The following is a 52,549-nucleotide window of genomic DNA, read 5'->3' as shown; positions in this document are numbered from 1 at the left end:
ACGATGGCTCACCAGCGTCTACGACACCGCGAGCCCTGCCGGAAACCCCACCACTCCAGGGGACGCCACCGGACTTCACCCGGGCGAGGTAGTAGGTCTTGCCCGCCTTGGTGGTGCGTGGCTCGATCACTCGACCACCCCCGCCAGGCGCTCCACGTCGATGCGCCGGTAGACGCGCTTGTGCTGGGTGAGCCGAATCGGCTCCACCGGGGCGCGGCCGTCCAGGGCGAGAGCGCGCAGGGTCGTGCGGTGGATGCCGAGCAGCGCCGCCGTCTCCTCTTCGGAGTAGAACAGCGGAGCCGGCCCGGTCTGCACGACGCCCTCAGCGCCCTCGCTCATCCCGGCCTCCTTCCACGTCCCTAAGACAGTTGCGGATATTTGAGACTAAGCCACCACGCAGATAACCGCAACTATCTGAGATAACTCACAGACTCGCTACACTCGGGATATGCCCGCATCCCCGCGACGCCCCGGCGATCAGTCCTACGACGGCCTGATCGTCTCGGCCGATCTGCCCGACGGGTGGCACCTCGCGTCCCGGTTTCCCGGCGAGCGGGACGACGACGCGAGCGAGCAGATCGACGCGATCCTCGGCTACAACGACCAGGCGACCACCGACGCCGACCGGCAGGCGCAGCTCGACTCCGAGGCGAACGAGACGATCGACGGCCGCTGGCGGTACATCGAGCACACCGCCACAGCGACCCGCGTGCTCATCCGACTCCAGCGGCAGACCTTCGCCGTCCCCGAGGAAGTGCGGATCACCGGCGTCATCTACCTGCCGTGGCGACCGGGCGACCCGATCACCAGCCAACTCCTGCGGGAGCTGCCGACCGCCCGCATCGAGGCGGCGATCAACAAGCGGCTGTTCGCTATGACGCGCACCGAGACGATCACCGGCGGCAAGATCGTCCTGCCCTCCGGCCGCAAGGTGTCCGAGCGCGACCTGCTCAAGCCCCTCGGCGACCCGAAGCGAACCCCGGACTTCTACGAGCTGGTCGCCCTCCAGCACGGCCGACTCGCCGGGCGGGGCGACCCGAACCCCTCAGCCACGATGGCCGACATCAGCGGCGTCGCGCTCTCCACCGCGCAGGGCTGGGTCACCCGCGCCCGCGCCCGCGGACTGCTCCCACCCGGACGCCAGGGCCGAGCCGGGTAGGCGCGGAGGCGTTGATCGCCCGACTCACTCCCGGGAGTCTGGATGAATCTCGCTCCATTCGTCCTCAGTGGTTGCGCTCAGGGCCTCTAAGAACCTGATGACGATCTCTCGCTCCGCCGGTGTGAGCATCGCGGCGACCCGAAACCGGCGCGCGTGCTCTCGTCCGATGGTGAGCTCGGCGGCCTTGCGAGTCTCCGGGGTGATGACGACGGCGATCGCCCGCCGGTCTGTGGGGTGCCGGGTCCGATGGACATGCCCGCCCGCCTCCAGCCGGTCGAGGAGCTTCGTCGTCGCCGCGCTCGAGATGCCGAGGTGCTCCGAGATGTCGCGCGCCGTGACGTGCTCGCCTTGGTCGCCCTTGACGATCATGAGCCGCAGGGCCTTCATATCGGTCTCGCCGAGCCGCATGTAGCGATGCGAGGCCTCGGTTACCCGGCGTTCGGCCTCGCGCCAGCGGAACATTGCGTCCATGACTCGGACCATCTGCCCGAGGTTCGTCTCGTCGATCCCGTCGAGGGCGTCGAGCACGCCGAGCCTACGACGGGCGTCCATCACCCGTGGATCGTGGAGGCCCATCGCGACCTCGGGCGGCTCCGCCGACATAGCACCAGGGTAGTCGTTCGCGAACTACTTGATATAAGTTGGATGCAAGCCAAGTTAGTAAGCTACTAAGGGAGGAATATGGATAACGTCGTGCTCCTCTCGATCGACGGCGAGGAGATCGGCACCGCCACGAAGGCCTCCGTGCACGGGGCAGACACGCCCCTACACCTCGCGTTCTCGTGCTACCTGCACGACGACGACGGACGGATCCTGATGACCCGGCGTTCCCTCGCTAAGCGAACCTGGCCTGGAGTTTGGACAAACTCCTTCTGCGGTCACCCGCGTCCCGGTGAAGCCGTGGTCGACGCCGTGCGCCGGCACGCACACCTCGAACTCGGCGCCGAGCTCGAGGAGCTCGACCTCGAGCTGCCGCTCTTCCGCTATCGCGCGGTCGACCCGTCCGGCGTCGTCGAGCATGAGGTCTGCCCCGTCTACACGGCCAGGCTCGCCTCCGAGATCCAGCCGGCGCCGAGCGAGGTCATGGATCACGCCTGGGTCGAGCCGGCGACGCTCGCGCAGTCCGTGCGGAGTGTTCCCTGGGCGTTCAGCCCCTGGCTCGTGCTCCAGGTCGAACTCCTCGAACGATTCCGTACGGCGGCGCAGATATGACGAGCCTGGCCGAGTCCGGCGTCGCGCTTGACCAGGTCGAGCTCCGACTCCGAGCCTACTTCGATCGTTCGAGCGAACGGGCCGCCCGGCACTCGCCTCAGTATCGGGAGCTCTGGCGGGAGCTGCGGGGCGCCGCGTCCGGCGGCAAGCGCCTGCGCCCGCGCCTCCTCCTGACCAGCTATCTCCACCTCGAGGGCGGGCCGTTGGAACCCGCGATTCAGATGGCCACGGCGATCGAGCTACTGCATACCGCCCTGCTGCTCCACGACGACGTGATCGACGGGGACCTCGAACGCCGCGGCGCACCCAATCTCGTGGGGGCGTTCGCCGCAGCCACCGCCCAGACGGGTCTCCCGCAGTCGCAGTCGCGGCGCTGGGGTGAGAGCGCGGCCATCCTCGGCGGAGATCTGCTGCTGGCCTCGGCGGTGCGGCTGACGGCGGGCCTGGACCTTGAGCGCGACCGACGCGAGCGGATCATGGAGCTGCTAGACGAGAGCATCTTCCGGGCCGCTGCGGGCGAGCTCGCCGATGTCGCATACGCCTCCGGGATCGGGACGCCGACCGCTGCCGACATCCGCGACATGATGGCCGACAAGACGGCGCACTACTCCCTCGAGCTGCCGCTGCGCGCGGGCGCGATACTCGCGGGCGCCTCGGGGGATCCCGAGGAGCGCCTCGGCGCCATCGGCAGCTCCCTCGGCATCGTCTTCCAGATGCGCGACGACCTGCTCGGCGTCTTCGGCGATCCCGTCGAGACGGGCAAGAGCACTTGGAACGACCTGCGCGAGGGAAAGCAGACCATGCTCATCGCTTATGCCCGCAGTTCGTCGACGTGGGCGAGCACGGCGGAGCTCTTCGGCAGCCCATCGCTCGCGGAAGCCGAAGCCCAGCGGCTCCGCGGGGCGCTCGAGGACTCAGGAGCGCGGGCCCGCCTGGAGGAGGAGATCCGGCGCGAGCGCGACACCACCATCGGCCTCATCCGCGAGGCGGGCCTTCCCGTTGCCCTCACGGACCTGCTCGTCCGGGAGGCGAACGAGGCGGCGGAGCGCCTCGGATGACCCGGCTCGGCGGGCTCTCCCTCTACGACGGCACGGCGACCGTCGTCTCGGCCCCGGTCATACGGCGCTACTCGAACTCGTTCCGGCTCGCGACCTCGCTCTTCCCCAGCCGCTGCCGTGCGGCGGTCGGCTCGATCTACGCGCTCGTGCGCATCGCCGACGAGATCGTCGACGGGACGGCGGCCGAGGCCGGACTCGACCTGCCTGCGCAGGCGGAGCGCCTCGACGAGCTCGAAGCTGAGACGGCCCGAGCCATCGCCACCGGCTTCAGCGCGAATCTCGTGGTGCACGCCTTCGCGAACGTCGCGCGCACCACGGGCATCCCGCCCGAGCCGATCGCCGCCTTCTTCGCCTCCATGCGCAGGGACCTCGACGATGTCGACTTCGACGACGTCGAATACCGGACATACATCCACGGCTCGGCCGAGGCCGTCGGGCTCATGTGCCTGCGGGTGTTCGTCCACGGGTCCGACGTTCCCGCCGAGCACCTCGGCCTGCTCGAGCCTGGCGCCGCACGCCTCGGCGCCGCGTTCCAAAAGGTCAACTTCCTGCGCGACCTCGGAGACGACGCCAGACGCCTCGACCGCGCCTACCTGCCCGGTGTCGATCAGGGCGGCCTGACGGAGACGGCGAAGACGGCGATCGTCGCGGATATCCGCACGGATCTCGACGCGGCACGCACCGCCATCCACGCTCTTCCGCGCGACTGCCGTCGCGCCGTCCGGGTCGCGACGGAGATCTTCGACGAGCTGCTGCGTCGCATCGAGCGCCTCCCCGCCGACCGGCTCGCCGAGGTGCGGGTCTCGGTCCCGGCGACGAGGAAGCTCGCGATCGCGCTTCGCTGCACACTCATGCCGGGGCGCGCATGATCGGCCGCGAGGTCGTCGTGATCGGCGGCGGCATAGCGGGGATCGCGACGGCGGCGCTGCTGGCCACCGATGGGCACCGGGTCGTCCTGCTGGAGGCTGGCGAGGAGCTCGGTGGGCGCGCCGGGTCCTGGAGCTCCGAGGGATTCCGCTTCGACACGGGCCCGTCCTGGTACCTCATGCCGGAGGTCTTCGACCACTTCTACCGGATGCTCGGCACCTCGACCGAGGCGCAGTTCGCCCTGGAGCGGCTCGATCCCGGGTACCGCGCCTATTTCGAGGGCGTCGCGCGGCCCTTCGACCTCCCGGCCGGCCGCGAGGCCGCGCGCGCCGCGATGACGGCCCTGGACCCCGGTGCCGCCGGCCGGCTCGAGCGCTACTTCAACTCCGCGACGTCGACCTACGATCTCGCGCTGCGCCGCTTCCTCTACACCTCCTTCGACAGCGTGCGCCCGTTCCTCGACGCCGAGGTGCTGCGGGGGCTGCCGCGCCTCGCCCGCCTTCTCGGCCGCTCGCTCGACGCCGAGATCCGCTCCCGGACGAGGGATTCGCGGCTGCGTCGACTGCTCGGCTATCCCGCCGTCTTCCTCGGCGGCTCGCCGCTGCAGGTGCCGAGCATGTACCACCTGATGAGCCACCTCGACGTGGACGACGGCGTCCTCTACCCGCAGGGCGGGTTCGCCCGGATCGTCGAGAGCATCGCCTCCCTCGCCGAGTCGGCCGGAGCGCGACTGATCACCCGGGCGCGCGTCGTGCGGATCGTCGTCGAGGACGGCCGTGCCAAGGGCGTGGTCGTGGCTCGCGAGGACGGGATCGAAGAACGCGTCGACGCCGACGTCGTGGTGGCGACCGCCGATCGCCACCACGTCGAGATGCAGCTGCTGGACCCGGAGCATCGCGAGCATGGCCCATCCTGGTGGGCGCGACGACAGGCCGGGCCCGGCGCGGTGCTCGCGATGCTCGGGATCCGGGGGCCGGTCCCCGAGCTGGCGCACCACACCCTCCTCTTCGCCGACGACTGGGACGGCGGCTTCGAGGCGATCGCGCAACCGGGCGGCGGACTGCCGGCGCGTCCCTCGCTCTACATTGGGAAGCCGAGCGCGACCGACCCCGACGTCGCGCCCCCGGGCGACGAGAGCCTCTTCGTGCTCGTCCCCGTCGCCGCCGATCCGAGTCTCGGGCGCGGCGGCATCGCCGGCGCGGGGGATCCGGCGATCGAGGCCTTCGCCGATGGGGTGATCGCGCAGATCGCCGATTGGACCGGGGCCGGGGATCTCGCTGCGCGGGTCGTCGTGCGCCGCACGGTCGCGCCCGGAGACTTCGCGGGCGACCTCAACGCCTGGTCAGGCAGCGCCCTCGGCCTGGCACACACCCTCCGGCAGAGTGCCCTCCTGCGCGAGCGGAACGCGTCCAAGCGGGTCAGCGGGCTGCTCTATGCGGGCTCGACGACGATCCCCGGGATCGGCGTCCCGATGTGCCTGATCAGCGCCGAGCTGGTGCTCAAGCGGCTGCGAGGCGATCGCTCGGCATCCCCACTGCCGGAGCCGAGCCCGCCAGAGCAGGTGCCGGCATGAGCCCCCTCTATCTCGCGATCCTCCTCCTCCTGCTCGGCTGCATGGTCCTCGTCGACCGGCGCTGGCGGCTCGCGTTCTGGCGCGACTCCCGGCGCGCCACGGTCGTCCTCATCGTGGGCGTCGCCCTCCTACTGGTCGCCGATGTCGTCGGGATCGCGCTCGGCGTGTTCCACCTGTCGACGACCTGGGTGATGACGGGCGTGGTCCTCGGACCGGAGATGCCCATCGAGGAACCGGTGTTCCTCGTCTTCCTCGTCTACCTCACGATCAATCTCCTCGGCCTTTTCGGCCCCATCCAGAGACGGCCCCCCCGATGACCTACCTCCTGCTCGTCGGCGCTCTGCTCGTCATCGCGCTGGTCATCCGCGTCGTCGGCGAGGTCGTCGTGCGGCGTCGCGGCGAGCGGATCCCCCTCATGCCGACGCTGCTGGCCTCGGCGGCGCTGGTGGTCCTCACGATCGTGTTCGACAACGCGATGATCGCTGCGGGCCTCTTCGCCTACTCCGACGCGCACATCTCCGGAATCCGGATCGGTCTCGCCCCCCTGGAGGACCTTGCCTACCCGCTCGCGGTCGCGATCATGGCCCCCGCGGTGTGGGAGCTCGCCCGCGGGAGGCGACGCGATGTCGCGGCCTAGCCCGCTCGCGCTCCGGCTGCTCGTCGCATCCCGGCCGCTCAGCTGGGTCAACACGGCCTACCCGTTCGCAGCGGCGTACCTGCTCGCGGGCGGCGGCGTCGATGCGGCCGTCATCGTGGGGAGCGTGTTTTTCCTGATCCCCTACAACCTTGCGATGTACGGGATCAACGACGTTTTCGACTACGCCTCCGACGCGGTCAACCCGAGGAAGGGCGGCGCGGAGGGGGCGCTGCTCGAGCCCTCTCGGCATCGGGCGGTCCTCGTCTGGGCGGTCGTGCTGTGCGTGCCGTTCGTCGCGATCCTCGTCGCGATGGGCTCCCCGGGCTCCTGGGCGGTGCTCGCCGTCTCCCTGTTCGCCGTCGCCGCCTACTCCGTGCCGGGCCTGCGGTTCAAGGAAGTGCCGGTCCTGGACTCGATCACCTCGAGCACGCACTTCACCAGCCCGGCGGTCTACGGATTCGTCCTCGCCGGCGGCGCCTGGGGATGGCAGCCGGTCCTCGTCTTCGCCTCCTTCTTCCTCTGGGGCGCGGCGGCGCATGCGTTCGGCGCGGTCCAGGACGTCGTCCCCGATCGCGACGGCGGCATCCGCTCGATCGCCACCGCCCTGGGAGCGGCCCCCACCGTGCGACTCGCGATCGCGCTCTGGCTCGTGGCGGGCGTGCTACTCCTGCCGCTCGGCCTCCCCACAGCCTTTGCCGCGCTCCTCGCGCTGCCGTACGTGTTCCTGGCCTGGCCCTATCGCTCGGTGTCCGACGCCGACTCGGGAACGGCGAATCGCGCCTGGCGGCGGTTCCTCGTCGTCAACTATCTCGTCGGCTTCGTGGTCACCCTCATCCTCATCGTCGTCGCCACCGGCGCGTGGCAATGAAAGGGATCATGTGCACCACGACCACGCCTCGTCCCCGGGGCAGGAACCCGCTTCGCGTCATCGTCCCGGCGCTGCTCGTGCTCGTCTGGTTCGTCGTCGCGGCAATCGCCGGCCCCTACTTCGGTCGGATCGACGAGGTCTCCTCCAACGACCCGACCGCCTACCTTCCGAGCACGGCGGACGCCACCGAGGTCCAGAACCGCCTCCCCGACTTCCTCGGCGGGGATGTGATCCCGGCGATCGTGCTCATCGTCGCCGACGAGACGCTGACCCCGGTCCAGCTCGCCGAGCTCGACGCCCTCCCCGACGAACTGGCCACCATCGATGCCGTCGTCGGGGATCCGAGCCCGCCGATCCTCGCTGCGGATGGCCGGGCCGCGCAGTTCATCGTCCCGTTCGACGCCGATGCGGGGGTCGCCGATGCGGTCGCCGAGCTCCGCGCGGAGCTGTCCACGCTCGCCCCAGGGGGGACCTCGGCCTATGTCACCGGACCGGCCGGCTTCACCGGCGACCTCGTGACGGCGTTCGCCGGCATCGACGGCATCCTGCTGCTCGTGGCCGTGGCCGCCGTGCTGCTCATCCTCGTCATCGTCTACCGCTCGCCCCTGCTGCCGCTCGTCGTCCTCCTGACCAGCATCTTCGCGCTGTGCGCCGCCCTGCTCACGGTGTGGTTGATCGCGATGGCCGGCATCTTACCGCTCAGCGGGCAGACGCAGGGCATCCTCTTCATCCTCGTCATCGGTGCCACGACCGACTACTCACTGCTCTACGTGGCGCGATACCGAGAGGCGCTTCGAGCGAACGAGGGCCGGTGGGAGTCGACGAAGGCCGCCGTCAAGGGCTCCGTGGAGCCGATCCTCGCGTCCGGCGGCACCGTCATCGCCGGACTGCTCATGCTGCTCGTCAGCGAGCTCGGCTCCAACCGAGCGCTCGGGCCGATCGCTGCCATCGGGATCGTGTTCGCCCTGCTCGCCGCGTTCACCCTGCTTCCCGCCCTCCTCATGCTCTTCGGCCGAGCGGCGTTCTGGCCCAGGCGCCCGACCTTCGAGCCGACGCAGGCCGGCGCCGATCCGGTGCCGACCGAAGGCCTCTGGTCACGGGTGCCGCGCTTCGTTGCCCGGCGCGCTCGGCCGATCTGGATCATCTCGGTCGGCGCCCTCCTCGCCGCCATCGTCGGCGTCCTCCAGCTCGACGCCGACGGGGTGCCGGCGAGCGACCTGGTGCTGGGCAGCTCCGAGGCGAGGGACGGCCAGGTCCTGCTCGGCGAGCACTTCCCAGGCGGCTCGGGCAGCCCCGTCTTCGTAGTCGTCGGCGAGGATGACATGCATGACGCGGCCGATGTGCTGCTCGCCTCGCCCGATGTCGAGACCGTCTCTATCGTCGCCGACTCGCCGATCGGCAGCGCCCCGGTCGTCTCGGACGGCATCCAGTCCTCCATCCCCGGGGTACCGCCCCCCGCCCCCGTCGTCTCGGACGGCGCCGTGCTCCTCCAGGCGACCCTGATCCACGCTGCGGACTCGTCCGCCGCCGAGGGCGCCGTCGTCGAGCTGCGCGCGGGCCTCGGCGAGACGGCGCTCGTCGGCGGCGTCACGGCGACCGCGATCGACTCGGACGCCGCCTCGATCCGGGACCGGACGCTCATCATCCCTCTCGTGCTCACGGTGATCCTCCTCGTGCTGATCGTGCTGCTGCGCGCGCTCGTCGCGCCACTCCTGCTCATCGGCACGGTCGTGCTCTCCTTCGGGGCGGCGATGGGCGTCGCCGCGCTCGTCTTCAACCACGTGCTCAGGCTCCCGGGCGCCGACCCGGCGGTGCCGCTCTTCGGGTTCGTGTTCCTCGTCGCGCTCGGCATCGACTACAACATCTTCTTGATGACCCGCGTGCGGGAGGAGGCGCTTCGCCACGGAGCACGCGCGGGCATGTCCCGAGGCCTCGCGATCACCGGCTCCGTCATCACCTCAGCCGGCGTCGTCCTCGCGGCGACCTTCGCCGCGCTCGCCGTCATCCCCATCCTGTTCCTCCTGCAACTGGCCTTCATCGTCGCGTTCGGCGTGCTCCTGGACACGATCCTCGTGCGCTCGCTGCTCGTGCCAGCGCTCGGACAGGAGCTCGGACGCGCGATGTGGTGGCCGTCGAGGAGGATCGGGGTATGAGGATCTGGTCACTGCACCCCCGGCAGCTCGACCGGCAGGCGCTCATCGCCTGCTGGCGGGAGACGCTGCTCGCGCAGGCCGTGCTCGCCGGGCGCACGAAGGGCTACATGCACCACCCGCAGCTGACCCGGTTCCGGGAGCGCTCCGACGGGCTCGACCTCGTCGGCGCCTACCTGTCGGCCCTCGCGGACGAGGCCTACGCCCGTGGCTACCGCTTCGATCTCTCCCTGATCGACCGACCGGTCGGGATCGGCGAGCGCCTGCCGCTGACCGACGGCCAGCTCGCGCACGAATGGGCCCACCTGCGAGCCAAGCTCGAGACCCGCAGCCCCGAGACGGCTGCACGGTGGCGTGACGCGGCGCCAGAGCCGCACCCGCTGTTCGTGGTCGTGGCAGGCCCCGTCGCGGAATGGGAGCGGGTCGCGGCAGCGCCCGGATTGGGAAGGGGGTGATCTTGTGCGGGTCGTGATCGGCGGGGCGTCCGGGCTGATCGGCTCGGCGCTAACCGAGCGCCTGCGGGCGCGAGGGGATCAGGTGATCCGGCTGGTGCGGCGCCGCGCCCAGGCGGCCGACGAGACGAGCTGGTCCCCGGCCGAGGGTCAGATCGACGCAGGGGCGCTGCTCGGCGCCGACGCGGTCGTCAACCTCTCGGGTGCGTCGATCGCGCGGCTGCCCTGGACTCGCGCCTACCGACGGGAGATCCTCCACTCCCGGGTGGCCGCGACGAGGACGATCGTCGGCGCTCTGAACGCGCTCCACGATGCCGGCGAGCCGATCCCTGCGCTCGTCAGCGGCTCCGCGAGTGGCTTCTACGGCGATCGACCGGGCGAGACGCTCGACGAGTCCTCGCCGCGGGGCTCCGGTTTCCTCGCCGATGTCGTCTCGGCGTGGGAGTCCGAGGCGCTCGCGGCGCCTGAGGGCGCCCGCGTGGCGCTCGCGAGGACCGGGCTCGTGCTCGCCCGGGGCGACGGAGCGCTGGAGCCGCTGCGGTTGCTCGCTCGGCTGGGACTCTCCGGCCCGATCAGCGGCGGCCGTCAGCACTGGGCCTGGATCGCACTGGAGGACGAGGTCGCGGGACTGCTCCACCTCATCGACTCCGACGTCGCCGGGCCGGTCAACCTGGTCGGCCCGAACCCGGCCACCGCCGGGGACGTCGTCCGGAGGATGGCTGAGCTGCTGCACCGGCCGTATTGGCTTCCGCTGCCGCTCGCTGCACTGATGGGTGCGCCCGGACGGGAGCTGCTCGGAGCCGACCAGCAGTTGCGGCCCGTCGCCCTCACGTCGAGCGGGTTCACCTTCACCCACGCCACCGTGGACAAGGCCCTAGCCGCCGCGCTCAGGCCTGTCTGATCTGAACACCGGGAAGCCTCGGGGGACTGCTGCACGAGTAGGTGACATCTGAGCTGGCTTGCCCGGGAGGGCGGCCTGGAAGGATGTTGCTGTGCCCAAGCCTTACCCGAGCGAGTTCCGTGACGACGTGGTGCGCGTCGCTCAGAACCGCGAGCCTGGAACCGCACCGCGTGGCGGATCGCCTCAGCGAACGGCTGGTTCAGCGCGTTCGGGAAGCCCAAGCGCGGCAAGCACCGGAAGCCGGGGCCTCCCGTGCACGACGACCTCTGCGCCGTCGTAGACGAGCACGGCCGGACCCGACACGTGTTCACCGCCGACGCGCCGAACGAACTGTGGCTGACGGACATCACTGAGCACAAGACCGCCGAGGGCAAGCTCTACCTCTGCGCGATCAAGGACGTGTTCTCCGGTCGGATCGTCGGGTACTCGATCGACTCGCGGATGAAGTCGCGACTGGCCGTTCAGGCGCTCGAGAACGCCGTCGCGATGCGCGGCGACGTCGCCGGCTGCGTGGTTCACTCAGACCGGGGATCTCAGGGCGAATTCAACTGGTCGTCGCAACACCTCGATCAGGAGGTGTTCGATGGTTCGTCGTCAGCAGGCCGCGGACAGGGCGGTTCGTCCGAAGCTCCGCTCGCCGGGGCATCCGAAGTTCCAGAAGCGCGTCGAGGCGGCGTTCTGGGGCGAGATCGCGAAAGGGCTGCTCGCGGAGGAAGCCGCGGGGGTTGTCGGCGTGGCGCCCGCGGTCGGCGCGAGATGGTTCCGACACGCTGGCGGCATGGCGCCATTCGACATCGCCCAGCAGCCATCGGGCCGCTACCTCTCGTTCGCTGAGCGCGAGGAGATCGCGATTCTCAAGGAGAAGGGCAAGGGCGTTCGCGAGATCGCTCGCACCATCGGCCGTGATGCCGGGACGATCTCTCGTGAGCTGCGGCGCAACGCGGCGACGCGGGGCGGGAAGCTGGAGTATCGGGCCTCGGTCGCGCAGTGGAAGGCGGACATGGCCGCGAAGCGACCCAAGGTTGCGAAGCTCGTCGCGAACCCGCGGCTGCGCGCGTATGTCGAGGATCGCCTGTCGGGGAAGATCACCCGCCCCGATGGCACGGTCGTCACCGGTCCCGAGCCGCCGCGGTTCACCGGGAGAGGCAAGCCGCACCGGAAGGACAGGGCCTGGTCCTGGGCTTGGAGTCCGGAGCAGATCTCGCACCGGTTGAAGATCGACTTCCCGGATGATGAGTCCATGCGCATCAGCCCAGAGGCGATCTACCAGTCGCTCTACATCGAGGGCCGCGGCGCGCTGAAGCGCGAACTCGTCTGGAGCCTTCGTACGGGCAGGGCGCTGCGCGTCCCGAGGGAGCGGTCGCGGCGCAAGACCTGGGCGCACGTCACGCCGGAGACGCTCATCAGCGAACGGCCAGCAGAAGCCGAGGATCGCGCTGTTCCGGGCCATTGGGAGGGCGATCTGCTGATCGGGTTGGAGCGCTCCGCAGTCGGCACGGTTGTCGAGCGCAAGACCCGTTACACGTTGCTCGTCCATCTCCCGCGGGAAGAGGGCTATCGGCACAAGGAAACGCCGAAGAACGGGCCGGCGTTGGCGGGCTACGGCGCGATCACGATGAAGAACGCTCTTGCGAACACGATGTCGACGCTGCCGGCGCAGCTGGCGCGCTCGTTGACCTGGGACCGCGGCAAGGAGATGTCTGCTCACGCGCAGTTCCGCGTTGAAACCGGCATCCCGGTGTTCTTCGCCGATCCGCAGTCACCCTGGCAGCGCGGCACGAACGAGAACACGAACGGGCTGCTGCGTCAGTACTTCCCGAAGGGCACAGACCTGTCCCGATGGAGCGCCGAAGAAATCGAAGCCGTCGCATTCGCGCTGAACACGCGCCCTCGCAAGTCGCTCGGATGGATGACTCCCGCGGAGGCCTTCAACGAGCAGCTACTGTTGCTCCAACAGGCCGGTGTTGCATCGACTGGTTGAGCCCTACCAGTTCCGCAGCCGGAAGATGCTCCGCGCCCTGGCCCGTTATCGCATGGTCGGATCCATGGGTCGCGTCGGCTCAAGCGGGGACAACGCGGCTATGGAATCCTTCTTCGCGCTGCTCCAGAAGAACGTGCTCAACCGCCGCACCTGGACCACTCGCGACCAGCTGCGCATCGCGATGGTCACCTGGATCGAACGGACCTACCACCGGCGTCGGCGGCAGGCGCGCCTTGGCCGTTTGACGCCCATCGAGTTCGAGACCATCATGAACACGGCCGTCGCACTGGCGGCGTGACTAAGAACTGTCACCTATCCGTGCAGCAGTCCCCCTCGCCTCATGTCGGCCGCGTCCTGCAGATCGATGCGATGTCCGACGCCGGGCCTGCAATGGACGGGCCCCGCGAGCCACTGCCAGCCCTCACCCCTCGCGCGCAACCCTCTGGCCAAGGCCATGTCCCGGGGACAGAGTGGGAACCGAGTCGGGGAACGAGCCGGCTCGGAGGGACGGCAGATGGCGCGCGCGACATCGTTCTGGGTCGAGGAGCCCGGGCGAGGTGGGCTGCGTACGGTCGAGGTGGGCGAGCCTGGCGACGGCGAGGTCCGCGTGCGCACGTCGTACACCGGGATCAGCCGGGGGACCGAGACGACCGTGTTCCGCGGGGAGGTGCCCGAGCGGGAGCGCGACCGCATGCGCGCGCCGTTCCAGGAGGGCGACTTCCCGGCGCCCGTCAAGTACGGCTATCTGAACGTCGGCGTCGTCGAGCACGGTCCCGCGGCGCTCAGGGGCAGGACCGTGTTCACGCTCTTCCCGCACCAGTCCGTCTTCGTCGTGCCCGAGACGGCCGTCACGCCCGTCCCCGACGGCGTGCCGCCGCGGCGGGCAGTGCTTGCGGGCGCCGTGGAGACGGCCGTCAACGTGCTGTGGGACGCCGCTCCGCTCGTCGGCGACCGGATCACGGTGATCGGCGCCGGCATGATCGGCTGCGCGGTCGCGCGGCTGGCGCAGGGCATCCCGGGCGCCGACGTGGTCGTGGTGGACCGCGACACCGCGAAGGCCGACGTCTGCGCCGCCCTCGAGGTCCCGTTCCGGACCCCGGACGACGCCCCTGAGGAGCGCGACATCGTGATCGACACCAGTGCGTCGGAGGACGGCCTGCGGCTCGCCCTGCGGACGGCCGCGACCGAGGGGGAGATCATCGAGGCCAGCTGGTTCGGCGCGCGCGAGGTGAGCCTGCCGCTCGGCGAGGACTTCCACTCGCGACGGCTCACCATCCGCTCGAGCCAGGTCGGCCTCGTGGCCCCGCGCCGCCGCGCGACGCGGACGCCCGCGACGCGGCTCGCGCTGGCGCTCGACCTGCTGCGGGACCCGGCGTTCGACGCGCTGCTCACGGGCGACTCGCCCTGGAGCAGCCTGCCCGAGGTGATGGCGGGCATCGCGGACGGCAGCGTTCCGGGGCTCTGCCACACGATCAACTGGCGAGACGGCACCTGGCAAGACGGCGACGGGACAGACGGATGACCTACACGCTCACGGTCCGCGATCACATGATGATCGCGCACAGCTTCACCGGCGACATGTTCGGGCCGGCGCAGCGGCTGCACGGCGCCACGTTCGTCGTCGACGCCGCCTTCCGCGCGGCGGAGCTGGACGAGAACGGCGTCGTCGTCGACATCGGCCGGGCCTCCGACGTGCTGCGCGACATCCTGTCGTCGCTCACCTACCGCAACCTCGACGACGATCCGCGCTTCGTCGGCGTCAACACGACGACCGAACGGCTGTGCGCGTTCATCGCGGAGCAGCTCGCGACCGCGGCGCGCACGGGAACGCTCGGAAGGGATGCCGGCGACCTGCACGGGATCGCGGTCACGCTCCACGAGTCGCACGTCGCGTGGGCGTCGTACGAGCTGGAGCTGTGATGCCGACCATGACCTTCGTGGTGCCGACCGGCATCGACGATCCGGCGCGGGTGAGCGGCGGGAACGTCTACGACCGCCACGTGCGGGACGGTCTGGCGAACGCGGGCTGGGACGTGCGGATGGCCGAGGTCGCGCCGGGCGCGGATCGGGACGTGCGTCGCGCCCTCGCGACGGTGCCGGACGGCGGGGTCGCGCTGGTGGACGGCCTGATCGCCGGGGTGTCGGCGAGCGCGATCGACGACGGGGCCCGTCGCGTGCGCGTGGTCATCCTGGCGCACATGGTCGTCGACGCGTTCCCCGACGCCGATCCCGCCGCGGTCGACGGTCAGTGGCGCGCGCTGCGCGCGGCGCACCGGGTGATCGCCGTGAGCGAGTGGGCGGCGGCGCAGTTCGCCGCGGGCGGGATCCGCGACGTCGTCGTGGCGACGCCGGGCGGCGCCCGGGCCGAGGTGGCGGGCGGCGCGGAGGGAGGGGGAGAGCTCCTGTGCGTGGGCGTGCTCGCGCCGCACAAGGGCCAGGATGTGCTGCTCGACGCCCTCGCGCGCCTCGCCGACGTGGCCGGCTGGCGGTGCACTCTGGCGGGTGCCGCCGACGTGGAGCCGGACTTCGCCGAGGCGCTGAGGGCACGCTCGCGCGCGGCCGGCGTCGCCGAGCGCGTCGAGTTCGCCGGCGTCCAGGCCGCCGCGGGGCTCGACCGGATCTACGGGCGCAGCGACGTGCTCGTGGCGCCCTCGCGCACCGAGGCCTACGGCATGGCGATCACCGAGGCGCAGGGCCGGGGCATCCCCGTCATCGCCAGCAGGACGGGCGGGATCCCGGAGGCGGTCGACCCGGCCGCCGCGATCCTCGTGCCGCCGGGCGACGTCGACGCGCTCGCCGAGGCCTTGGAGCGGTGGATGTCGGATCCGGCGCTGCGGCGCACGCTCAAGGCGGGGGCCGTGCGCGCGCGGTCGCGCCTGCGCGGCTGGAGGGACACGGTGACGCGGATCTCGTCCGCGCTCGGGGAGGAGGCCCCATGACCGGAGCACACGAGGCGGGCCGCCGCGCCCGCCCCTACGTCACGCTCAGCTGCGCCATGTCGCTCGACGGCTGCGTCGACACCGCCGCGCCCCATCGCCTGGCGCTGTCGAACGAGGCCGACTTCGACCGCGTGGACCAGCTGCGGGCGGACAGCGACGCCATCATGGTGGGCGCCTCCACGGTGCGACGCGACAATCCGCGGCTGCTCGTGCGCAGCGAGGAGCGGCGCCGCGCCCGAGTCGAGCGCGGCCTGACGGAGTCACCCGTGAAGGTCACCGTGACCGCGACCGGCGATCTGCCGGCCGACTCCTCGTTCTTCACGGCGGGTGACGTCGAGAAGCTGGTCTACTGCCCGGCCGGAAAGGCGGCGCGCATCTCGCGCACTCTGGGTTCGCGGGCGACGGTGGTCGGGCTCGGCGCGGAGGTGTCGATGACGCTGGTGCTCGAGGACCTCGCGCAGCGGGGCATCGGCCGGCTCCTGGTCGAGGGCGGAGGCCAGCTCCACACCCAGTTCCTCGTCGAGCGGCTCGCCGACGAGCTCCAGCTCGTGGTCGCCCCGTTCTTCGTGGGCGAGCCCGGCGCGCCCCGGTTCGTGCAGCCCGGCCGGTTCCCGTGGGACGAGGGCCACCGCGCGCGGCTGCTCGACACCCGGCCCATCGGCGACGTGGTCCTGCTGCGCTACGCGCTCTCCGCGCGCTGCCCGGCGAGCGCTGCGGATGAGGTCGCACGCGCCGCGGCCCCGCCCTCCGTCGAGTAGGACGCGCGCCGAGTGGGCGCGCTCAGCAGGCGGATGGCGGCGTGGGAGCGGTTTTACCGCGCCGACACGTGCGGCTGACTCCGGGGTAACGGCCGGCTCCTAGCGTCGCGGGTGTCGGGGTCGACGAGGGACCCGGCAGAGAGGAAGCTGCGATGGAACACGAAGGCCGACAGGCGGCGGAGACGATCGAGCGGGGCATCGGCCGGCGCGGGCTCCTGCAGGCGGCGGCGGCCGTCGGTGCGGGCACCGCCCTCGCGCTGGGGGCGACTCGGCCCGCGGCGGCCGCACCGGTCACCGGACGGGCGGACGCGTACACCGGCGTCCTCCAGCCGGGTCGGGGCCGCATCGACGGGGACGTGTACCTCGGCTCGGAGCCCGACGAGGTGCTGTGGGGCTACGTCCCCTCCGTGCACGCGTCGCCGACGGCGCGCATCCGGTCGGGGCAGACCGTGACGATCGACGCGGTCTCGCACGAGGGCATCCTGGAGGATCAGGGGCGCGACCCGGTCGCCTACTTCGCGGAGCACGGCTTCTCGCGCCGCGAGGTGCTCGACGACGCGGTCGCGATCGCCTCCGGGTACACGCGCACCCCGCGCGACTTCGACCGCGACGGGCCCCACGTCGTCACCGGGCCGGTGTTCGTGGAGGGCGCCCAGCCGGGCGACGTGCTCAAGATCGAGACGCTCGAGGCGCGCCCGCGCGTGCCCTACGGCGTGATCTCGTCCCGGCACGGAAAGGGATCGCTCGCCGTCACGTCGAACGGGGCGCCCGCCGGCATCACGCTCGACGAGGTCATGCCGCCGGTCGAGACCGACGGGCGGTCGACGGGCATCCCGACCGAGTACGGCAACGTGTCGGTGCTCGCCAGCGTGCAGGGAACCAGCGCGGTGGTCGGCTCGGGCGCGAGCCGCGCGAAGTTCCCGTTGCGCCCGTTCTTCGGGATGATGGGCGTCGCGTTCTCGCAGAACACCGAGCCGACCGCGCCGGAGGCGAACTCCATCCCGCCGACGCTCGGCGGCGGCAACATCGACATCAGCCTGCTCGGACCGGGGTCCACGTTCTACGTCCCCGTGAGCGCCGAGGGCGCCCTGTTCTACGTCGGCGACCCGCACATGGCGATGGGCGACGGAGAGGTCGCGCTCACGGCGATGGAGGGATCGCTGCGCGGGACCTTCCGGCTCACGGTCTGCAAGCCCGGTTCGGGCGACGCGCCGTCCGTCGCGTTCACATACCCGTTCGCCGAGACCGAGGACCTGTGGATCCCGATCGGCCTGTCGGATCCGAACGGATCGGTCGACGGGCAGATCAACGACCTCGACATCGCCATGCGCCGCGCGGTCGTGAACGCGCTGGACTTCCTGCAGCACGACCTCGGGATGGACCGCGCGATCGCGTACGCGTACCTGTCGGCCGCCGCCGACTTCGTCGTGTCGCAGGTCGTCGACCGCACGGTCGGCGTGCACGGCAAGATCCGCAAGTCCGACATCGGCTGAGCGAGCCGCGACGAGAAGCGGGCCCCCGCCATCCGGCGAGGGCCCGCTTTGGCGGTTGCGGCTGCTACAGCGTCGCGGCGAAGGGGTCGAAGTCGGCGCCCAGCGAGCCGACCTCGGCGAGCGTGCTCTGCACCTGGACGAAGCCGCGGGCCTCGGCCGATTCCTCGATCGCCAGCAGCGTGTCGAGCACGTGGAAGCCGAACTCGCCCGTGGCGACGTGGGGGCGGTCGTCGCGGATCGCGCGGACCATGTCGAGCAGGCCCAGGCCGCGTCCGGTCAGGACGCCCTCCTGCTGCACTTCGACGACCTCCTGCACGACGGGCTCCGGCGGCACCACGTGGCGCTCCAGCTTGCGCGTGATCGTGATCGGGCCGCCGAACGTGTTCGGGTCGGGGATCACCAGGGTGCCCTCCGTGCCGGTGACCTCGACGATGCCGTGGCGCAGCAGGGGCGAGTCGGTGCTGTACAGGCTCTGCGCCTGACCGCCCTGCTCGAACTCCATCAGCACCTGCAGCGTCGAGGGGATCTCGACCGGGAACTCGTGTCCCGCGTACTCGCCGACCTGCACGAAGCGGGTCGGGGTGCCCTGCAGGCCGAGCGCGGCGACGGATGCGACCGGGCCGAACACGTGCACGAGCGTCGAGACGTAGTACGGACCCATGTCGAGCAGCGGGCCCGCGCCCTTCGCGTACAGGAACGCGGGGTTGGGGTGGAAGATCTCCGGCCCCTGCCACTGGAACGTCGTCTGCGCGAACAGCGGGCGGCCGATGTCGCCGCGCGCGATCGCGCGCTTGGCCGTCTGCACGCCCGGGCCGAGCACGGTGTCCGGCGCGACGCCGACGCGCCTGCCGGCCGCGGCGGCCTTCTCGAGCAGGCGCTGCGACTCCTCGCGGTTCACGCCGATCGGCTTCTCGGTCCAGACGTGCTTGCCCGCGGCCACGATGGCTTCGGAGACCTCGACGTGCACGGCCGGGATCGTGAGATTGACGACGATCTCGATGTCGGGATCGTTCAGCACGAGGTCGGGCGTGCCCGCGCGCGGCACGCCGTACCTGTCGGCCTGGGCGCGGGCGCGCTCCTCCACGAGGTCGCCGACCGCGAGGACGCGCACATCCGGGAACTTCGTGAGGTTCGTCAGGTACTGGTCGCTGATGTTGCCGGCGCCGATGATGCCGACGCCCACCGGGGCGGCCATCAGGCGTCGACCTTCTCGTCGAGGCCGAGACCGCTCAGGAACGCCCGGCTCTGCTCGATCGCGTCGTAGATGTCGCCGCCGCGGGCTTCGGCGTCGTAGTGGTCGAACTCGACGATCGCGACCTCGAGCGCGGTCGCCGCGGCGATCGCCTCCTCGAGCGGCACCACGCCCTGACCGGCGGGCACCTGGTCGGCCGGGGGATAGGCGGCGACCTGCTCGGGGTCGAGCGTGCCGTCCTTGACGTGCACGGCGATCACGCGGTCGCCGAGCGTGCGCAGCAGCGTGGGGGAGTCGACGCCGGCGCGCGCGACCCAGTACAGGTCGACCTCGAGCACGACGCGCTCGTCGAGCAGGTCGGCGAGCACCTCAAGGCCCGTCCTGCCGTCGAACGTCGCCTCGAGCTCGTGTGCATGGTTGTGGTAGCCGACGCGGATGCCATGCTGCGCGCCGATCTCGGCGGCTGCGTTGAGCAGGCGCGCGGTCTCCTCGATCTGCTCCCGGCTCTCCCAGCGCGCGGGCTCGGTGTACGGGTCGATGACCGTGTGCATGCCGAGCACCTTCGCGGCCTCGAACACCGTCTCGGGCGAGGGGACCGGCACGGTCGTGCCGCTGCCGTCGGGGTTCACGAACGAGGTCGAGGCCAGGAACGCGTGGCCCGTCGGCGCCGCGAGGCCGTGGGCCTGCAGCGCGGCGGCGAGCGGCTCGGCGCGTCGCACGAAGTCGTAGGGCTCGACCGCCGTGAAGCCGCGCGCGGCGACCCGGGCGAGCGTGCCCTCGAGGTCGGCCTCGAGCGCGGCATTGACGGTGAACAGCTGGATGGACGTCTGGACCGGCATCGGTCGCGCTCCTTCGGGGTCGTCTTCGACAGGGGCCCTGGGCCCCGGATGGCATCACGGTAGCAGAAAAACCTCCACATGGAGGATTTGGGTTCGCTAGCATGACGACGTGACCGACGAGCAGCCCGCATCCGCCGCGCGCGGCCCCTATCCGAAGGGGATCGCGCGCCGCCGGGAGATCCTGGACCGGGCGATCGAGGTCTTCGCGCGGCGCGGCTCGAAGCGCACCAGCCTGCGGGCCATCGCCGAGGAGGTCGGCGTCACGCACGCCGCGCTGAAGCACTACTTCGGCTCGCTCGACGAGCTGCTGGTCGAGGTCTATCGGGCCTCCGAATCGGGCGGCGCGCGCCCGCGCCATCCCGAGGGGGCGACCCCTGTCGAGGTGATGCGCGACGCCGCCACCCGCAACCGCGAGGTCCCCGGGCTCGTGCAGCTCTACTCGACCCTCGTCGCCTCCGCCCTGGAGGAGGAGCACCCCGCGGCCCGGGAGTTCGCGACCGAGCGCTTCGCGCGGCAGCGCGAGACCCTCGCCGAGAGGGTCCGCCGCAACCAGGCGGCCGGGCGCATCCGGCCCGACGTCGATCCGGTCGCGGTCGCGGCGCTCGCGATCGCCGCGTCGGACGGCCTGCAGACCCAGTGGCTGCTGGATCCGGATGCGCCGCAGGAGGCCGCGCTCGCGCTGCTCGACGAGCTGCTCGCGCCGCCGGCGGATCCGTCCTGACGCGTTCCCAGCAACCTCCCGCCGCGATCCGAACCGCGTCGCCTAGCGTGAGAGGCACCCGGCGAGAGGAACGTGACGCGTGAACCTGATCGACATCGTCGTGATCGCGCTGCTGATCGGCGCGCTCGTGGTCGGCGCGCGCGTCGGCTTCTTCGCGGGCCTCGGCGGGCTCGCAGGACTGTTCCTCGGCGGGCTCGCGACCCCCTGGGTCGTGCCCCTCGTGAACGACGCCGTCACGAACCGCGAGTGGCGCGGCACCGCCGTTCTCGTCGCGGTGGTCGGGCTGCTCGTGGTCGGCGCGGCGCTCGGCACCGCGGTCGGCCGGCTGCTGCGGCACGGCGCCGACAAGATCAAGCTCAAGGCGGTCGAGCGCCTGCTCGGCGGTGCGCTCGGCGTGCTCGTGACCGCGCTCGCGCTCGCCGCCGCCGGCACCGCGATCGGCACCGCCGGCATCCCGGTGATCTCGTCGTCCGTGGCGTCCTCGAGCGTGCTGCGCGCGATCGACCGCGCGACCCCTCCGGCCCTCGCGAGTGCGTTCGCCGAGTTCCGCTCGGTCGTGCTGGACGACACGATCCCGACGATCGGCGGCCTCGTGGACCCGGGGCAGGACGTGCCCGAGCCGACGGTCGATCCGGGAAGCGGCGCGCTCGCCGCGGCATCCGGATCCGTCGCCCGCATCTCGGGCGTCGCGTACGCGTGCGGCGTGAGCTCGACCGGATCGGGCTTCGTCGTCGCCGAGGACCGGATCGTGACGAACGCGCACGTGGTCGCGGGCGTCGAGTCCGTGCTCGTGGAGCTGCCGAACGAGCCGGCCCGTGACGGCGTGGTCGTGTACTTCGACCCGGCCGACGACCTCGCGGTGATCGCGGTCGACGTCGACGCGGCGGCGCTGCCCGTGGTCGACCCGCTCGCTGAGGGCGACTCGGCCGCCGTGCAGGGATACCCGCACGGCGGCCCGTTCGAGACCGAGCCCGCGTCGGTCGTCTCGGTCGGCACCATCACGGCCCAGGACATCTACGGCGGCGGCGGATCGGACCGCGAGATCTACGCGCTCGCCGCGGAGGTCGTGCCGGGCAACTCGGGAGGCCCGCTGCTCACGCCTGAGGGCGAGGTCGCGGGCGTGGTCTTCGCGCGCGACGAGGCCCGCGCCGACATCGGCTATGCCATGACCACGACCGAGCTCGGCCCCGTGCTCGACGGCATGGCCGGGTTCGACGCCCCGGTGGCGACGGGGGAGTGCACCGCCTGACGTCGGTGCGCCGGCGCTCGCTCCGCTCGACGACCGGGGGTGGTCCGCGCGCTGCGGGCGGGGCAGGATGGCCGCATGCCCGAATCGCCCGAGGTGGATGCGCTCGCCGGGTTCCTGCGCGCGACCGCGACCGGCCGCGTGATCGCCGGGATCGAGCTGGAGGAGTTCCGCGCGTGGAAGTCGCGGGAGAGGCGCCCCGAGCAGCTGCACGGTCGCGGGGTCACCGGCGTGCGGCGGTTCGGCAAGCATGTAGCGCTCGACACCGATGGGCCGAGCCTGCTGATCGGGTTCGGCCGCGCGGGCTGGGCCCGCTGGCGCGAGGACGGCGATCCCGAGCCCGACGACGCGCCGCCGGCGATCGCCCGGATCGGGTTCGAGGACGGCGCGGAGCTGGCCGTGAGCGACGCGGGGGAGTGGCTGTCGCTGAGCCTCACGGTGACCGATGACCCCACGCGCGAGGCGCCCATCGCGAAGCTCGGACCTGATCCGGTGAGGGACGCCTTCACGCGCGAGGCGTTCGACCGGATCACGGGCCGCCGCCGCAAGCAGCTCAAGGCGCTGCTGCAGGAGCAGGAGTCGCTCTCGGGCATCGGCAACGCGTACTCGGACGAGATCCTGCACGTCGCGAAGCTCGCCCCCACGGCGCACGCCGCGGCGCTCACCGAGGACGAGCGCGTGCGCCTCTTCGCCGCGATCCGCGAGGTGCTCGGCAGCGCCTTCGTCGCACGCCGGGACATCCCGATCGACCGGCAGAAGGCCGAGAAGGTCGCGGCGATGCGCGTGCACGGGCGCACGGGCGCACGGGCGAGCCTTGCCCCGTGTGCGGCGACGAGGTGCGTGACGTGCCGGGCTCCAAGGGCAACGCGCAGTACTGCGCCACGTGCCAGAACGGCGGGGTCCCGCTCGAGCGGTGACCCGGGGTCGTCCGGTGCCGTCCGGCCCTTATGAGCGCCCGGAAGGGCCGATCCGCACCGATTCTCGATCGCGGGGCGCGTGAGGCAGACTCGACGGGATGCCCTCCACCCTTCTCGAGTCCGTGCGCGCGACGGACGGCGACCCCGACGGGATCTACGACGCGTTCGTGCAGTGGGCCGAGGGCGAGGGGCTGAGCCTCTATCCGGCCCAGGACGAGGCCGTGATCGAACTGGTGTCGGGCGCGAACGTGATCCTCGCCACCCCCACCGGCACGGGCAAGTCGCTGGTCGCGATCGCGGCGCACGCCGTGGCGCTCGCGCGGGGCGGCCGGACCTACTACACGGCGCCCATCAAGGCGCTCGTGAGCGAGAAGTTCTTCGCGCTCGTCGACATCTTCGGCCCGGAGAACGTGGGCATGGTGACGGGCGACTCGTCGGTCAACCCGGATGCGCCGATCGTGTGCTGCACGGCCGAGATCCTCGCGAACCTCGCGCTGCGGCAGGGCGCCGGCGCCGACGTCGACCAGGTCGTGATGGACGAGTTCCACTACTACGGCGACACGGACCGCGGATGGGCGTGGCAGGTTCCGCTGCTGCTCCTGCCGCGCGCCCAGTTCCTGCTGATGAGCGCCACGCTCGGGGACACCACGGAGATCCGCGCCGACCTCAGCCGCCGCACCGGCCGGACGACCGCCCTCGTCGCGGGAGCCGAGCGCCCCGTGCCGCTGCACTTCTCGTACGAGAAGCGCGCCGCGCACGAGCTGGTCGAGAGCCTGCTCGAGGAGCGCGAGACGCCCGTGTACATCGTGCACTTCGCGCAGGCCGCGGCCATGGAGCGCGCGCAGGCGCTCGCGAACGTCAAGGTCGCCACGCGCGAGCAGCGCGACGCGATCGCGGAGGCGATCGGCGGCTTCCGCTTCACCACGAACTTCGGCAAGACCCTCTCGCGCCTCGTGCGCGCGGGCATCGGCGTGCACCACGCGGGAATGCTGCCGCGCTACCGCCGCCTGGTCGAGACGCTCGCGCAACGCGGCCTGCTGCGCGTGATCTGCGGAACGGACACGCTCGGCGTCGGCATCAACGTGCCCATCCGCACCGTGCTGATCTCGGCGCTGTCCAAGTACGACGGAACCCGGATGCGGCGCCTGTCGGCGCGCGAGTTCCACCAGATCGCGGGCCGCGCCGGCCGCGCCGGGTACGACACGCACGGCAACGTCGTCGTGATGGCGCCCGACCACGAGATCGAGAACGAGCAGGCGCTGCGCAAGGCCGGCGACGACCCGGCCAAGCGCAAGCGGATCCAGCGCAAGAAGGCGCCCGCCGGCTTCGTGTCGTGGAGCGAGGCGACGTTCGAGAAGCTCGTCGAGGCCGAGCCCGAGCCCCTCACGCCGCAGCTGCAGATCACGTCGGCCATGATCATCAACGTCATCGGACGCGGCGGCGACGTGTTCGGCAACGTGCGGTCGCTCGTGTTCGACAACCACGAGCCGCGCGCCCGCCGGTATGCGCTCGCGCGCCGCGCCATCGCGATCTTCCGCACCCTCCGCGACGCGGGCATCGTCGAGGTGACGGGCGCGGGCGACATCCGGCTCGTCGTCGAGCTGCAGCCCAACTTCGCGCTCAACCAGCCGCTGTCGCCGTTCGCGCTGGCCGCGATCGAGCTGCTGGATCCCGAGGACGCCCCCGGATCCGCCGGCACCGGCCACTACGCGCTCGACGTGGTCAGCGTGATCGAGGCGACGCTCGACGACCCGCGCGCCATCCTGTCGCAGCAGGAGTTCAAGGCGCGCGGCGAGGCCGTCGGCGCCATGAAGCGCGAGGGCATCGAGTACGACGAGCGGATGGCGCTGCTCGAGGACGTGACGTACCCCAAGCCGCTCGCGGAGCTGCTGGCGCAGGCGTTCGAGGTGTTCGCGACCAGCCAGCCGTGGGTGCGCGACTTCGAGCTGCGGCCCAAGTCGGTCGTGCGCGACATGTTCGAGCGCGCCATGAGCTTCGCGGAGTTCGTCTCCTGGTACCAGCTCGGCCGCAGCGAGGGGCTCGTGCTGCGCTACCTCAGCGACGCGTACCGCGCCATCCGGCAGACCGTGCCCGCCGAGGCCCGCACGGAGGAGCTGCTCGACATCATCGAGTGGCTGGGCGAGCTCGTGCGGCAGGTCGACTCGAGCCTCGTGGACGAGTGGGAGGCGCTCGTCTCGGGGCAGGACGCCCACGGATCGGACGAGCCCGTGGTGCCGCCCGCGCCGCCGTCGCTCACGTCGAACCGCCGCGCGTTCACGGTCCTGGTGCGCAACGAGCTGTTCCGGCGCGTGCAGCTGGCCGCGCGCGAGGCCGACGACGAGCTGGTCGAGCTGGACCCGGATGCCGGCTGGCCCGAGGCCCTCGACGCGTACTTCGCCGAGCACGACTCGATCGGAATCTCGGGCGCCGCGCGCTCGCCGCAGCTGTGCCGGATCACGGAGGGCCGCGACCTCTGGTCGGTCGAGCAGGTCATCGACGACCCCGAGGGGAACCACGACTGGCGCATCCGCGCCGAGGTCGATCTGGCGGAGTCGGACGAGCTGGGCGCGGCCGTGGTGCGCGTGACCGAGGTCGTGCGCCTGTAGCCCGTCGGCGGCTTCGACGCGTTTCGACTCCGCTTCGCTCCGCTCAACGTCCGGAGCGTCAGCCGACGAGGCGGTAGCCCATGCCTTGCTCGGTGAGCAGGTGGCGCGGGCGGGCGGGATCGGCCTCGAGCTTCTTGCGCAGCTGCGAGATGTAGAGGCGCAGGTATCCGGAGTCCGCGACCTGATCCGTGCCCCAGATGTCCTTGAGCAGGGTCTGGCGCGTGACGAGCGCCCCGGGGTTGCGGGCGAGGAACTCGAGCATGCGCCACTCGGTCGGGGTGAGGTGGACGGGCTCGCCGCCGCGCGTCACGGTCTTCGCCACCAGGTCGACCACCACCTCGCCGAAGGTCACCACCGGTTCGCCGGTCGGCGTGCCCATCCGCCGCGCGAGGGCCCGCAGCCGCGCGAGGAGCTCGTCGATCTGGAACGGCTTGGTGACGTAGTCGTCGGCGCCGGCGTCCAGCGCGTCCACCTTGTCGCCCGATCCGGTGCGCCCCGACACGACCAGGATCGGCACGTCGCTCCAGCCGCGCAGCGCCTGGATCACCTCGACGCCGTCGAGGCGCGGCATGCCGAGGTCGAGCAGCACGACGTCGGGCTTCGTCTGCGCCGCGACCGCGATCGCCTCGGCGCCGTCGGCCGCCGTGACCACGTCGTATCCGTGCGCGCCCAGCGTGATGCGCATCGCGCGGATGAGCTGCGGGTCGTCGTCGGCGATCAGGATCTTCACTCGTCGGCTCCAGGCTCGGTCGCGGCCGCGGGGTGCCGCGGGCGGGGCTCGGCGAGCGGAAGCTCGACCGTCATCGTGAGACCGCCGCGGGGCGTGTCCGACGGCGTGAGCGTTCCGCCCATCCCCTCGGTGAAGCCGCGGGACAGCGCGAGACCGAGGCCGAGACCCGCGGAGTTGTCGGTGTCGCCCATCCGCTGGAACGGCGCGAACATCTCGTCCTGCTTGCCGGCGGGCACGCCCGGGCCGTGGTCGACCACGCGGATCCGCCCGCACCGCCCCGACGCGTACGTCTCGATGCGCACGGGTGAGCCGGCGGGGGAGTGCCGGTCGGCGTTCGCGAGCAGGTTCACGATCACGCGCTGCAGCAGCACCGGGTCGGCGGACAGCGGCGGCATGTGCGGATCGAGCGCCAGGTCGAGGCGCTCGGGCGGCAGCTTGAGCTCGTCCGCGGCCGCGAGCACGACCTCCTCGGCGTCGAGCGGCGCGGCCGACACCGCCAGCACGCCCGCCTCGATGCGGCTCACGTCGAGCAGATCGGCCACCAGGGTCGACAGCGTGCGGAGGCTCTCGTCGGCCGTGGCCAGAAGCTCGGTGCGATCGGCCTCGGACAGCGTGCTGCCCGGCGCGCGCAATCCGCCCACCGCCGCCACCGCGGACGCGAGCGGGCGGCGCAGGTCGTGGCTCACGGCGGAGAGCAGCGCGGTGCGCACGGAGTCGGCCGCGGCCAGGGCGTCGGCCTCGCGGGCGGCCTCGGTGAGGCGCTGGTGCTCGAGCGCGGCGCCCAGCTGGGCCGAGACCACGGTGAGCAGGCGGCGCTCGGACTCGCCCAGCCGCGTGCCGTGCAGCTCGAGCGTCGCACGAGGCGTGCGCGCCGCGCCCACCGTGACGGAGTACGGCGCGCGGCCGTCGCGGGGCGGCTCGCCGTCGGCCGCGATCATCCGGCCGTCCAGGTCGACGAGCCGCGCGCCGGTCGCGTGGAACGCCTCGCGCGCGCGGGTCACCAGCGCCTGCGCCGCGCTCTCGCCGCGCAGCACGCTCCCCGAGATGCTCGCCAGCAGCTCGGCCTCGGCGGCCGCGCGCTCGGCCGCGCGGGCGCGGCGCGCGGCCTGGTCGACGATCCAGCTCACGAGCACCGCGCTCGCCACGTAGAACACGAGCGACAGCGCATGCGTCGGCGAGGCGATCGTGATCGTGAACAGCGGATGCAGGAACAGGAAGTTGAGCGTGAAGCCCGACAGAACGGCCGTGAACAGGGCGGGCCAGATGCCGCCGATCAGCGCGACCACGACCACGAGCAGCTGATAGGCGAGCACGTTGACCGCGAGGGTCTCCTCGTGCGCGACCGCGAACAGCAGCCACGACAGGAGCGGCCCGACGACCAGCGCGACCGCGAAGCCCGCCGTCATGCGTCCCCGGCCGAGTGCCCCCGTGCTCACGCGGGGAAGCCTCACCGCACGCTCGCTCATCCGGTCCTCCACTCTCCGCGCTGAGCGTACTCCGCACGCGAGAGGGCGCCGGGCGATCCTCATGGATTCCTCACGGCGCCGTGAGGATCGGCGGAAGACTTCGGCGCGAACGGGCCCCGGGGGTTCCGCGAGATGAAACGATGAACGCGTGACATCCCCCGCCGCCGTGGGTCTTCGCAGCGAGCGCGGGCCCGTCCTTCTCGCCGTGATGGTCTCGACCGGGCTGGTCGCGATCGACGCCACCGTCGTCGCGACCGCCGTGCCCTCGATTGTGGCCGACCTCGGCGGCTACGAGGCGTTCCCCTGGCTGTTCTCGATCTACCTGCTCGCCCAGTCCGTCCTGACGCCCGTGTACTCCAAGCTGGCCGACCAGCTGGGCCGCAAGCCCGTGCTGCTGCTCGGCATCGCGGTGTTCCTCGTCAGCTCTGTGCTGTGCGGGGCCGCGTGGGACATGCCGTCGCTCATCGTGTTCCGCGCGCTGCAGGGCGTCGGCGCCGGCGCGATCCTGCCCATGACCATCACGATCGTGGGCGACATCTACACGCTCGAGGAGCGCGCCCGCGTGCAGGGCTACGTCGCGAGCGTGTGGGCGCCTCGTCGGTGATCGGCCCCACGCTCGGCGGGCTGTTCGCGCAGTTCGACATCTGGCGCTGGATCTTCTTCATCAACGTCCCGCTGTGCGTCCTGGCGTACGTCCTCATCGCCCGCGCGTACCACGAGCGCCTCGAGCGGCGGGATCACCGCATCGACTGGGCGGGCGCCGCGCTGCTCACCGTCGGCCTGGCGCTGCTGCTGCTCGGCGTGCTCGAGGGCGGCGTCGCGTGGGCGTGGGACTCGCCGGTCTCGCTCGCGGTGTTCGCCGGGGGAGCGGTGTTCATGCTGCTGTTCGTGCTGTTCGTGCTGTTCGTGCTGGTCGAGCGCCGGGCGCCCGAGCCCGTGCTGCCCCTGTGGATCTTCACGCGGCCTGTCGTGGCCTCGACCGCGCTGCTGAACCTGATCCTGGGCGGCGTCCTGATCGGCTACACCGCGTACATCCCGACCTATCTCGAGGGCAGCGCGGGCGCGACACCGCTGCTCGCGGGACTCGCGCTCGCGACACTGACCCTCGGATGGCCGGTGGCCGCCGCGCTGTCGGGACGGCTGTACCTGCGGTTCGGGTTCCGCCCCGTGATCATCGGCGGCACGGCCCTCGTCCTCGTGGCGGCCGTCGCGATCGCGCTCGTCGCGCGCTGGCCCAGCATCCCGCTCGTGGCCGTCATCCTGTTCGCGGCGGGCCTCGGTTTCGGCTTCGCGGCCGTGCCCTCGCTCGTCGCGGTGCAGTCCAGCGTGGCGTGGGAGGAGCGCGGCGTCGCGTCGGGCACCGTGATGTTCGCGCGGTCGATCGGCCAGGCCGTGCTGGCCGCGGCGATGGGCGCGATCGCCAACGGCATCGCCGCGTCGCGCGGCGGTGACGTGCACGCGGCCGGCACGGTGATCGCCTCGTCGACCGCGGTGTTCACGGCATCGGCCGTGTGCGCCGGGGCGATGTTCGGCCTCGCGTTCCTGCTGCCGCGGCGCGGGCGCGACCGGGCGTGACTGATTCGCGGCCCGCTCAGCCGGCGGCGGCCTCCGGCATGAGGCCCTCGCCGAGGATGTGCTCCGTGAGCCGCGTGTAGTGGGCGCGCAGCAGCGTGCCCGCTCGCTCGCCGTCGCGATCGGCCACGGCATCGAGGAGTTCACGATGATCGCGCTTCGTCGCGTCGGCGAGTGAGCGCGTGACGGCCCTGGACCAGCGCAGATACAGCGACGCTCGGTCGGTCAGACTCCGCGAAAGCTCGATCAGGACGGGCAGTCCACAGGCGGAGATCAGGTGCAGATGGAACTCCGCGTGGGCGGCGACCCAGTCCGCGTTCAACGTCCCGTCCACACCGAGCGGCGGCGTGCGCTCGAGCGTGTGATGCGCTCCGAAGACCCCTGATTCCCAGGAGAGGTCGCCGCGTTCGATGGCTAACGCGATGCCGAACTCCTCCGAACGACAGCGAAGCTCGTTGAAGTCGCGAAGCTCCGCGAGTGAGAGACGGGGCACGAAGAACCCACGATTGGGTATCAACTCCACCAGACCGACGGCCGTCAGGCGGGTGAGCGCTTCTCGCACGACGGTGCTGCTCGTGCCGTAATCCTCCGACAGGGCGATCAGCTGGAGCTTGTCTCCCGGCGCCCATCGCCCGGCGAGGATGTCGTGTCGCAGACGCTCACGGGCTTCGGCGCTCAGGGTCTCGGAATCACCGCGTCGGGCCACTTATGCAATATAGGCGAGGAATGCGACGAGCCTCGGCGCATGTCCGCCGCACCGGTGGGGCGTGGCCCGGGTCCGGCTCAGGCGGCAGGGCGCGGCGCGGCGCGGAGCGCGTCGATGGTCGCGGCGAGCTCCTCGGGCGTCGCGCCGGGGCGCGCGAGCGCGGCGGTGGCGACGTCCACGAAGCGGCGGGGGACGGGACCGAGGCGCACGGCGCTCGGGACGAGGCCCTTCTCGTTGATGACCCACGCGCCGGCGGCGGCGTGCCAGGCATGGGCGACGAGCATCGCGGCGTGCGACAGGCACAGCGCCACGTAGGTCGTGTCGGCGCGACGCGCGCCCTTGTGCGCCGCGTCGAGCAGGAAGTCGACCTGCCACAGGGCGTCGATCATGGCCCGGCGCAGCGCGTCGGGGTACGGCGTCACGCGCGCCGCGAGCCCCGCGAGCACGGCGGATGGGTCGTGCAGCGGGATCGCCGTGGCGACCTCGCCCGCGTACGACACGTCGAGGAACCCGAGCGGATGGCCCGGCTGCGGATGGAACGCGAACTCGCCGCGGGCGGCCCGGTCGCACTGCTCCTCGACGCGCGCCACGTCGCGCAGGATCCAGTCGACCTTGGTGCCCTCCACGTCGAGCCAGGCGCCGCCGTGGACCCACGGGCCCCAGTCGCCCGGCGCGGCCACGGGGGCGGACTCGCCGGTCCACCGGGCGGCCACCGCGCCCATCGCCGAGAGGTCGAGCTCGCCGGCGCGGTAGTACACGCCGAGGTCGAAGTCCGAGTCGGGCCGATGCGTGCCCCGGGCGCGGCTGCCGCCGAGCGACACGGCGACGATCCCCGGGAGGCCGGCGAGCGCATCCGCCATCTGCCGGAGCCGGCGCTGATCCATCATGCGCCCGAGCCTAGGCGCGCGCCCGGCCCGCCGGGGGCCGGGAGCGCCGATTGCCCCGAACTGCCGCAACGAAGCGACAGCTCGGGGCAAGGGGCTCAGTATGACGCGCGCTCGGTCGCGTCGGCGGCGGGGATGAAGGTCTTCGCGAGTGCCTCCGAGCCGCGGGCGACCAGGCCCACGTCGGCGCCCACGAGCAGGAACCGCGCGCCGGCCTCGACGTAGCCGCGGGCCGCGGACTCGACGAACGCGTTGACGCCCACGGGCTTGCCCGCCGCCTGCACGCCCTCGAACGCGCGCCGCACGGCCGCGACGACATCCGGATGCGTCTGCTGGCCGATCAGTCCCATCGACGCCGCGAGGTCGCTCGGGCCGACGAACACGCCGTCCACGCCCGGGGTCGCCGCGATCGCCCGGGCGTTCTCGACGCCCTCGGCGGTCTCGATCTGCACGATCACCGACGTGTGCTCGGCGGCGTTCGCGAGGTAGTCGTCGACACGGTTCCAGCGCCCGGAGCGCGCGAGCGCGTTGCCCACGCCGCGGTGCCCCTTCGGCGGGTACGACGCGTGCGCGACGGCCGCGGCGGCCTGCTCCGCGGTCGACACCATCGGCACCATGATCGTCTGCGCGCCGAGGTCGAGCACCTGCTTGATCCACACGGCGTCGTTGGCGGGCACGCGCACGATCGTCGTGACCGGGTACGCCGAGGTCGCCTGCAGCAGCGCCTGCACCTCGCTCAGCCCGACCGGGCCGTGCTCCATGTCGATCATGAGCCAGTCGAGGCCCGAGCCGGCCATGATCTCGGCCATCACGGGCGAGCCGGAGCAGACCCATCCGCCGGCCAGCGCGCGATCCGTCGCCGCCAGCCGGTGCCGCAGGGTTCGGCTCAGACGAAGCGGCATGACACGACTCCCATCGGTCCGTAGTCGCACAGGATGCTGTCGCCCGCGTGCGCCCATACCGGGCGCGTGAACGACCCTGCCAGGATGATCTCGCCCGCCTCGAGGCGGTCGCCGTGCTGGTGCATCTTGTTCGCGAGCCACGCCACGCCGTTGCCGGGGTGGCCGAGCACGCCGCCCGAGACGCCGGTCTCCTCGATCTGCTCGTTGCGGTACAGCATCGCGCCGATCCAGCGCAGGTCGATGTCGTCGGGCCGCATGGGCCGGCCGCCGAGCACCATGCCGCCGTACGCGGCGTTGTCCGCGATGGTGTCGACGATCGTGCGGCCCTCCATCTCGATGTGCGAGTTGAGCACCTCGAGCGCGGGCGTGACGTACTCGGTCGCCCGCAGCACGTCGAACAGCGAGCACGCGGGGCCCTCGAGCGGCTCCTTCAGCACGAAGGCGAGCTCGACTTCGATCCGGATGTTCGAGAAGTCCGCCGCGGGGATCACCGAGCCCGACTCCCACACGGTGTCGTCGAACATGACGCCGTAGTCGGGCTCGGTGATGCCGGTCGCCTGCTGCATCGCCTTGGACGTCAGACCGATCTTGCGGCCGACCAGGCGGCGGCCCGCCTCGAGGTTCTTGTCGCGCCAGATGCCCTGGATCGCGTACGAGTCCTCCACGGTCGCCTCCGGGAACCGCGCCGTGATGCGGGGGATCACGCTGTGCGTGCGATCCGCCTCGGCGAGCTCCTCGGCGATCTGAGCGATCTGCTCCGGTGTCAGCATGCGCCCATCCTCACAGCTGGTGGCCGAGCTTGTACTCGCCCAGCTTCCACGACGGCATCTCGGCGTCGTCCTCGGGACGCGTGTACGAGAAGCCGTCGGCGCCGATGGTCACGGCCATCTCGCTCTTGTCCTCGCGCGCGACGACGGGCTGCGGGTTGCCGTCGAGGTCGAGCACGAGCGACGCCTCGGTGTACCAGCTGGGCACGACCGGGGTGCCCCACCAGTCGCGGCGCTGGTTGTCGTGCACGTCCCACGTGACGACCGGGTTGTCGGGGTCGCCCGTGTAGTAGTCCTGCGTGTAGATCTCGACGCGGTGGCCGTCGGGGTCGCGCAGGTAGAGGTAGAACGCGTTCGAGACGCCGTGGCGGCCGGGGCCGCGCTCGATCGCGTCCGACCGGCGCAGCGCCCCGAGCTTGTCGCAGATCGCGAGGATGTTGTGCTTCTCGTGCGTGGCGAACGCGACGTGGTGCATGCGCGGGCCGTCGCCGCCGGTCGTGGCGGTGTCGTGCACGGTGGGCTTGCGGCGCATCCACGCGGCGTAGACGACCCCGTCCTCGTCCTGGATGTCCTCCGTGACGCGGAAGCCGAGGTCCTGGTAGTGGCGCACGGCGCGCGGCACATCCGGCGTGACCTGGTTGAAGTGGTCGAGGCGCACGAGCTCGCCGGGCGACTGCAGGTCGTAGCGCCACGACAGCCGCTCGACGTGCTCGGTCTGGTAGAAGAACTCGTACGGGAAGCCCAGCGGGTCCTCCACGCGCACCGAGTCGCCGATGCCCTTGGTGAAGCCCTCCGGCTTGCGGATGACGCGGCAGCCGAGCTCCTCGTAGAACGCGACGGCCTTGTCGAGGTCCTCGGGGGTGCGCACGCGGTACGAGAACGCGGCGACGCCTGCGATCGGGCCCTTGCGCAGCACCAGGTTGTGGTGGATGAACTCCTCGGTCGAGCGCAGGTAGATCGCCTCGTCGTCCTCCTCGGTCACGTGCAGGCCGAGGATGTCGACGTAGAACTCGCGCGACTTCTGCAGGTCGGTCACGACGAGGTCCATGTACGCGCAGCGCAGGATGTCCGGCGCGGGCGCCTTGGGGGTGGCGACGGCGTTGGCGGCCTCGATGGGCGCCTCCTGCGAGACGAAGAAGCCCGAGGAGGTCTTGGTGCCCCGGCGGTCGGTGGTGTCGGTCATGTCAGCGTCCTTGCTCTTGTTCTGGGGATCCGGATGTCGGGCGGCGCTCAGTGAGCCGAGCCGCCCTCCTTGCCGAACGTGGGGTTGTGGACCTTGCCGAGCGTGATGTGCACGGCCTGCTGGTCGGTGTAGAAGTCGATCGAGCGGTAGCCGCCCTCGTGGCCGAGGCCCGAGGCCTTGACGCCGCCGAAGGGCGTGCGCAGGTCCCGCACGTTGTTCGAGTTGAGCCACACCATGCCGGCCTCGACGCTCTGCGCGAAGTTGTGCGCGCGCTTGAGGTCGTTGGTCCAGATGTAGGCCGCGAGGCCGTACTTGGTGTCGTTGGCGAGCTCGAGCGCCTCCTCGTCCGTGTCGAACGGCGTGATGGCGACGACCGGGCCGAAGATCTCCTCCTGGAAGATCCGGGCGTCGGGCGAGACGTCGGCGAACACCGTGGGGGCGACGAAGTTGCCCTCGTCGAAGCCCTCGGGGCGGCCGCCGCCGGCGACCAGGCGGCCCTCGCCCTTGCCGATCTCGACGTACGACATGACCTTCTCGTAGTGCTCCGGGTGTACGAGCGCGCCGACCTCGGTCGCGGGGTCGTGCGGGTAGCCGACCTTGACGCGCTTGGCCTGCGCCGCGTATCGCTCCACGAACTCGTCGTAGATGTCGCGCTGGACCAGGATGCGGCTGCCCGCCGTGCAGCGCTCGCCGTTCAGCGAGAAGACGCCGAAGATGGTGGCGTCGACCGCGGCCTCCAGGTCGGCGTCGGCGAACACCACGGCGGGCGACTTGCCGCCGAGCTCCATCGACAGGCCCTTCAGGTACGGGGCGGCGTTGCCGAAGATGATCTGGCCCGTGCGGCTCTCGCCCGTGAACGAGATGAGCGGCACGTCCGGGTGCTTCACGAGCGCGTCGCCCGCGTCCTCGCCGAAGCCGTGCACGAGGTTGAACACGCCCTCGGGCAGGCCCGCCTCCTCGAAGATGCCGGCCCACAGCGAGGCCGACAGCGGGGTGAACTCGGCGGGCTTGAGCACGACCGTGTTGCCGGTCGCGAGCGCGGGGCCGAGCTTCCACGACTCGAGCATGAACGGCGTGTTCCACGGCGTGATGAGGCCCGCGACGCCGATCGGCTTGCGGTTGACGTAGTTGATCTGGCGGCCCGGCACCTTGAAGGTGTCGTCGGCCTGCGCCACGATCAGGTCCGCGAAGAAGCGGAAGTTCTCGGCCGCGCGGCGGGCCTGGCCGAGCGCCTGCGTGATGGGCAGGCCCGAGTCGAACGACTCGAGCTCGGCGAGGCGGGCGTCGCGCGACTCGACGATGTCGGCGATCCGGTGCAGGACGCGCGAGCGCTCGCGCGGCAGCATCTTGGGCCACGGGCCCTCGAGGAACGCCTTGCGGGCGGCGGCGACGGCGGCGTCGACGTCGGCCTTCTTGCCCGCGGCGGCCTGCAGGTAGGTCTCGTTCGACACCGGGTCGAGCACGTCGAACGTGTCGCCGTCGATCGAGTCGACGTGCGTGCCGCCGATGTAGTGCTGGATCTTGGCGGGCAGGTCCGCGGGGACGTGCCGCTCGGTCACGGGAGTGCTCATGCGGGGCTCCTTCGGGAGGGTTCGGGTCAGTGGGAGGTCAGGTAGGCGTTCATGGTTCCCCAGCGGTGCTGCCGGGCGGCGAGCTCGATCTCGATCGGCGCGGCGCCGGACCGGATGAGCTCGAGGATCTGCGCGTGCTCGCGCACCGACTCGTGCGCGCGGCCGGGGACGAACGCGAACGTGGAGTCGAGCAGGTTGTGCAGGCGGGTCCAGCCGCGGTGCACCAGGTCGAGGATGTGCGGGTTGGGGCACGTCTCGAACAGCACCGAGTGGAACTCGCGGTTCAGGCGCGTGAAGGCGATGGGGTCGAAGTCGTCCAGCAGCGCGATCAGCCGCTGGTTGACCGCCTCCGCGCGGTCGAGGTCGGCGGGCGTGAGGAGCGGGGCCGCGAGCGCGGTCGCGACGCCCTCCACGACGCCGAGCGTCTGCATCGAGTGGGCGTACTCCTCGCGGTCGACGAGCGACACGCGCGCCCCGACGTTGCGCTCGAACTCCACCAGACCCTCGGCCTCGAGGCGGCGGATGGCCTCGCGCACGGGCACGACGCTCATGCCGAGCGTCTGCGCGATCGGGCCGAGCACGAGGCGGTAGCCGGGGCTGAACTCGCGGCGCTGGATCCGCTCCCGGATCCACTCGTACGCGCGCTCCGACTTGCTCTCGGCGGCCACGGCGGAGGCCATGTCAGGCACCGGTCTCGGCTTCGTAGCGGGCGCGCCACTCGGCGTTCATCGGGAACAGGCCGTCGACCGGGTGCCCGGCCTCGACCTGCGTCGCGATCCAGGCGTCCTCAGCCTCCTGCGCGAGCGTCGCGTCCGCGACCTCCTCGGCGAGGGGCGGGGGGATCACGATCACGCCGTCGTCGTCGCCCACGATGATGTCGCCGGGCTGCACCGTGGCGCCGCCGCACGCGATCGTCACGTCGCCCTCCCACGGCACGTGGCAGCGGCCGAGCACGGCCGGGTGCCCGCCCTGCGAGAACACGGGGATGTCGAACGACGCGACCTGCGCGTGGTCGCGCACGCCGCCGTCGGTCACGATGCCGGCGGCGCCGCGTGCCTTCGCGCGCAGGGCCAGGATGTCGCCGAGCGTGCCCGAGCCCGCGTTGCCGCGCGCCTCGATCACGATCACCTCGCCCGGCTCGACCGCGTCGAACACGCGCTTCTGGGCGTTGTAGCCGCCGCCGTGCGTCGTGAACAGGTCCTCGCGCAGCGGCACGAAGCGCAGCGTCTTGGCCGTGCCGACGAGCTTGGCGCCGGGGGTGTCGCTCTTCGGCCCGTCGATGAACACGCCGCGGATGCCGCGCTGTCGCAGCTGCTGCGACAGCCCCGCGACGGGCGCCTCCATGAGCTTGGCGCGCAGGGTGTCGGTGAGCACGGACGCGGTGGCCTCGATCGGCGGCAGGCCGGCGGCCTCGCGCGAGCCCCAGGCCTCCTCGCGCTGCAGGTCGTCGACGCTCGGGAGCGATCCGATGTTCTCGTCGAAGTCGCCCGGTCCCTCGACCACGCGGGTCACCAGGCGGCCGCTCGTGGGGGAGCCCTCAGCGTCCGGCGCGTCGACCTCGACCTCGATCACGTCGCCGGGGACGGCGACCGACGAGCCCGCGGGCGTGCCCGTCAGGATGACGTCGCCCACCTCTAGCGTGAAGTGCTGCGACAGGTCGGCGACGAACTGCGCGAGCGGGAAGATCATCCGGTCGTCCGACGTCGTGTCGTCCTGCACGAGCTCGCCGTTGCGCCACGTGCGCACGCGCAGCGCCGACGGGTCGACCGTGCGAGCGTCGATCAGCTGCGGGCCGAGCGGCGTGTAGCCGTCGCGGCCCTTGTTGCGCACGTTCGAGCCCTTGTCGTTGCCGCGCAGGTCGTACAGGCCCCAGTCGTTCGAGGCGGTCACCCACCCGACGTGGTCCCACGCGCGCTCGAGCGGGACGCGGCGGGCGGGCGTGCCGATGATCAGCGCGACCTCGCCCTCGAACGCGAGCAGCTCGGTGCCGGCGGGCCGCTCGATCTCGGCGCCGCTGGCGGCGACGGAGCTCGCGGGCTTGAAGAAGTAGGACGGCGCCTTGGGGCGGCGGCCGCGCTGCGCGGCGCGCGACTCGTACGCGAGGTGGACCGCGATGATCTTGCCGGGCGCCTGGGGCAGCGCGGCGAAGCGGGGGTCGGTCGGCTCGGTGGTCACTCGAGCTCCTTTGCTCTGATCGAGGGTCGTATCTGAAATAATATACGATCATCCACGCAAGCGGAAGGGGATCCAGTTGCGCTCCGTGCGCCTCGCCCCGCGCTCGATCCTGATGGAGTCATAAGAATCGCGGATCTTCACTCTGCCCTTGACCGAAAGGTGGCGCGGAGCATTCGTATTCTCGAACTGCGCGACGACGAACGTCGGGCACCGTGACATCCGGGCGCGATCCGCCCGCATCGACGAAGGAGTGATGAGCGACCGTGAGCGAGAAGTTCGAGGCGCCCCAGTACGAGCTTCACCGGGCGGAATGGACCGCCCGCGAGGAGCTGGCCGAGCGGATGATCCCCCTGATCGGGCGCCTCTACCGCACGCACGGCATCGTGCCGTCGATCCACGGCCGCCGGCTCATCAACCGGTCGCCGATCGAGATCATCAAGGCCCACCGCTTCGCGCGCCAGACCGGCGACGACGTGCTCAACCCGGTCAAGACCCTCGCGGTGCTCGAGGGCATCGACCGCATCGCCCCGGGCGCCGCGTCGATCGACGTGGCCCGCCTCGTGTCGCGCTACGACGAGCTCGGCGGCACGTACGAGGACGCCCACCTCGACGACTTCATCCGCGCCGAGCTCGCGGCCGTGATCGACGCCGAGACGCCGCGGCCGACCGACGTCGTGCTGTACGGCTTCGGCCGCATCGGCCGCCTGCTCGCTCGCATCCTGCTCGCCCACACGGGCAACGGCTCGGGGCTGCGCCTGCGGGCGATCGTGGTCCGCAAGGGCGGCGACATGGACCTCAAGAAGCGCGCCAGCCTGCTGCGCCGCGACTCGGTGCACGGCCCCTTCGCCGGCACGATCGAGATCGACGAGGAGAACGACACGATCCTCGCGAACGGCACGCTGATCCAGGTCATCTACTCGGACGACCCGGCCACGGTCGACTACGAGCGGTACGGCATCCGGGACGCCATCATCGTCGACAACACGGGCCGCTGGCGCGACGAGGAGGCGCTGTCGCGTCACCTGCAGTCGAAGGGCGCCGGCCGCGTGCTGCTCACCGCGCCCGGCAAGGGCGCGCTCAAGAACATCGTGTTCGGCGTCAACAGCGACGACATCACGGCCGACGACCGGATCCTGTCGGCCGCGTCGTGCACGACCAACGCGATCACGCCCATCCTGGGCGTGCTCGACGAGTCGTTCGGCGTCGTCCGCGGCCACGTCGAGACCGTGCACTCGTTCACGAACGACCAGAACCTGATCGACAACTTCCACAAGGGCGACCGCCGCGGCCGCTCCGCCGTGCTGAACATGGTCATCACCGAGACCGGCGCCGCCAAGGCCGTCGCCAAGGCGCTGCCGCAGCTGGCCGGCAAGCTCTCGGGCAGCGCGATCCGCGTCCCCACCCCGGATGTGTCGCTGGCGATCCTGAACCTGCAGCTCGCCCGCCCGACTACCAAGGACGAGCTCAACGCGTTCCTGCGCCAGGTGTCGCTCACCTCGCCCATGCGCCAGCAGATCGACTACATCGAGTCGTCCGAGGTCGTCTCCACGGACTTCGTCGGAAACAACCGCGCCGGCATCGTGGACGGGCTGGCGACCATCGCCGACGGCGAGAACGTCGTGCTCTACGTCTGGTACGACAACGAGTACGGCTACTCGTGCCAGGTGGTGCGCGTGGTCGAGAAGATGGCCGGCGCGCACCCGACCGTCCTGCCCGAGCGCCAGCCGGTCGTCGCCCGGCCGGTCGACGTCGAGCCGGTCGAGGAGCTCGTCGACGAGGCGCCGCGCGAGGCCGTGCCCGCGGCCGTCTGATCAGGACGATCCGAGCCGGCGACGTCTACGCTCGTAGAGGCGGTATCGCCGGTTCGGATCGTGATCAGGAGGTGCGGTGGGACGCAATGCCGATGCCATCGACGAGGGCGTGGCCATCGCGCTCGCGGCGGCGCGCCTGTCGGTCAAGAACACCATCCTGGTGAGCACGATCTCGCTGGGGGAGTCGTTCGATCCGGATCACTTCGTCGACGCGGCCCGGGATGCGCTCATCGCGCTGGCCGACGAGCAGGACGGGGCGGCCGCGGCTGTCACCAAGGCGCGCCGCGCCGCGTGGGGTCGCCACACGCAGCCGCACGGCACGCACGACTACCGCGACCGCGACGTGCGCAACCTGCGCCGCCGCGCCAAGCAGTACTCGGGCGTGGCCAAGGCGCTGCGCCTGAAGGCCGAGGACGTCGACGAGCTGCGCGGCATCGTCGAGCACGCCCGCGAGGCCGCGTGGCACGACGTCGAGGCGAACCTCGAGGGCCGGCTGCGCATCGAGGCCATGCGCCCCGACCAGGACCCCGACTACGAGTCGATGCGCGAGGCGCGCATGCAGGCGCTGCGCCTGGTCGACCTGCAGAAGCTCTCGGCGCAGGCCCGGCGCAAGCGCAAGGTCGGCGCGGCCGCCGAGGGCGGCTCCGGCGCGGGCGACGACGCCGACGAGGCCTGACGCCGCGCGACGCGCCCGGGGTGCGTCCCGGAGGGGCCCCGATTCGCGGAGGCCCCGCGGCATGATGTACAGTAGACGGGTTGCCACGGCAACGGCATGAGCGCCCGTAGCTCAATGGATAGAGCATCTGACTACGGATCAGAAGGTTAGGGGTTCGAGTCCCTTCGGGCGCGCAGGTTCCCTCGAGAACCGCACGAACTGTGTTGAGACAGTGATGAGAAGGCCCCCGCTTCGGCGGGGGCCTTCTCTGCTTTCCGGAATCGATGCGCGGGCTCGTTCGCTCTGAGCGAACGGTCTCTCACTGGTCGGCGCGGTCGCCGCGGAGCTTGCGGGTGAGGTCGAGCAGTGTCCGCAGCTCGTCCTCGGAGAGCACCGACATCCGCTTGGCGATCGAGCGGCCGTGGTTCGTCGCGACGACGCGGAACGCGCGCGCGCCCTTCTCCGTGGCGGTGACGATCGCGCCGCGGCCGTCCTGCGGGTCGGCGCACTTGGTCAGGAGGCCGCGCGCGACCATCCGGTCGACGAGCCGGGAGACGCTGGGCTGGCTGATGAGCATGTTGGCGGTCACGTCGCGCAGCCGCGACGACATGTCCTCGCCGCGCGTGACGGTGAGCAGCACGTCGTACTCGGGCTGCGTCAGCTCGGTGGCGCTGAAGTCCTCCGCGAACTCCGCGAGGATCTCGTGCTGCGCGCGGAACAGGCTCTCCCACGCCTCGACGGCGAGCCTGCGATCAGCCATGACCCCAGCGTATCCGGACGGCCCTGTCGGCCGACATCCGGACATGGTGAGGGGCCTGTCGGAGAGGCATCCGACAGGCCCCCTGTCCCTTGCACCAAGAGTGTCCTGCAATCACATGTCCCGGCATCCGCCACAGCAAAACGGCTGCCGGTGGAAGCACTCTATAACGGGCAGATAACGGCGCACAAGGCTTCGTCGTTACTTTTCCGTGACCGGTTTCCCGAGGCTGTGGCGGGGCCCCCGCGGACGATCTGCCGTGTCATCGTGTCAGCCGCGTCACAGCCCGGCGTGCGGCGATCAGCGGGCAGTCGAACGGGCCCCGCCCTCGCCGGCCCAGTCCTGGATGCGCGAGTCGTCGTCGGCCGCCGCCGCGCCGTGACGTCGGGTGAACCCGATCGACTCGGCCAGCGCTGCGACGGATGCGGCGCGGACCTGCTCCCGGTCGGACGCGTCCTGCACGCGGTGCTCGCGCTCGTGGCGCTCGGCCAGGAGCGAGGAGCTGATGTCCGCGAGCCGCTCGGCGAGGACCGCGGCGAGGCCGTCGCGAAGCTCCTCGAGATTGGTGTTCGCGATCTCCAGGCGCCGGTCGGCGACGCGCAGCTCGACCGTCGGGAAGCCGTTGGCGGACAGGAAGGAGCGCGTGGCCGCGCTCTGGATCGCGACGACCTCGTCGTGATCCGTGCGGCGCGTGAACACCGCCTCGACGGTGTACCGGTCAGGTGCGCGCTCGGTCAGGAGCGTGTCCGGAAGCGAGCCGATGAGGACGGACCCCAGACCCAGCGGTTCGGGGCTCTGCCCCGCGATCTTCAGTTGTGCATTCATGTCCTGACGGTACGCCCGGAACATGTGCGGGCACACAGGTTCGAGGGCCGCGGCGGCCGGACGGCCGCGGTTCACGGCGCGGTGCGATACTGCGCGCGTGAAGCAGGTCGCGGTCGGCCTCCCTCGGTGCGGCGCCGCCGCGCGGCTGCGCGATGCGCCCGCCGTCCGGATCGCGGCGATCTACGTCGCGGCGCGCGTGATCACGACCGCGTTCTTCCTCTGCTCGGGAGCGCGATGGCGCCGGCCGATTCGCGCTTCGGCCCCGGTGCGGACCTCGGCACCTACATCCAGGCGTGGGACGCGCAGTACTACCGCCGCATCGCGGCCGAGGGCTATCCGGTCGACCTGCCGCTGACGGACGACGGCGAGGTCGCGCAGAACGCGTGGGCGTTCATGCCGCTGTTCGCGTGGGCCGCGGGCGCCCTGGGCGCCGTGCTCGGCGGCTGGGGCGCCGGTGCCCTGGTGATCGCGCTCGTGTCGGGGTACCTCTGCTGTCTCGTGCTGCGGCGGATGCTTGTCGAACGGATCGGGGAGCGGGCCGCGATGTGGGCCGTGGCGTTCTTCGCGGCGGCGCCGCTCGCCGCGATGTTCCAGGTGGGGTATGCCGAGGCGCCCTTCCTGCTGCTGATCCTGCTCGGCATCCGGTGTCTGCAGCGGCGCGAGTACGCGTGGCTGTTCGCGATCGTCCCGGTCATGGCGTTCACGCGGCCGGGCGTGCTGGCGTTCGCGCTGCTGCTCGGGCTGTTCGGCGCGTGGCGCTGGCTCTGCCGCCGGCGCGAACCGCTCGCGCGCGGCGAGCTCATCCGGCTGGCGGGAGCGGCCGCGCTCGCGGTCGGTCTCGGGTTCGGATGGCAGCTGATCGCGGGAGTCGTGACCGGACGGATGGACGCCTACCTCGAGACGGAGCTCTCGTGGCGCCGGCTGTGGGTGGGCGACACCGGTCCGTTCGTGCCGTTCGAGGGCTGGCTGCTCGCCATCGACTACTGGTTCGGCCAGTGGGGTCTCGACCCTGCATGGGGCCTCGCGGGGCTCGTCGTCGCCGTCGTGGGCGTGGGGCTGCTCCTCGCCCTCGACCCGCGCGTGCGGCGGCTCGGGATGGAGGCGCGCCTGTGGGCGGCGAGCTACCTGCTGTACCTGCTCGCGGTCTTCCTGCCGCAGTCGAGCGTGTTCCGTCTGCTGTTCCCGCTCGCGCCCCTGTGGGGAGCCGTGGCCCAGCCGCGGAGCCTCGCGTGGCGGCTCGGCGTTCTCGCCGCGTGCGTCGCGGGCCAGTGGTGGTGGATCTGGTGCATGTACGGCCTGGGCACGGAGTTCTGGCACATCCCGTGAACGGCTCAGCCGCGCTGGGCGCGCTCCGACCTCCCTGCCCGCGAGACCGCGCGCGACGTTGCCGGTCTCGCGGGCCGGATGGCGCGGCGCCCCGATCCTGACGGACCGGGGCGCCGCGGGCAGTGGAGTGAGCCCATGGGTCAGCGTCGCGACACCGTGGAGGCGTATCCGTCGAGGTACGGTGCCTCGCCGATGTCGGGGCGATCGGTGGCGAGCATCGCGCGGTGCCAGAACGGGTACTGGACCGGAGGCTGGGTCGCTTCGTCGATGCGCCGGGTCTCGTCCTCGGAGAGTTCGAGCTCGACCGCGGCCAGATCGTCGGTGAGCTGCTCCTCGTTGCGCGCGCCGAACACAGCGCCGGTGATTCCCGGACGGGAGAGCAGCCACGAGAGCACGACCTGCGCCACGGAGACTCCTCGGCCATCGGCGATCTGCACCAGCACCTCGATGATGTCGAAGGCCCGCTCTCTGTCTGTCACGTAGGGCTCGGGCCAGTCCGTGCCTTGCCGGGTGGTCGGCGGCACGGGCCGACCGCGGCGGACCTTGCCCGTGAGCAGGCTCTGGCCGAGCGGGCTCCAGATCAGAGTGCCGAGGCCGCTGTCAACCGCGGCCGGGATGATCTCGTATTCGGCTTCGCGTGCCTCGGGCGTGTAGTAGATCTGCTGCGCGACCGGTGCGATGAGTCGATGCTCGCGGGCGACCGCAGCGGTCTTGGCGACCTGCCACCCGGAGAAGTTCGAGACGCCCGTGTACCGCACCTTGCCGTCGCGGATCAGCTGGTCGAGCGTCTGCAACGTCTCCTCGAGCGGTGTCTCGCCATCCCACTGGTGCAGATACAGGAGGTCGATATGGTCGGTGCCGAGCCGTCGCAGCGACGCCTCGACGGCGCGGGTGAGGTGGTACCGCGACGAGCCGGCGTCGTTCGGCCCATCTCCGAAGGGGAAGCGGGCCTTCGTCGCGATGAGCACATCATCTCGGCGTCCACGGAGGGCGCCCGCGACGATCTCCTCGGCCTGCCCGAACGAGTACAGGTCTGCGGTGTCGATCATGTTGACGCCGGCGTCGAGCGCGACGTCGATCATTCGAGCGAACGTCGACTGATCGAGACCGCCGAGCGCCGCGAATCGCTCGTGCTGGCCGACGTTAAGCGTGCCGAGGACAAGCTCCGAGACGCGGAGGCCGGAATTGCCGAGCTGGCGGTACTTCATCGTCTGTGGTCCTTTCGACCGTCGGGCATGGGTGTATCGATGAACGCGCCGGACGACGCGGGGCGGCGCCCCGCGTCGTCCGACACGGGCAGGGTCAAAGCGCGTTCGCCGCCTTCCACGACTGCAGGAAGCGCCAGAACGCCGTCGCGCCCGGGTCCTGCAGGCCGATGCTGCGCTCCTGGATCCACGAGGCGCGACCGCGCCTCGATTGAAGGTCCTTGGACACGAGCACGCCGCGTTCAGCCGCGTCGATCGCTGCGTCCAGCCCGCTCTCCGGGAGGGCCGCCTCCAGCGCCTCTGCCGCGGGGTACATGGCGTCCAGGATGGTCTTGTCGCCGACCTGCGACTTTCCGCGCGAGCTGATCGAGTCGGCGGCTGCGCGTGTGAACACCGCGACGCGCTCGGCGTCGATGTCGTCGAGATCGGCCCACGTGCGGGACCCGGCGAGCAGAGCGCCCGCCACGAGGGCCGCCATGGTGGACGGGTTGGCGTTCGCGAAGGCCTTGGCGCAAGCGAGCACCACGTCGGTGGGGGTCGCGCTTTCCGTGAGCTGGTCGAGCGACTCGATGACCGCAGCCGCGCCCAGGGACACGGTGATGCCGAGGTCGCCGTCGCCGAGCGCCTGATCCAGATCACCGAGTTCGTCCGCATACGTCGGGAACTCGACCATGGTCCGCCGGATCGCGTCCTTGATGTCGATCGCATTCATGTGCGCTCCTATGCCTGCGAGAAGAAGGGCGAGTCGGCCGCCGCGTCGAGCAGGGCGAGACGGCTGTCGTCGAGCTTGAGCAGCGAGATCGATGCCCCGGCCATCTCTAGGCTGGTCGCGTATTCGCCGATGTACTGCTTCGCGATCGCGATGCCCCTCTCGTCGAGGATCTGGAAGACGCGGCGGTAGAGCACGTAGAGCTCCTCCAGTGGCGTAGCACCGAGGCCGTTCACCAGGACGGCGACCCGGTCGCCCGCCGTGAGCTCGAGGTCCTCGACGAGCCGGCCGGTGAGGTGCTCCGCGATCTGGTCCGCGGACTCCAGCGCGCCGCGGTGGATGCCCGGCTCGCCATGGATGCCGATGCCGATCTCCATCTCGTCGTCCGCGAGTTCGAAGCTCGGCTTGCCCGTGGTGGGCAGGATGGTCGGCGAAAGGCCGACACCCATCGTCGCGGTGTGCGCGATCACGTCCTCCGCGACGGCCGCGACCTGCTCGAGCGAATCGCCGCGCTCGGCGGCCGCGCCCGCCGCCTTGTACGCGAAGAAGATCCCCGCGACACCGCGGCGGTCCTCGGCGCGCTCCCGCGGCTGGCTCGCGACGTCGTCCCGGCCGAGCACGGTCCTGGTCGGGATGCCGTCGAGCTCCGCCAGATCCGTGGCCAGGTCGAAGTTGAACACGTCGCCGCCATAGTTGCCGTACAGGTAGAGCACCCCCGCGCCCCCGTCGACGGCCTTGGTGGCCTCGAAGATCTGCGCCGAGGACGGCGATGAGAACACGTTCCCGATCGCCACACCGTCGCAGAGGCCGCGCCCGACGTAGCCTTTGAATAGCGGCAGGTGCCCCGAGCCGCCGCCGGTGACGATCCCGACCTTCCCCGCCACAGGTGCGTCCGCGCGCACCAGCACGCGCAGGTCCTCGCCGGGCGTCTTCACCCGGTCGGGGTGCGCGAGCAGGATCCCCTCGACGAACTCGTCCACGAACCGTCCCGGCTCGTTGATGATCTTCTTCACTGCTTCTCCGTTTCTCTGAGTCAGGTCTGTGGGGGAGAGGGTCAGGCGACCGCGGTCCGGCGCCGCCACCGCCACGATCGCCGGCGCCAGTTGATCGCGTCCAGGATCATGACCGCGATGAGGATCACGCCCTGTGCGATCGCGTACTCGTACGGCGAGAGTCGCAGCGCGGTGAAGCCGCTGGCCACGATCTGAAGGGTCAGGGTCGCGAGCACGACGCCCGCGATCGACGCGAATCCGCCGTTAGGATTCGTGCCGCCGAGCACCGCGATCACGATCACCAGCAGCACGTACGACGCGCCGTAGTCCGCGGATGCCGTGGGGTTGCGGGAGAGGAAGAGCACCCCCGCGGCGCCCGCCAGGGCACCAGTGATGACGTACGTGCTGGTCAGCACCCGTCGGCCGCGGATGCCCGAATAGCGGGAGGCCACCGGGTTCGCACCGGTGAACTGGATCCGCCGCCCCAGCGGCGTCCGGTTGATCAGGATCGCGGTGAGGACCGCGATCGCAAGGAACACGAGGAACAGCGCCGGGACCGGCCCGACCGCCGTGCGGCCGAACGTCGTGAGCAGCGCGGGCGCCCCGTACAGCGTCGAGCCGTCGGTCCAGACCACGGCCACGCCGTTGAGGATCTGCATCGTCCCGAGCGTCGCCAGGATCGGCGTGATGCCGATCACCGAGATCAGGAACGCGTTCAGCAGGCCGCACAGCGCCCCAACCGCGACGCCGAGCAGCGCGAGCGGGATGCCCAGACTCTCGGCGAGCCCGACCTCACCCGCGGCGACCGCGGTGAACACGGTCGAGATCGTGATCGCCGACAGGTTCGCGATCGACACGAGGGACAGGTCGATGCCGCCCGTCAACATGGCCAGCGTCATGGCGATCGCGATCACGCCGATCTCCGGGGCCGCGACCATGATGTTCTGCAGGTTGATCGGCCCGAGGAAGACGCGCGGGGCCGCGATCGCGAACAGCGCGAATGCGAGGACCATCGCCACGACCATGCGGGTGACGCCGCGGTTGGCGGCTGCCCGGGCGAGGGCGGACTGCACCCAGCCGTCGACGCGCTCGTTCACCTGCTGGATCGCGACCGTCTCCGATCGGAATGGCCTGTTCATGCCGCGACCTCCTTGTGGGGCACGCTCGGGGATTCGTCGATCGTGTGCACGCGGCGGGCCCGTCGCCGCGCCATGACGGCCTGGATGCCCACGCCGAGCACGAGGAGGACGCCGACCGCCGTGCGCAGCCACGCGCTCGGAACGCCCGCGAGCAGGAGGCTGTTGTTGATCACCTGCACCAGCAGGACGCCCAGCACCGTGCCGATCACCGTTCCGCGCCCGCCGAAGACGGACGCCCCGCCCAGCACGACAGCGGCGATGATGTCGAGTTCCTCGCCGACGAGGTCTTGAGGGTTCGCGCTCCGGCTCATGATCATGTGGGCGACGCCCGCGAGCGCGGCCAGGATGCCGACGAGCACGTAGAGCGAGATCTGGGTCCGCACGACTCGGAAGCCCGCGCGACGCGCGGCCTCCACGTCGCCGCCGATCGCGTACAGCGAGCGGCCGAACATCGTGCGACGCAGCATCCATGCCACCAGCACCGTCAGCGCGATGGCCAGCAGCACCATGACATGGAGGTAGGCGCGGCCGCGTTCGGTGGCGAAGTCGATCACGTTGACGCGCGACAGCTGGGCCAGCGACGGCGGCAGCTCGGCGTAGTACCGCGATCCCACGAACGTGTACATGGCGCCGACGAAGATGCCCTGTGACCCGAGCGTCACGATCAGCGTGGGGAGGCGGAATCGTGCGATCACGAAGCCGTTCAGGAGGCCGAGCAGCGCTCCGATGAGGATCGCGATAGCTAGCGTGCCGCCGAGACCGGCGTCGAAGCCGAGCCGGAGCCCGAGGCTCACGGCCGTGTAGGCGGAGAAGATGGCGACCGCGGCGAACGAGACGTCGATCCCTCCGGAGATGATGACCAGCAGCACGGCGAGCGCGAAGATCATCGGCACGGTCGAGCTTCTCAGGATGGAGAACGCCGTGCTCGCGGACAGGAAGGCCGGGCTGGCGATCGACATCGCGACGACCAGCGCGATCAGCACGAGGCCGAGGACGCCCTCGTTGTTCGCACCGCGGAGTCTGCGCAGGGCGTCCATCAGGCGGCCATCCTCTCCTGGATCGTGGCGACCTCGATGTCGTCGCCGCGCAGCTCATCGGCGATCCGACCCCGCGCGACCACCAGCACGCGGTGGCAGCACGAGACCAGCTCGGGTGCGTCGTCCGAGATCACGACGACCGCCATCCCAGCGGCGGCTTGTTCCCGGATGATCTGCAGCATGAGGGCCTTGGACCCGACGTCCACGCCGACCGTCGGGCCGTTCAGGATCAGAACCTTCGGATCCGTCGCGAGCCATTTCGCGAGCACGACGCGCTGCGCGTTGCCGCCCGACAGCGAACGGACCGGTGCGGCGGCGTTCGGCGCCTTGATGCTGAGCCCGTCGAAAAGCCGACGGATGGTCTCGGCGATCCGCCGGCGATCCAGCGTGAGCCAGCGGGTGCGGAACGAACCCAGCGAACTCGCGATGATGTTGTCCGCAATCGACTTCTCCAGGAACAGGCCCTGCGTGAGGCGGTCTTCGGGGACGTATCCGATCCCCGCGTCGACCGCGTCGTCGATCGTCCGGATCGTGACTGCGCGACCGTCGACGTGGATGCGCCCGGACTCGGCCGGAAGAGCCCCGAACACCGCCTCGGCGATCTCGGTCCTGCCGGATCCCAGCAGCCCCGTGATGCCGAGGATCTCGCCCGCGCGCACGGAGAACGTGACGTCGTGGAACGCGCCGGAGAGCGTCAGGCCGTCGACGGCCAGGCGGACCGGGCTGTCCTCGGGCAGTTCGCTGACGACGCGCGACTCGTCGAGCTCCCGGCCGGTCATGTGCTCCGCGATGGAGTGGCGCGTGAAGTCGCCCGTGGCGCCGGACGTCACGACGCGCCCGGACCGCATGATCGTCAGGCGCTGTGAGATCGCGAGCACCTCCTCGAGCTTGTGCGAGACGAACACGAGCGCGACCCCGCGGCCGCGCAGGTGCTCGACGAGGTCGAACAGCCGCGCCACCTCTGTGTGCGTCAGCGCCGTGGTCGGCTCGTCCATGATGATGACGCGCGCCTCGTTCACGAGGGCGCGGCAGATCGCGGTGAGCTGACGGTCCGCGACCGAAAGCCCGCCGACCTCGGCGTCGAGGTCGAGCGTGAGCCCCAGCTCGCGCACGATCCGCTCCGCCCGCGGCCGCACCGACTTGGGCCGGTAGAGCCGCTGCCGGCCGGCGACCTCGGCCGTCAGCACGATGTTCTCCGCGACTGAGAGGTTGGGGAACAGCGAGAAGTCCTGGTAGATCACCTGGATGCCGCTCGTGATCGCCGAGGTGGTGTCCATGCGTGGGTGAGCCGTGCCGTCGATCACGATCTGCCCGGCGTCGGGCGACTCGGCGCCGGAGATGATCTTGATGAGCGTGGACTTGCCGCAGCCGTTCTCGCCCGCGATGCAGTGCACCTCGCCGGGGAGCAGGTCGAGCGACACGTCGTCGAGCGCCTGCACGCCGCCGAAGCGCTTGGAGATCCCGGTGACGGACAGCACAGGGCGCGGCACGGTTTCGTTGGTCGTCATTTCCCAGCCTTCCGGTCGGTCCGGGGCCCGAGGGCCCCGGACCGGGGCGGATCAGAAGTCGTATTCCTTGGCGGTTTCGGCGTCCGCGGCGACCGACGCATCACCCACGAACACGTTGTCGTAGCCGTCGAGCGGCTGCAGGTCGGTGTATCCCTCGATGCCGAGGTCGGTGCCGGCCTCGATCGTGCCGCCCTCGGCCAGGATCTGGGCGATCGCGAGCTGGGCCTTGCCGGCGAGCGCCGGGTCCCAGAAGAAGATCTTGTCGATCGACCCGTCGGCCAGGTACTGGTTGGCGACGGACGGGATCGACGTGCCCATGACGCAGACCTCGTCCTCGAGGCCCGCCTCCTGGACCGCTCGGGCGATGCCAGGCACATCGTTGCCCGCCGATCCCTGGAACCCCTTGATCTCCGGGTACTTGGCGAGAACCTCCTTGGCCCGCTCGTAGGCGGTCTCCTGGTTGTCGGTCGACTCGATGGGCGTCTCGACGCGCGTCATGTCGGGGAAATTCGCCTGCTGGTTCTCGTATGCGGCTTCGACCCACTCCATGTGGGTCTTCGCGGTCAAGCCCCCGACGAACTGCACGTACTCGCCTTCGCCGCCCATGCATTCGGCGAGGTTGTCCATGATCTCCGAGCCGTACGACGCGTTGTCGAAGGCCTCGATGTCGATGTCGACGTTCTCCATGCCGGTCGCCTCATGCGAGACCACGATGATGCCCTGGTCGCGCGCCTGGCCGAGCACGTTCGCGAGGGCCTCCGGCGAGTTCGGGACGACCGTGATCGCGGTCGGCTGCTGGGCGATGAGGTCCTGCACGATCTGGACCTGCTTTTCCGGGCTGACATCGTCGGCGCCCTCCTGGCGCGCGTCGACGCCGGTCTCAGCCGCCCACTCGTCGACACCGACGGCCATGCGCTGGAACCAGGGGATGGTCTGCGCCTTGACGACCGTGACCATCGTCATGTCCTCGGGCGCGGCCGCCTCTCCATCCCCGCCACCTGTGGAGCCGACGGTCGTGCACCCGGCAAGGGTGATCGTGGAGGCGGCGGCGAGCGCGGCCCCGAGCAGGAAGCGATTGCGAGACATTCGTTACTCCTTCGTGAACGAGCGGTTCGGGGCACGGCACGTCCGGGAGCGGCCCAGCGTGTCGAGCGATCGAGGGAACGCTAGCCCCGGCACGCGCGAGCCGTCAAGCGTTACCGCGCAAATGTGTGCGTGATAACGCGCATCGCAGCGCAACATCGCCACGGAGGCGCATCAAATCGCACCGATGGCGGGATCGACGTCCGAAAGGAGGTCAGGGCTTCGGATGGATGTCGCGACCCGCGCATTCCGCCGCGCGATAACGCGCAAGATCCGTGCGCCGCGCCATGATGTGGTCTATGGTCGATGCACAACCGTGAGGAGTAGGCGCACAAATGTCACGTCACGCAGAGATGGTCGAGGTCTTGCGCGATAGCGGATTCCAGACCGTCGGCGAGCTGGCTAGCAGGTTCCAGGTGACCGCGTCGACGATCCGGCGCGATCTCGAACGGCTCGAGCATCTCGAACTCGTCCGTCGCACCCACGGTGGGGCGATGCCTGTCTCGCAGTCCGAGACGCCCCGGTCGTTTCGAGAGGAACTCAAGGTCGCCGAGAAGTCCGCGATCGGCAAGGCGATGGCCGAACGCATCCTGGAGGGTCAGACGATCCTCCTCGACGGGGGCACCACGATGCTCGAGGTCGCCCGGAATCTCGCGCAACAGCGCCTCACGGTCGTCACAAATGATCTTCGCGTCGCGATCGAGATCGCGCAGAGGCCGTCTTTCCACCTCGCCTTCCTTGGTGGAGAACTGCTCCCCAACGGGTTCCGCATGTGGGGGCCCACGACCGTCCAGCAGCTGTCGACCCTGCGGGTCGACGTCGCGGTGTTCGGGGCGGACACGGTCTCGGAGGACGGCATCTACAGCACGAGCAGCTACGAGATCGAGCAGAAGCGGGCAATGCGGGCCATCGCCAAGGAGGCCTTCTTCGTCGCGGACAGTTCCAAATTCGGCCGGGAGGCGCTCTTCAAGGTCCTGGACATTGTCGACTTCACGGCCGGCATCACCGACGAGCTCCTGGATCCTCTCCGCGCGTCTCGATTCCCGATCCCGGTGATCCAGGCGCCGACGACGTCTACGCCGCGTGAGCGCTCCGCCGCCGCGCGGTGACCCTCACACATAGGTGGGCTGCACTCGAGCGATGCCCGGCGCCGGCGTGAAGCCTGGCGAACGCCCGCGCGCCCGGTTTCTTTCGCTTGGTCGACAGACTCACCCACCTGTCCGACGTCCCGGAGGACCCGTGCGTCGGCACGCAGGCAATGGCCGACGAGCTGGTGTCGATGCCTATCCCCGCCGCCGTGCCCCGAACTGCCGCTTGGAAGCGGCAGCTCGGGGCAACGGGCTCAGCCGCGCTGGGCGCGCTCGATGAACTCGAGGATCTGCGTGCGCGGCAGCGGGAAGCCGTCGATCCGGCCGAGCGGGAAGTTGCCGAGCATCCTCAGCAGCTCGTTGTCGCCGGATCCGAAACGCTCCTCGATCGCGGCGCGCAGGTCGTCGCCGACGGCCGGGTGCTCCAGCAGCTCGTCGAACGTCGTGTCGAGCGTCACGGGCTGCGCGACCTCGTCGCCGCCGACCACGACGACGGTCGAGGCGCGCAGGTCGCGGCTCGAGGCGCCGGCCTCGATCACGTACTCGCCGCCCTCGACGATCCAGCGATCGACGCGGATGTCCCAGTAGGCGAGCTCGGCGCGGCGCAGCACGATCGACGCCGTCACGGTCTCACCGGGCTCGACGGGCACCGACGCGAAGCCCTTCAGCTCGCGCGGCGGTCGCTGCACGGACGAACCCGGAAGCGACGTGTAGACCTGCACGACCTCGCGACCCGCGACGCCGCCCGTGTTCGTGACGGGAACGCTGACCTCGATGTCGCCGTCCGCGCGCACGGTCGCGGTCGGCTGCCCGTACGCGAACGTCGTGTACGACAGACCATGCCCGAACGGGAACGCGACGTCGGTGCCGCGCGCGTCATAGCCGCGGT

49 protein-coding genes, 1 tRNA gene and 3 pseudogenes (1 of these 53 running past the window's edge) are annotated in these 52,549 nt (G+C 71.1%); 29 read left to right on the top strand and 24 right to left on the bottom strand.

Translation table 11 applies throughout. The features are described from left to right. Positions 1-126 precede the first annotated feature (126 nt). Positions 127-339: a helix-turn-helix transcriptional regulator gene (locus tag ACYVGN_RS10360; RefSeq protein WP_460790610.1), complete on the bottom strand. Its 213-nt coding sequence runs from the start codon at positions 337-339 to the stop codon at positions 127-129. A 109-nt stretch (positions 340-448) separates the two neighbouring features. Between ACYVGN_RS10360 and ACYVGN_RS10355 the strand changes: the two genes are divergently transcribed. Further along, positions 449-1,159 (top strand): hypothetical protein, encoded by a 711-nt coding sequence (locus tag ACYVGN_RS10355; protein ID WP_460790608.1) that lies wholly within the window; start codon positions 449-451, stop codon positions 1,157-1,159. 24 nt (positions 1,160-1,183) lie between these two features. Here the strand turns inward: ACYVGN_RS10355 and ACYVGN_RS10350 are convergent, their stop codons facing one another. Continuing rightward, entirely contained in the window at positions 1,184-1,762 is a 579-nt protein-coding gene (locus ACYVGN_RS10350; RefSeq protein WP_460790607.1) for a MarR family winged helix-turn-helix transcriptional regulator, read from the bottom strand. Between the two features lie 78 nt (positions 1,763-1,840). On the opposite strand from ACYVGN_RS10350, the gene idi reads away from it, so the two are divergent. The 18 genes and pseudogenes from idi to ACYVGN_RS10260 all read left to right on the top strand — a co-directional run bounded on the left by idi (position 1,841) and on the right by ACYVGN_RS10260 (position 18,048). After that, positions 1,841-2,371: an isopentenyl-diphosphate Delta-isomerase gene (idi, locus tag ACYVGN_RS10345; RefSeq protein ID WP_460790605.1), complete on the top strand. Its 531-nt coding sequence runs from the start codon at positions 1,841-1,843 to the stop codon at positions 2,369-2,371. Further along, positions 2,368-3,429: a polyprenyl synthetase family protein gene (locus tag ACYVGN_RS10340; protein WP_460790604.1), complete on the top strand. Its 1,062-nt coding sequence runs from the start codon at positions 2,368-2,370 to the stop codon at positions 3,427-3,429. Before idi ends, ACYVGN_RS10340 begins: the two co-directional genes overlap by 4 nt. Then, positions 3,426-4,298 (top strand): phytoene/squalene synthase family protein, encoded by an 873-nt coding sequence (locus tag ACYVGN_RS10335; RefSeq protein ID WP_460790602.1) that lies wholly within the window; start codon positions 3,426-3,428, stop codon positions 4,296-4,298. The genes ACYVGN_RS10340 and ACYVGN_RS10335 overlap by 4 nt, the downstream gene beginning before the upstream one ends. Then, positions 4,295-5,869: a phytoene desaturase family protein gene (gene crtI, locus ACYVGN_RS10330; protein ID WP_460790600.1), complete on the top strand. Its 1,575-nt coding sequence runs from the start codon at positions 4,295-4,297 to the stop codon at positions 5,867-5,869. The genes ACYVGN_RS10335 and crtI overlap by 4 nt, the downstream gene beginning before the upstream one ends. After that, complete coding sequence (locus tag ACYVGN_RS10325) at positions 5,866-6,186, top strand: lycopene cyclase domain-containing protein (RefSeq protein ID WP_460790598.1); 321 nt, start codon at positions 5,866-5,868, stop codon at positions 6,184-6,186. Before crtI ends, ACYVGN_RS10325 begins: the two co-directional genes overlap by 4 nt. Continuing rightward, a complete protein-coding gene (locus tag ACYVGN_RS10320) occupies positions 6,183-6,506 on the top strand; it encodes a lycopene cyclase domain-containing protein (protein WP_460790597.1) in 324 nt (107 codons plus the stop codon). The genes ACYVGN_RS10325 and ACYVGN_RS10320 overlap by 4 nt, the downstream gene beginning before the upstream one ends. After that, positions 6,493-7,374, top strand: coding sequence for a prenyltransferase (locus tag ACYVGN_RS10315; protein ID WP_460790595.1), 882 nt, complete (start codon positions 6,493-6,495; stop codon positions 7,372-7,374). Before ACYVGN_RS10320 ends, ACYVGN_RS10315 begins: the two co-directional genes overlap by 14 nt. Positions 7,375-7,382: 8 nt before the next feature. Next, complete coding sequence (locus ACYVGN_RS10310) at positions 7,383-9,527, top strand: MMPL family transporter (RefSeq protein WP_460790593.1); 2,145 nt, start codon at positions 7,383-7,385, stop codon at positions 9,525-9,527. Continuing rightward, the gene (locus tag ACYVGN_RS10305) at positions 9,524-9,979 is read left to right on the top strand and encodes a pyrimidine dimer DNA glycosylase/endonuclease V (protein ID WP_460790591.1); all 456 of its coding nucleotides are present in this window, start codon (positions 9,524-9,526) and stop codon (positions 9,977-9,979) included. The genes ACYVGN_RS10310 and ACYVGN_RS10305 overlap by 4 nt, the downstream gene beginning before the upstream one ends. Before the next feature lie 13 nt (positions 9,980-9,992). Further along, the gene (locus tag ACYVGN_RS10300) at positions 9,993-10,877 is read left to right on the top strand and encodes a TIGR01777 family oxidoreductase (protein ID WP_460790589.1); all 885 of its coding nucleotides are present in this window, start codon (positions 9,993-9,995) and stop codon (positions 10,875-10,877) included. 162 nt (positions 10,878-11,039) lie between these two features. After that, positions 11,040-11,414, top strand: a pseudogene (locus ACYVGN_RS10295) (transposase); the annotation flags it as partial. 46 nt (positions 11,415-11,460) lie between these two features. Further along, positions 11,461-12,858, top strand: coding sequence for an IS30 family transposase (locus ACYVGN_RS10290; protein WP_460790587.1), 1,398 nt, complete (start codon positions 11,461-11,463; stop codon positions 12,856-12,858). A 7-nt stretch (positions 12,859-12,865) separates the two neighbouring features. Continuing rightward, positions 12,866-13,156 (top strand): annotated as a pseudogene (locus tag ACYVGN_RS10285) (integrase core domain-containing protein); the annotation flags it as partial. A 216-nt stretch (positions 13,157-13,372) separates the two neighbouring features. Next, complete coding sequence (locus ACYVGN_RS10280) at positions 13,373-14,380, top strand: zinc-dependent alcohol dehydrogenase (protein WP_460790585.1); 1,008 nt, start codon at positions 13,373-13,375, stop codon at positions 14,378-14,380. Further along, positions 14,377-14,778, top strand: coding sequence for a 6-pyruvoyl trahydropterin synthase family protein (locus ACYVGN_RS10275; RefSeq protein ID WP_460790584.1), 402 nt, complete (start codon positions 14,377-14,379; stop codon positions 14,776-14,778). The genes ACYVGN_RS10280 and ACYVGN_RS10275 overlap by 4 nt, the downstream gene beginning before the upstream one ends. Further along, positions 14,778-15,797 carry a glycosyltransferase family 4 protein gene (locus tag ACYVGN_RS10270; protein ID WP_460790582.1) on the top strand — a complete coding sequence of 340 codons (1,020 nt, stop codon included), beginning with the start codon at positions 14,778-14,780 and terminating at the stop codon, positions 15,795-15,797. Before ACYVGN_RS10275 ends, ACYVGN_RS10270 begins: the two co-directional genes overlap by 1 nt. Then, the gene (locus ACYVGN_RS10265; protein WP_460790580.1) at positions 15,794-16,555 is read left to right on the top strand and encodes a RibD family protein; all 762 of its coding nucleotides are present in this window, start codon (positions 15,794-15,796) and stop codon (positions 16,553-16,555) included. The genes ACYVGN_RS10270 and ACYVGN_RS10265 overlap by 4 nt, the downstream gene beginning before the upstream one ends. 152 nt (positions 16,556-16,707) lie before the next feature. Further along, entirely contained in the window at positions 16,708-18,048 is a 1,341-nt protein-coding gene (locus tag ACYVGN_RS10260) for an acetamidase/formamidase family protein (protein ID WP_055988517.1), read from the top strand. Between the two features lie 64 nt (positions 18,049-18,112). Here ACYVGN_RS10260 and ACYVGN_RS10255 read toward each other — a convergent pair whose 3' ends face one another. Together ACYVGN_RS10255 and ACYVGN_RS10250 are read right to left on the bottom strand one after the other, a co-directional pair. Then, positions 18,113-19,243 carry a Gfo/Idh/MocA family protein gene (locus tag ACYVGN_RS10255; protein WP_460790578.1) on the bottom strand — a complete coding sequence of 377 codons (1,131 nt, stop codon included), beginning with the start codon at positions 19,241-19,243 and terminating at the stop codon, positions 18,113-18,115. Next, a complete protein-coding gene (locus tag ACYVGN_RS10250) occupies positions 19,243-20,079 on the bottom strand; it encodes a sugar phosphate isomerase/epimerase family protein (RefSeq protein ID WP_460790576.1) in 837 nt (278 codons plus the stop codon). Before ACYVGN_RS10250 ends, ACYVGN_RS10255 begins: the two co-directional genes overlap by 1 nt. 109 nt (positions 20,080-20,188) lie before the next feature. Between ACYVGN_RS10250 and ACYVGN_RS10245 the strand changes: the two genes are divergently transcribed. From ACYVGN_RS10245 to ACYVGN_RS10230, 4 genes are all read left to right on the top strand, one after another. Continuing rightward, entirely contained in the window at positions 20,189-20,800 is a 612-nt protein-coding gene (locus ACYVGN_RS10245; protein WP_460790575.1) for a TetR/AcrR family transcriptional regulator, read from the top strand. A 79-nt stretch (positions 20,801-20,879) separates the two neighbouring features. Then, positions 20,880-22,049 (top strand): MarP family serine protease, encoded by a 1,170-nt coding sequence (locus ACYVGN_RS10240; RefSeq protein ID WP_460790573.1) that lies wholly within the window; start codon positions 20,880-20,882, stop codon positions 22,047-22,049. Positions 22,050-22,124: 75 nt separating this feature from the next. Next, positions 22,125-22,997, top strand: coding sequence for a DNA-formamidopyrimidine glycosylase family protein (locus ACYVGN_RS10235; protein WP_460790571.1), 873 nt, complete (start codon positions 22,125-22,127; stop codon positions 22,995-22,997). Between the two features lie 64 nt (positions 22,998-23,061). Next, complete coding sequence (locus tag ACYVGN_RS10230) at positions 23,062-25,569, top strand: DEAD/DEAH box helicase (RefSeq protein ID WP_460790569.1); 2,508 nt, start codon at positions 23,062-23,064, stop codon at positions 25,567-25,569. Positions 25,570-25,627: 58 nt separating this feature from the next. Here the strand turns inward: ACYVGN_RS10230 and ACYVGN_RS10225 are convergent, their stop codons facing one another. Together ACYVGN_RS10225 and ACYVGN_RS10220 are read right to left on the bottom strand one after the other, a co-directional pair. Continuing rightward, on the bottom strand, positions 25,628-26,299 hold the full coding sequence (locus ACYVGN_RS10225) for a response regulator (protein WP_134747226.1): 672 nt from the start codon (positions 26,297-26,299) through the stop codon (positions 25,628-25,630). Further along, a complete protein-coding gene (locus tag ACYVGN_RS10220; protein ID WP_460790567.1) occupies positions 26,296-27,735 on the bottom strand; it encodes a sensor histidine kinase in 1,440 nt (479 codons plus the stop codon). Before ACYVGN_RS10220 ends, ACYVGN_RS10225 begins: the two co-directional genes overlap by 4 nt. A 238-nt stretch (positions 27,736-27,973) precedes the next feature. Here ACYVGN_RS10220 and ACYVGN_RS10215 point away from each other — a divergent pair. Next, positions 27,974-29,340, top strand: a pseudogene (locus tag ACYVGN_RS10215) (MFS transporter). A gap of 16 nt (positions 29,341-29,356) precedes the next feature. Here the strand turns inward: ACYVGN_RS10215 and ACYVGN_RS10210 are convergent. From ACYVGN_RS10210 to ACYVGN_RS10175, 8 genes are all read right to left on the bottom strand, one after another. Next, complete coding sequence (locus ACYVGN_RS10210; RefSeq protein ID WP_460790565.1) at positions 29,357-30,043, bottom strand: GntR family transcriptional regulator; 687 nt, start codon at positions 30,041-30,043, stop codon at positions 29,357-29,359. Positions 30,044-30,120: 77 nt separating this feature from the next. Further along, complete coding sequence (locus ACYVGN_RS10205) at positions 30,121-30,930, bottom strand: nucleotidyltransferase domain-containing protein (RefSeq protein ID WP_460790563.1); 810 nt, start codon at positions 30,928-30,930, stop codon at positions 30,121-30,123. 95 nt (positions 30,931-31,025) lie between these two features. After that, positions 31,026-31,829 carry an HpcH/HpaI aldolase family protein gene (locus ACYVGN_RS10200; protein WP_460790561.1) on the bottom strand — a complete coding sequence of 268 codons (804 nt, stop codon included), beginning with the start codon at positions 31,827-31,829 and terminating at the stop codon, positions 31,026-31,028. Continuing rightward, complete coding sequence (hpaH, locus tag ACYVGN_RS10195; RefSeq protein ID WP_460790559.1) at positions 31,814-32,599, bottom strand: 2-oxo-hept-4-ene-1,7-dioate hydratase; 786 nt, start codon at positions 32,597-32,599, stop codon at positions 31,814-31,816. Before hpaH ends, ACYVGN_RS10200 begins: the two co-directional genes overlap by 16 nt. 10 nt (positions 32,600-32,609) lie before the next feature. Beyond that, positions 32,610-33,779: a 3,4-dihydroxyphenylacetate 2,3-dioxygenase gene (gene hpaD / locus ACYVGN_RS10190; RefSeq protein ID WP_460790557.1), complete on the bottom strand. Its 1,170-nt coding sequence runs from the start codon at positions 33,777-33,779 to the stop codon at positions 32,610-32,612. 47 nt (positions 33,780-33,826) lie between these two features. After that, positions 33,827-35,350 carry a 5-carboxymethyl-2-hydroxymuconate semialdehyde dehydrogenase gene (gene hpaE, locus ACYVGN_RS10185; protein WP_460790555.1) on the bottom strand — a complete coding sequence of 508 codons (1,524 nt, stop codon included), beginning with the start codon at positions 35,348-35,350 and terminating at the stop codon, positions 33,827-33,829. A gap of 26 nt (positions 35,351-35,376) precedes the next feature. Continuing rightward, the gene (locus ACYVGN_RS10180; RefSeq protein ID WP_055988548.1) at positions 35,377-36,030 is read right to left on the bottom strand and encodes a GntR family transcriptional regulator; all 654 of its coding nucleotides are present in this window, start codon (positions 36,028-36,030) and stop codon (positions 35,377-35,379) included. A 1-nt stretch (position 36,031) separates the two neighbouring features. Next, the gene (locus tag ACYVGN_RS10175; RefSeq protein WP_460790553.1) at positions 36,032-37,525 is read right to left on the bottom strand and encodes a fumarylacetoacetate hydrolase family protein; all 1,494 of its coding nucleotides are present in this window, start codon (positions 37,523-37,525) and stop codon (positions 36,032-36,034) included. A 341-nt stretch (positions 37,526-37,866) separates the two neighbouring features. On the opposite strand from ACYVGN_RS10175, the gene ACYVGN_RS10170 reads away from it, so the two are divergent. The 3 genes from ACYVGN_RS10170 to ACYVGN_RS10160 all read left to right on the top strand — a co-directional run bounded on the left by ACYVGN_RS10170 (position 37,867) and on the right by ACYVGN_RS10160 (position 40,185). Next, positions 37,867-39,336, top strand: coding sequence for a glyceraldehyde-3-phosphate dehydrogenase (locus ACYVGN_RS10170; protein ID WP_460790617.1), 1,470 nt, complete (start codon positions 37,867-37,869; stop codon positions 39,334-39,336). 76 nt (positions 39,337-39,412) lie between these two features. Then, positions 39,413-40,012, top strand: coding sequence for a hypothetical protein (locus ACYVGN_RS10165; RefSeq protein ID WP_055988558.1), 600 nt, complete (start codon positions 39,413-39,415; stop codon positions 40,010-40,012). 100 nt (positions 40,013-40,112) lie between these two features. Then, a tRNA-Arg gene (locus ACYVGN_RS10160) sits at positions 40,113-40,185 on the top strand. A gap of 125 nt (positions 40,186-40,310) precedes the next feature. On the opposite strand, the gene ACYVGN_RS10155 is transcribed toward ACYVGN_RS10160, so the two are convergent. Together ACYVGN_RS10155 and ACYVGN_RS10150 are read right to left on the bottom strand one after the other, a co-directional pair. Further along, positions 40,311-40,751, bottom strand: coding sequence for a MarR family winged helix-turn-helix transcriptional regulator (locus ACYVGN_RS10155; protein WP_460790551.1), 441 nt, complete (start codon positions 40,749-40,751; stop codon positions 40,311-40,313). Between the two features lie 297 nt (positions 40,752-41,048). After that, positions 41,049-41,573, bottom strand: a complete 525-nt coding sequence (locus tag ACYVGN_RS10150; RefSeq protein ID WP_460790549.1) for a hypothetical protein — start codon at positions 41,571-41,573, stop codon at positions 41,049-41,051. Positions 41,574-41,807: 234 nt separating this feature from the next. Here ACYVGN_RS10150 and ACYVGN_RS10145 point away from each other — a divergent pair, with 234 nt between their 5' ends. Continuing rightward, the gene (locus ACYVGN_RS10145) at positions 41,808-42,899 is read left to right on the top strand and encodes a hypothetical protein (protein WP_460790547.1); all 1,092 of its coding nucleotides are present in this window, start codon (positions 41,808-41,810) and stop codon (positions 42,897-42,899) included. A gap of 140 nt (positions 42,900-43,039) precedes the next feature. Here the strand turns inward: ACYVGN_RS10145 and ACYVGN_RS10140 are convergent, their stop codons facing one another. From ACYVGN_RS10140 to ACYVGN_RS10110, 7 genes are all read right to left on the bottom strand, one after another. Then, the gene (locus ACYVGN_RS10140) at positions 43,040-44,107 is read right to left on the bottom strand and encodes an aldo/keto reductase (RefSeq protein ID WP_460790545.1); all 1,068 of its coding nucleotides are present in this window, start codon (positions 44,105-44,107) and stop codon (positions 43,040-43,042) included. 94 nt (positions 44,108-44,201) lie between these two features. Continuing rightward, complete coding sequence (locus tag ACYVGN_RS10135; RefSeq protein WP_460790543.1) at positions 44,202-44,816, bottom strand: DAK2 domain-containing protein; 615 nt, start codon at positions 44,814-44,816, stop codon at positions 44,202-44,204. Between the two features lie 8 nt (positions 44,817-44,824). Further along, positions 44,825-45,826 (bottom strand): dihydroxyacetone kinase subunit DhaK, encoded by a 1,002-nt coding sequence (locus tag ACYVGN_RS10130; RefSeq protein WP_460790542.1) that lies wholly within the window; start codon positions 45,824-45,826, stop codon positions 44,825-44,827. A 41-nt stretch (positions 45,827-45,867) separates the two neighbouring features. Next, on the bottom strand, positions 45,868-46,944 hold the full coding sequence (locus tag ACYVGN_RS10125) for an ABC transporter permease (RefSeq protein WP_460790540.1): 1,077 nt from the start codon (positions 46,942-46,944) through the stop codon (positions 45,868-45,870). After that, entirely contained in the window at positions 46,941-47,981 is a 1,041-nt protein-coding gene (locus ACYVGN_RS10120) for an ABC transporter permease (protein ID WP_460790538.1), read from the bottom strand. The genes ACYVGN_RS10125 and ACYVGN_RS10120 overlap by 4 nt, the downstream gene beginning before the upstream one ends. Continuing rightward, entirely contained in the window at positions 47,981-49,489 is a 1,509-nt protein-coding gene (locus ACYVGN_RS10115; RefSeq protein ID WP_460790537.1) for a sugar ABC transporter ATP-binding protein, read from the bottom strand. The genes ACYVGN_RS10120 and ACYVGN_RS10115 overlap by 1 nt, the downstream gene beginning before the upstream one ends. A gap of 51 nt (positions 49,490-49,540) precedes the next feature. After that, a complete protein-coding gene (locus tag ACYVGN_RS10110) occupies positions 49,541-50,575 on the bottom strand; it encodes a substrate-binding domain-containing protein (RefSeq protein ID WP_460790535.1) in 1,035 nt (344 codons plus the stop codon). 332 nt (positions 50,576-50,907) lie between these two features. Between ACYVGN_RS10110 and ACYVGN_RS10105 the strand changes: the two genes are divergently transcribed. Next, positions 50,908-51,681 carry a DeoR/GlpR family DNA-binding transcription regulator gene (locus ACYVGN_RS10105; protein ID WP_460790534.1) on the top strand — a complete coding sequence of 258 codons (774 nt, stop codon included), beginning with the start codon at positions 50,908-50,910 and terminating at the stop codon, positions 51,679-51,681. 233 nt (positions 51,682-51,914) lie between these two features. Here the strand turns inward: ACYVGN_RS10105 and ACYVGN_RS10100 are convergent, their stop codons facing one another. Then, positions 51,915-52,549, bottom strand: the 3' end of a protein-coding gene (locus ACYVGN_RS10100) for a glycoside hydrolase family 3 C-terminal domain-containing protein (RefSeq protein ID WP_460790532.1). It continues 1,597 nt past the right edge of the window; 635 of the gene's 2,232 nt are visible here — the last part of the coding sequence; its start codon lies beyond the right edge, outside the window — the gene reads right to left on this strand; its stop codon occupies positions 51,915-51,917.

The organism is Microbacterium lacusdiani, assembly GCF_054779895.1.
Note: the sequence above shows the minus strand (reverse complement) of the source record. Positions and strands in the feature narration are given on the sequence as shown.

Excerpts from the sequence above, each read along its gene's own strand:
- ACYVGN_RS10140 (WP_460790545.1), bottom strand. The coding sequence starts at position 44,107 with ATGAAGTACCGCCAGCTCGGCAATTCCGGCCTCCGCGTCTCGGAGCTT.
- ACYVGN_RS10315 (WP_460790595.1), top strand. The coding sequence starts at position 6,493 with ATGTCGCGGCCTAGCCCGCTCGCGCTCCGGCTGCTCGTCGCATCCCGG.
- ACYVGN_RS10260 (WP_055988517.1), top strand. The coding sequence starts at position 16,708 with ATGGAACACGAAGGCCGACAGGCGGCGGAGACGATCGAGCGGGGCATC.
- ACYVGN_RS10125 (WP_460790540.1), bottom strand. The coding sequence starts at position 46,944 with ATGAACAGGCCATTCCGATCGGAGACGGTCGCGATCCAGCAGGTGAAC.
- ACYVGN_RS10265 (WP_460790580.1), top strand. The coding sequence starts at position 15,794 with ATGACCGGAGCACACGAGGCGGGCCGCCGCGCCCGCCCCTACGTCACG.
- ACYVGN_RS10115 (WP_460790537.1), bottom strand. The coding sequence starts at position 49,489 with ATGACGACCAACGAAACCGTGCCGCGCCCTGTGCTGTCCGTCACCGGG.
- ACYVGN_RS10270 (WP_460790582.1), top strand. The coding sequence starts at position 14,778 with ATGCCGACCATGACCTTCGTGGTGCCGACCGGCATCGACGATCCGGCG.
- ACYVGN_RS10355 (WP_460790608.1), top strand. The coding sequence starts at position 449 with ATGCCCGCATCCCCGCGACGCCCCGGCGATCAGTCCTACGACGGCCTG.
- crtI (WP_460790600.1), top strand. The coding sequence starts at position 4,295 with ATGATCGGCCGCGAGGTCGTCGTGATCGGCGGCGGCATAGCGGGGATC.
- idi (WP_460790605.1), top strand. The coding sequence starts at position 1,841 with ATGGATAACGTCGTGCTCCTCTCGATCGACGGCGAGGAGATCGGCACC.
- ACYVGN_RS10360 (WP_460790610.1), bottom strand. The coding sequence starts at position 339 with ATGAGCGAGGGCGCTGAGGGCGTCGTGCAGACCGGGCCGGCTCCGCTG.
- hpaE (WP_460790555.1), bottom strand. The coding sequence starts at position 35,350 with ATGAGCACTCCCGTGACCGAGCGGCACGTCCCCGCGGACCTGCCCGCC.
- ACYVGN_RS10325 (WP_460790598.1), top strand. The coding sequence starts at position 5,866 with ATGAGCCCCCTCTATCTCGCGATCCTCCTCCTCCTGCTCGGCTGCATG.
- ACYVGN_RS10145 (WP_460790547.1), top strand. The coding sequence starts at position 41,808 with ATGGCGCCGGCCGATTCGCGCTTCGGCCCCGGTGCGGACCTCGGCACC.
- ACYVGN_RS10350 (WP_460790607.1), bottom strand. The coding sequence starts at position 1,762 with ATGTCGGCGGAGCCGCCCGAGGTCGCGATGGGCCTCCACGATCCACGG.
- ACYVGN_RS10235 (WP_460790571.1), top strand. The coding sequence starts at position 22,125 with ATGCCCGAATCGCCCGAGGTGGATGCGCTCGCCGGGTTCCTGCGCGCG.
- ACYVGN_RS10250 (WP_460790576.1), bottom strand. The coding sequence starts at position 20,079 with ATGCCGGTCCAGACGTCCATCCAGCTGTTCACCGTCAATGCCGCGCTC.
- ACYVGN_RS10335 (WP_460790602.1), top strand. The coding sequence starts at position 3,426 with ATGACCCGGCTCGGCGGGCTCTCCCTCTACGACGGCACGGCGACCGTC.
- ACYVGN_RS10230 (WP_460790569.1), top strand. The coding sequence starts at position 23,062 with ATGCCCTCCACCCTTCTCGAGTCCGTGCGCGCGACGGACGGCGACCCC.
- ACYVGN_RS10135 (WP_460790543.1), bottom strand. The coding sequence starts at position 44,816 with ATGAATGCGATCGACATCAAGGACGCGATCCGGCGGACCATGGTCGAG.
- ACYVGN_RS10280 (WP_460790585.1), top strand. The coding sequence starts at position 13,373 with ATGGCGCGCGCGACATCGTTCTGGGTCGAGGAGCCCGGGCGAGGTGGG.
- ACYVGN_RS10340 (WP_460790604.1), top strand. The coding sequence starts at position 2,368 with ATGACGAGCCTGGCCGAGTCCGGCGTCGCGCTTGACCAGGTCGAGCTC.
- ACYVGN_RS10310 (WP_460790593.1), top strand. The coding sequence starts at position 7,383 with ATGTGCACCACGACCACGCCTCGTCCCCGGGGCAGGAACCCGCTTCGC.
- ACYVGN_RS10290 (WP_460790587.1), top strand. The coding sequence starts at position 11,461 with ATGGTTCGTCGTCAGCAGGCCGCGGACAGGGCGGTTCGTCCGAAGCTC.
- ACYVGN_RS10200 (WP_460790561.1), bottom strand. The coding sequence starts at position 31,829 with ATGCCGCTTCGTCTGAGCCGAACCCTGCGGCACCGGCTGGCGGCGACG.
- ACYVGN_RS10305 (WP_460790591.1), top strand. The coding sequence starts at position 9,524 with ATGAGGATCTGGTCACTGCACCCCCGGCAGCTCGACCGGCAGGCGCTC.
- ACYVGN_RS10275 (WP_460790584.1), top strand. The coding sequence starts at position 14,377 with ATGACCTACACGCTCACGGTCCGCGATCACATGATGATCGCGCACAGC.
- ACYVGN_RS10155 (WP_460790551.1), bottom strand. The coding sequence starts at position 40,751 with ATGGCTGATCGCAGGCTCGCCGTCGAGGCGTGGGAGAGCCTGTTCCGC.
- ACYVGN_RS10120 (WP_460790538.1), bottom strand. The coding sequence starts at position 47,981 with ATGGACGCCCTGCGCAGACTCCGCGGTGCGAACAACGAGGGCGTCCTC.
- ACYVGN_RS10170 (WP_460790617.1), top strand. The coding sequence starts at position 37,867 with ATGATCCCCCTGATCGGGCGCCTCTACCGCACGCACGGCATCGTGCCG.
- ACYVGN_RS10105 (WP_460790534.1), top strand. The coding sequence starts at position 50,908 with ATGTCACGTCACGCAGAGATGGTCGAGGTCTTGCGCGATAGCGGATTC.
- ACYVGN_RS10150 (WP_460790549.1), bottom strand. The coding sequence starts at position 41,573 with ATGAATGCACAACTGAAGATCGCGGGGCAGAGCCCCGAACCGCTGGGT.
- ACYVGN_RS10205 (WP_460790563.1), bottom strand. The coding sequence starts at position 30,930 with ATGATGGATCAGCGCCGGCTCCGGCAGATGGCGGATGCGCTCGCCGGC.
- ACYVGN_RS10320 (WP_460790597.1), top strand. The coding sequence starts at position 6,183 with ATGACCTACCTCCTGCTCGTCGGCGCTCTGCTCGTCATCGCGCTGGTC.
- ACYVGN_RS10110 (WP_460790535.1), bottom strand. The coding sequence starts at position 50,575 with ATGTCTCGCAATCGCTTCCTGCTCGGGGCCGCGCTCGCCGCCGCCTCC.
- hpaH (WP_460790559.1), bottom strand. The coding sequence starts at position 32,599 with ATGCTGACACCGGAGCAGATCGCTCAGATCGCCGAGGAGCTCGCCGAG.
- ACYVGN_RS10180 (WP_055988548.1), bottom strand. The coding sequence starts at position 36,030 with ATGGCCTCCGCCGTGGCCGCCGAGAGCAAGTCGGAGCGCGCGTACGAG.
- hpaD (WP_460790557.1), bottom strand. The coding sequence starts at position 33,779 with ATGACCGACACCACCGACCGCCGGGGCACCAAGACCTCCTCGGGCTTC.
- ACYVGN_RS10255 (WP_460790578.1), bottom strand. The coding sequence starts at position 19,243 with ATGGCCGCCCCGGTGGGCGTCGGCATCATCGGCGCCGGCAACATCAGC.